Raw genomic sequence first — 57,671 nt, 5'->3', positions numbered from 1 at the left:
GGATCGAGTGCGCCTGGCTCGGCGGAGCCGTGCAGCACGGACAGGTGGTGGGCGAGCCAGCCGATGGTGTTGGATTTGCCTGAACCGGCGGAGTGCTCGACGAGATAGTTCTGGCCCGAGCCGTGGTAGGCGGCGTGGGCGGTGAGGCGGCGGACGGCGTCCCACTGGTGGTAACGGGGGAAGATCAGGGGCCGGTCGTGCACGGACACACGACGCGGCCGGCCGCTCTTCGCGGCGCCCTTCTTGTTCCTCGGGTCCTCGACGTGCAAGAAACGCTTGATGATTGCCATCCAGTTGTCCGGCTGCCAGACCTCCTCCCAGAGGTAGGCGGTGCGGTAAGCCGGCCCCTTCTCACGGTCGGGAAGGGGCGGGTTGCCTGCGCCTCCAGGATTGCCGGGCCCCTTCGACCCCTGGTTGAAGGGGAGGAAGAGCGTCTTCTCGCCCTTGAGACGTGTGGCGAGGAAGACGAGCATCTCGTCGACCGCGAAGTGCACGAGGGCCCGCTTGGCGAAGATCAGGTCCTTCGGATTGCGGGTGGTGCGGTACTGGCGCTTCGCGTCCTCGACGTTCTGGGGGTTTTGGGACGCCGAGCTCTTGAGCTCGGCCGTCGCGAGGGGAAGCCCGTTCAGGAATAGCACCAGGTCGAGTTCACGGGTGTGGTCGGGTGAATAGCGTAGGCGTGGGGTCACCGTCAGGCGGTTGCACCGGTAGTTGTGGAACGCATTATCGGCGATGGCGTGCGCTGGCAGGAAGTAGGCAAGCTCAATGTGCAGGCCGCGGTCCTTGACGCCATTGCGCAGCACGTCGAGCGTGCCGCGTGCGTCGATCTCGCGGGCGAGCAGCTTGCCGAACTCACGCATGGCGACGTCGGTGGCCTCGGGGCTCTCTGCCTCGCCGGTGAACTCTTTGAGCCGCTCCAGGATGGCGGGCTGCGTGGCGTCGAGGAAGGTCCGCAATTGGGCCGTGTCGAGACCGAGCTCGGCGTTGTAGGCGCTCTGCCCTCGCTCGCCCTCGTGCCAGCCGGAGGCGGTGAGGGCCCCGACGATGGTCCGCTCAAAGGCGTACTCGGAGTCGGGGCGTCGCTGTGCGAAGGCGGCGGGGGCGTTGGCGAGGGTCACGGGGCCTCCACTCCTCGGGCGGTGATGACGTCGAGCTGACCAGTTACCGCTGCGGTGATGACGGCCTGGCGGCGTTCGGCGAGCACATCGAGTTGGCGTTGGAGAAGCGCCTTAGCCTCCCGGTCAGTCTGCGCTGCCGCGTCGAGCATCTCAATGAGCTTTCGCTGAGTGGCTGGGTCAGGGAACGGAAAGCGCTGCGGGCGGAGTTGCTCACGAGTGAGGTGGGTCATGGTGCTCGCATTACCTTGCACTGCGAACACGCGGAGCCGTTCGGCCACCAGCAGGCAGTAATACAGCCAGCGCGGAAGATCAGTCCCACGAGGGCGGATGCGGTGCAGCGCCTTCTGGTAGAACATCTCGGGAACCTGTCCGTCCCAGACGGCAGCTCGGCCTGGCCAGCTGCCGCCTTCACACACGAGCACGTCGCCCGCGCGCAGGCGATAGCGCCGTCTCTCGTGCGGTGGGAAATTCATATACGCCAACTCTTCCGCGTCCACCTGGTCCCATTGCACGTTGGCGACGCGGAGATAAGGGAACAGATGTTGCCCCTTTGTCCGTTCCTCATTGAGCATCTTGCCGAGTTCTACCTCGAAATGGTGCGAGACGGCCGCGACCCGCCATGAGGCGGGGACTGTTCCGAGCCATGAGAGTCCGCTTTCCTTGCGGGGACCATCTACGCGCTGTCCGCGTACAGTAGCGTAGGCGCGCGAGATCGCGGATTCGTCGATCAGGTTCACCTGCCGTTCGCGGAGGTTGTAGATTTGATCCATGCGAGCTGTCTCGGCGTCGAGGAAATCGACAATTCGGCGCTGTTCCTCTAGTGAGGGCAAGGGCACCCTCAACTGTTCGACGTCTGGCATATAGATCGTCTTGTGGGTGGATCCAGCTGCGATCCGCTTGAGGTCCGGAGCCATCGCTCGCAGTGCATGGAGCAGAAAACGGGGATCGAGTCGCGGTCCGCAAGTCCAAGTCACGAAGTCCTGACTTGTGGCCATGTCGCGTCCCATTATTGCCGAAAATCCAACTGACGCGGTACGGGAGAGAATAACAGTGCCTGCAGGATGCCTGACCGCGGCAGAGTTTGCCTCCCCGAGTTTACTGATCTGCTCCTTCGTATCTGTGATGACATCAACTTGGTTGCTGCGTAGCTGCCAAACATCAGCCAAGGTAATCCACGGAATGGTGCAGTCTTGCCAATACTCGGGCTTGCTTCGGCTTGGGGTGTGGCCAGACCCCAGTCGCGCTACAAGGCGAATTGGCACCGTAGGCCAGTGCGAATTGGCGAGCCACGGAGCGATTTGAATTACGCTCACTTCGCCACCTTGCCCAACAGTCCTTGAATTTGTGCCTCAAGCCCGCTCAGCTCCGCGTCGATCGCCGCAAGCGGGCGCGGTGGCTCGTACACGTAGAAGTGACGGGTGAACGGGATCTCGTAGCCGATCTTCGTCTTCTCGTGGTCGATCCATGCGTCGGGCACGTGCGGGAGTACCTCGTCCTTGAGGTATTGATCCACGTCCTGGTCCAGCGGCACGTTCTCGTAGTCGCGCAGTTCCGGGTCCGGTTCCGGTTCGCCCTTCTTCATCTGGATCTCGCCCTCTGGGTCGCGCACACCGATGACCTCGCGCAGCGCCTTCTGGAAAGCGGTATTGCGGCTCCACGGGATGCCAGCCTTGGCGAGGGCCGCGTTGACCGCCGCCCAAGCGGGCTTCTTCCCCGGCCACGTCTTTCCGAGAAGCGATTTCAGGGCATCCGTGAAGTGCTCGACCCCGACCTCCCCGAAGTGCTTGATCATGCCCTTTGACTCGCGGGCCTCCTCCAGCGTCTCCTCGGTGACTTCGAAGCGCAGCTTCAGTGGCCGTTCGACGGTGATTCGCTGGTAGCCGAAGTCGTCGTTGGCGAAGACCTTGACCTTGCCGTGGAAAGCGTGGGATTCGTTCTCGGCGATCTCTGGGCCCTCGGCATACAGCTTCATCACATGTGTGATTTGCTCCTCGCTGATCACCTTCCGCTTGTCCCCGAGGGACTTGCGCATCTTGACCCACTGGTCGCGGGCGTCGATCAGCATGACCTTGCCCTTGTGGGCTGGGTCCTTGCGGTTTGTGAGGATCCAGAAGTACGTGGAGATGCCGGTGTTGTAGAAGAGCTGGTCGGGGAGTGCGACCACAGCCTCCAGCCAGTCTTTCGTGAGAATCCAACGGCGAATCTCGGATTCGCCGGAACCTGCCGCACCGCTGAAGAGCGGCGAGCCATTGAAGACGATGCCGATGCGACTGCCGCCCTCCTCCACGGGCCGCATCTTGGAGATCATGTGCTGGAGGAACAGCAGCGAGCCGTCGCTGATGCGCGGGGTGCCGGCGCCGAAGCGGCCTCGGTGCCCCAGGTTGTCCCGCTCGTCCTCGACCTCCTTCTGGACCTTCTTCCACGCGACACCGAACGGCGGGTTGGAGAGCATGTAGTCGAAGCGGAAGTCCTCGAACTTGTCGTCGCTAAGGGTGTTGCCCAGCTGAATGCGCTCGATGTCCTGGTTCTTGATCATCATGTCGGAGCGGCAGATAGCCCAGGACTCGGGGTTGAGTTCCTGCCCGAACACATACACGTCGGCCTTTGTGTTGTGCTCGTGGATCACGTCTTGACCCGCGTTGAGCATGCCGCCCGTGCCGCACGTCGGGTCGTAGATGGTGCGCGTGGGTCTGCCGACCTTGAGTTCACCGAGGTCCGGGGTGATGAGGAGGCGGGTGATCAGCTGGATAACCTCGCGCGGTGTGAAGTGCTCACCGGCGGTTTCGTTGGACTCCTCGGAGAACTTCCTGATGAGTTCCTCGAAGGCGTACCCCATGACGTGGTTGGGGATCGCCTTCGGGTGAAGGTTGTAACCAGCAAAAGCGGACACGACCTTGTGGAGGAGCTTCGTGTCCACAAGGTGCTGGATCTGCTCCTCGAAGCGAAACTTCAGGAACACGTCGTAGGCATCCGGTGAGAATGCCTGGACGTACTGCGGCAGATTGGCTTTCTCTTCCTCGTGGCCGCTCACGATAGAGGCGAGCGTGAGGCGCGTCGTGTTGTAGAAGGAATGGCCGGACTTGGCTGGCAGGAATGGGTGAGGGTTTCTTCCCAGAGCCGTCAGCCGCCTGAACTCGGAGACTACCTCGTTCCGCGTTGGCGCCAGCACGCATTCAAGGCGTCGCAGCACAGTGAACGGCAGGATCACCTTGCCATAGTCCGAGCGCTTGTACTCGCCCCGCAACAAGTCCGCCACCTCCCAGATGAGGTTCGCGAGCTTCGTCGCCTGTGCGTACTCCGCGGCTGCCTGGGCCTTCGGATCAGTCACCACGTACGTACGTCCTTACAAATCTTGGGAGTTGGGGTTAGAGGAACTCGTGACACCGGGAGAGCCGGAGGCCGGTGGTGGCAAGAGCGGGGATTCACCGAGCAACGTGGGGCCGTGCACTGGCTGGTGCATCGTGAGCCTCCGCACTGCCCTGGCCGCGCAGTGCCCCCGCCACCGCCTCGGTGGCATCCCTGGCCAGATCCTGCCCCATATCGTGCGCCGTGCGCAGGAGGCGGCTGAAGTCGGCCACGGCGCGGAACGCTGCGCCGTACGCGCGCTGCCGGTCAATGGGAAACAGAGGGACACGGACGCGGCGCGGGTCCAGGCGAGTGTGGGAGCCGAGACTGCTGGTGGTGGAGGCGGCCTGGTGCGCTCCTTCCACGCTGGAGAGGAAGCCGGCCAGGTACCAGGGATCCAGGATGTCGGTGTTAGCCACGCGGATGTGGTGAAGGGTGGCCGCCGGGTAGGCGTCCGCATCCTCGTCGGTGGCGACGCGGGCTACGACGCTGCGGGCGGTGACGGGCAGCAGGACGTCACCAACGCGCACCGGCTGGTGCTGGACGATGTCGTCGGGGGCCGGACCGATCTCGGACGGCGGTCGACCGGTCACGACGTCTCGCGCGGTGAGGAAGAGAGCCTCCCCGGGGCCAGGGGCGGGGGGCGGAGCGGAGCCGGTCTGTCCACGATGGACATCGGCAGCTGGACGGTGGCGCTCCGTGTGGGCGGGGCGGCGCAGCACCACGACGCCGCTCTTGGCCAACTCGGCGAGGGTGGCGACGCGGACGCCCGCGCGCGCCGCCTCGGTCAGGTCCGGCAGGCCAGGGAGCGCGCCGACGGCGGGCAGCGCGGACCTGAGCGCGCGTAGAGTCTCGTCCAAGGCGGTGCGGCCCGCGTCCAGGGTTTCGGCACTCACACCGAGTGTGGCGGACTGGGGTAGATGGCGGCGGGGAGTCAGGTCGACATCGTCGTCGAGGAGATCCATCACGGGGACCAGTCGAGCCACGCCGGGGCGTGCCGGGAACGAGGAGTCATCGTCATCGGCTGCCGCCACGTACCGCGCCCAGAGATCCTGGATCAGCATGCTCGGGTCCTGCTCCTCCCCGCTGTCTGCCAACAGGACGCGGGCAGGGGGAAGTTCACCCGGTTCGGGGCGGCGCAGAACCCAGATCTGCAGGGCGAGTGCGTAGTGGGCCGCGTACCCAGCAGGGAGGGAAATCACCGCGCGTAGTGCTCCGCGGCGCAGCAGTTCTTGGCGGATGCGGCGACCGGACGGACGGAAGGCGACACCCGGGGGCAGGAGGAGGACCACGGGTGCGCCCGGAGCGGCATGGACTAGGGCCTGCTGTATCCAAGCCAGTTCCGACTCACTGCGCGGTGGGATGCCGTACTCCCAGCCCACATGGTCGACGAGCTCTTCGTGACCCCAGTTGCGGTCGGCGAATGGCGGGTGACCGACGACGGCCGCCGCACGCCCGGGGCGGAACGCGGGGCGCCGTAGGTAATCGCCGGTGTGCACGTCGAAGGAGACGGCCGTCGCTACCGGATCGGTGTTGCGGAAAGCCAGGCGGAGGGCGGCGAGGAGGGCGAGGGAGTGGCTGAGCTCCTGGCCCTGGACGCGGGTGGCGCCCCTGTCGGCGGCGGCAAGGAGGAAGGTTCCACTGCCGCAGGAGGCGTCGAGGACCGCACCGTCGGTGGGCGGCCCAGCGAGGGTGACCATAAGGTCGGCGAGTTCACGGGGGGTGGCCGCCAGGCCGGAGCGTGAGCCCTGGTGCAGGAAACGGGCGCACAGGTCGTCGAAAGTGGTGCGCGCGCCGTCGGCCGTCGCGGCCTCGGCGGCCGTGACCAGGAGGGAGAGCAGCCGGGCGCCGAGCTCGTACTGAAGGGCGCTGAGAAGTTCGCCGAGACTGCCGACCGTACCGCCGAGCGCCTCGGCAAAGGTGTGCTCGGCTCGCTCCATCAGCTGGACCAGGCCCGCCTTGTCCCGCGGGCTCTGTGCCCCGGGGTGGCGGTGGAGGTGGAACAGAAGCAGGCCGGTGAGGGCCAGGGCGTCCTCGGCAGCACTGCCGGCCCTTGCGGATTCAAAGCTCTGCCACAGCCGCTCGGCCACCGCGATATGCCGTGCTTTGCCCTGGCGTCCGAGCCATTCTTCGACCTCGGCGAGGTCGAAGCGGGGACTGCGGTCGGTGCCGCTAACGGGTTGGGGGAAGTCGTCGTGCCGCTTGCGCCAGTTGCTGACGGCGGTCGGTTTCACCTCGGCGAGCCGGGCGATGTCCGCCGCGGTCACCTCCACTCGGCCTGTCGTCATGCTCCTCGGCTCCTCGTCTTCCGGCAGCTCGGGGGTGGTGCGCGGTCGACCCTACGCGAATTCATGCGTGAGGAACAGGATCACAGTAGCGTCATCTCTAGATCACAAATGCTGGTTGGCTATATTCACACTCGCGCGATACGGTCTCACCACGGTCGCTCAAGGTGGCCGCAGCGACGGGTGGGGTGTGCCGTGGGCACCGCAGTGGCCGAGGGAGACGGACCGTGCAGGACAGAGGCAGGGACGGGGCAGCGATGCCGGAGTGGCCACCGCCGGAGGGGATGACCGGTAGCGGCGCGCTGATCCGGGTGCAGGCTTCGCACGCGGCTGAAGAGCGGCATACCTGCCTGCGCTTTGCGGAGGGCAAAACCCGGCCGAATGCCTGGCCGGGCCGCCGTGTCGAGCGGCCGAAGCCGTATCTGGAGAACTTCGTCCTTGGCCTCGTTCTGGCCGCCGTGCGGCTCGTCGAGTGCGAGGGTATGGTCCCGCAGGACGCCGTGCGGCAGACCGAGGACTGCGCGCGGCGCTCCCTACACCAGGCCCAGCGCCGTTTCCTGCGGCACGCTGTCGAGCGGTGGCTCGATCGTGATCGGCCCAAGGACGCGCCGCCGGTGATTCCTGCCCCCGGCCCGTGGGTGCGGATGCGGGAGGTGGACGGGCGGACTTGGGAGCTGACGGGCTGGGGGGCCTGCCACCACAACCCGGGACGGCGGCTGCGCGAGTTCTCCTTCCTCTGCTACGGCAGCGCCGATCCCCGGTCTGTCCCGAAGGACCGGGTCGCGATTGCCGCCCTCGCCGCCGCCTTCGGGGAACCCGCACGGCAGGGTGCCAAGCCCTGGCACCCGTACCAGCTCCTTGGCACAGAGCCTGTCGACCATGTGCGCGTGGCTCTCACCGGGCTGCATGACGGCTCGTACCGGCTCCTCTTTGAGGGCGGGCCCGAACAGGTCCGCGCCTACTACGAGCAGCATGCCGAAGGGCGCGTCAAGGAGATCGTGGGTGGCGGCCCCGCGACGCCCGGCGGCAGCTGCGCGGGCTGCCGCCGCCTGGAGACCTGTGATGCTCCGGTTCGTCTGCCCGGCCTGCTCGGCATTCCAGCCGGCCGAGGCCCCTTCCCGCTGCGGGAGCTGTCCGCCAGCCATCTGCGCTACCACCGCAAGTGCCCGCAGATGTACTTCTCCTACGCCCAGCACCTTCCCCGCACCCGTGAGTACTCGCCGGAGAACCAGCTCGGCAAGGCCGTCCACGCCCACCTGGAGGCAAACCACAGGAGCGGTCTCCTGACGCCGTGCGGGGGTGCGGACATGCCCTGGGGCGATACCGCCTGGGGTGACGGGGAGCTGCGCATGACTGGCGAGTGGGCGCGCACCGGGTCCCGGATGCTCGCCCAGCACATCGACATGTGCCCGTTACTCAACGACGGTGTCACGGCCGTGGTGCCCGAGCCCCTGCGAGCCTTCTACGACCCGCACGCTCATGTCGTCCTGATCGTGAAACCGGACCTGCTCTACGCGGAGCACGGCTCGTGGGTGTGGCGCGAGACCAAGACCACGCAGAGCGCGGACGCCTGGATGGGCCGGGACCCCTTCACCACCGACCCCCAACTTGCCCTGGCCGTAATCCTTCTAGCTGAAGGAGCCTTCGGCGGCGACCCGGCGGGCTCGCGGGTCGAGCTGGAGGTGCTGCGGCCGGACAGCGGCGACCCCTCATACATCGAGCCGTACAACGAGCCCGAGCGCGTCGAGGCCGCCCGTCGGCTCGTGCGGGAGTACGTCGAGCCCTGGCGCGGCGACGAGGTCTTCACGCCCAGGCCCGGCACCCACTGCCGTACCTGCCCTGTCACCGAGTGGTGCGCGAGCGCCCCCGAGGAGGTGCGTCGTGGCCGCCGTTGAACCCCCGGATGTCGCAGGTGCCGAGTCCGAGCGGCTGCTGAGGCTGGTCGCCACCGCTTTGGTACGGCTGTCTCAGCTGCGCACGCCCGGCGATCCCGTCTACCCCGACGTCGTGCAGGCCGCCTACAACCATCTCGTCCTCGTCTGCCTGCGCACCGGGCGTACGGCCCCCGGCAGCGTGCCGCAGCTCGCCCGGTGGGCGGCTGCGCGCCCACTGGCAGACTGGTGGCCGTTCCCTCTAGAAGACAAGCACATCAGTGACCTGCGGCTGGTCGACACGCACACCGGCGCCCCCGCCCAGGAGTGCCTGGAGTGGGCCGTCTTCGCACCCGATCCGGCCGCCGAGCAGATCGAGAACGCACTGCTCAAAGTGGCGCTCACCCTCTGCCGGGCGGCCAAGGCCCCCGACTCCTACACCGCCTTCCGCAGGCTGCTCATCGAGCGCCCCGTCCTGACGGGTGTCGAACTTGCCCTGCTAAGCGTTGACTTGGACCTGTCGCTACTGCTCGACATAGTGAAGCGGTGCTACGAGCCGGTCACCGCCGCCTATATCAGCCATGGGCGGTGCACGCTGTGCGCCGGTTGCGGATGTCTGCTGGTGCCCTTGCGGGACGACGGATACGCCTGCACGCTCGACCGCTGCCGCAGGAGGCCCGTGGCCGTCGGAGAACGCCTCGACCCCGGGTCCGACGGCGGCCTGTACCTCCTCACCAGGCCGCTTCGCGTCTTCATCACTGGCCCCGGACTGGCTGAGACCGGCCTAGAACGGCGACTCGTGGGACTCGGCCTCGCCGTCGCGATGTGGCCCAACTTCGACGCGTACGACCTCCGTGTCGTCTTTCCCGACGGCCGGGCGTGGGGCATCGACGTCAAGGACCGAGCCAATCCTGCGCTGCTGGGCCGGACCACCACCGCCCTGCGCCGAGAACCGCCCTACGACCGGGGACTGCTCGTCGTGCCCTCCTACAGGTTCAAGGAGCGGGACGGCTACCGCGAAGTCTTCCACCACCATCTGCCCGAGGGAGTCGAAGGCCACGTCAGCCTGCTTACCGATGAGGAGGTCGTGCGACAGGCGAAAAGCACTCTGGCCCGCACCATGCGGCACACCGAGCCCGGAACCACCCGGCCGGCGCCCCGGACAGCACGGAGGGTAAAGCGAACGACACCAAAACCCCAGGAAGGAGAGCTCGATGCGTGACCGCAGCAGTTGGCACCGCGGGCTGACCGCCCCCTTGAAGGACGCATGGCAGGACGGACCCCGCTCCTTCAGCCCCGGCGATCTCCTTGATGTGGAACTCGGCCTGTACCTACTGGAGTCGGTCATGCCGAACCGGGCCGCCGTCGACACTTGGACACTCATCAGCGGCTACCCGTTCGGGGAGGCGTTCGGCGACATCACCACCGACGCTCAGCGACTGCGCGTCCGACGAGCCCGGCACTACCTGCTGCCCCTGCGCAGGCGCCGGGAATGGCTGCTCGCCCTGGAGTCCTACCTCGCCGTTCCCCAGGAACTGCGCGGATACCATCTCGTATCCGCGGAGTCCGTACCAATGCGGCGCTCGCCCGCGCGGGCCGCACGCCGCTTCGAGCGCTACGAGAAGGTGCTCGGTGAGCCGCCCCCGTACGCGCGACACCGACTGTCCCGCGCCCAGGCCGGAGACTATGTCTTCCCCGTCCGCAACCGCCGGTACGCCGTCACCTTCACCGAGGACCTAGTTCCGGACGGACCGACGGCCGCACATGACCTAGATGCGCCGCTGCCCGGAGAAGGCGAGCCGATCACCGTACGGTGGCGCGAGCTGGAAGCCGCCGCACGCCGCATGGACGTGATCGAGTCACATGCCCCGGACGTCGCACGCGGCCACTGGCTGCAGCGCCTGAAGCGCGTCGAACTGTTCGTACGAGACGAAGGACAAGGCAAGTTCGAGCAGAGCGACACCCTGCGTATCGACCGGCTCCTCCACCTCGTCGGCATGGTCGGCGCTGGCAAGAGCACCCTGCGCGACATCCTCACCTTCTGGGCCGCCACCGAACTCGGGCTGCGGATCACCATTGTCGTCGGCGATGTCGCCGAAGCTCTGTCCGTCACCGGACTCCTGGACCGCCTGGGCGTGCCGACCGCACCCGTACTCGGCCACTCCACGCGTGAACGCCACATCCAGCGACTTCACCGGCGTATCGCGTCGAATGGAGCCCCAAGCCTGCTCACCCACTGGCACGACGGCTTCAACCACGTCAACAGCGCCTGCCCACTCGACGCCCTGCGCGGCACGGAGGCGGAGCGACCACTGCGCGTCGGCGAGGCGCCGTGCGGAAGCCTGTACGAGGCGCGCCGGACATCCACAGAGGAGGCGGACCTGCGAGAAGGGCTGTTCGGCAAGGAGAGTTCCGAGACAGACCCCGATGGCCATGGTGAGGCTCTCGATGGAGCAGCGGCCGCTGACTCCGCCGCGAGTGCCGCCTCCACGGACGACGAACGGCCGCGGCGTCACAGCTGCCCCCTGTGGTCCAGATGCCCCCGCCATCACGCGGCCCGTCAACTAGTCGACGCCCGGGTGTGGGTGGCCACCCCCGCGAGTCTCGTCCACACGGCCGTGCCCGAACAGCTTCAGCAGCAGCGGCTGCGTTACCTCGAACTCGCATGCCGAATGAGCGACTTGGTCATCGTGGACGAGGCAGACCGGGTGCAAATGCAGCTCGACACGGCGTTCGCCCCAGCCACCACTCTCGCCGGCCGCGCCCCTAACTCGTGGATCGACGAGGTCGCTGCACACGCCCTTGCGGAACTCGCCGGTCAGGCGCGACTCCAGCTCTCGGCACGGGACATCGACGACTGGACGAACGCCACCCACACCGTGCGCCACGCCACCGACCGGCTGTACTCACGCCTCATTCAGAACCGCGCGCTGCGCCACTGGATCACCCAGGACTACTTCAGCGCGGTCACCCTCCACCAGTGGCTCATCAACGCATGGTTCCCCGACCTCAAAGACATCGACGAGACTGTTGTGTCCGAGGGCACTCCAGAGGCCCGGCGTCTTGCGCAGCGCGAGCGGATCGACGGCGTACTCAACCGCTTCCGTGACGACCCGCTCCAGCCCCGTACGGTGGCCACCGAACCTGAGACGGATCCGGCGGAGACCGCGCTCGTCAACGAGCTCATCCATCTCACGCTCGGTCTGCTGCACGCCCCTCACGGCTCTGACACCCGCACCCAGGTGCGGCCCGTGTTGGAGCGGCTCCTCAACGGAGCCGTACGACTCGACGACGGCCCCGACCCTCACGTGCCCCGGTTCGAACTCACCTTGGTCCTCGCCGCCCTGCACCACCGGCTCAACTTCATGACTGGGCTATGGCAGCGCGTTGAGGCGGTCCTCAACCTGGAGTCCGCCTCCAACGTGCTTTCCCGTCGCCCACCCCGCGACTACGAGCCCGCGATGCCCGAGTCACCCATGGGCAACGTCCTCGGCTTCCAGTTCCAGTTGGACGAGCGGAGGAAAGACGGCGAGCAGAGCGGCGAACTGCGCTTTTTTCGCTGTAACGGCGTTGGACGCGAACTACTGCTTGGCCTGCCCGACCTGCCAGCCGTCGACGGCAGGCCCGGCCCGCACCTGCTGCTGATGTCCGCCACCAGCTGGGCCGGCACCTCCAGCCGCTACCACGTGCACGCCGACGTCGATGCGGTGCTGCGCCCGCACCAGGAGGAGGTGCGAGCCATCCTCGACACCGAGTTCCGTAAGGAGTTTCTGTACTGGCCCGGAAGTACAAGACCGCTGCGGCTGTCCGGCTGCGACCCAGAGGAACGCCCGGCCGCCCTCGTCCAGATGCTGCACCAGCTCGCCGAGCCCGACCGCAGCCTCACCGGTTCGGTAAGCGCCCTCCAGCAAGAACTCGACGACATCGAAGACCCCGAGAGACGCCGCCTGCTGCTCCTTGTCGGCAGCTACGAGGAGGCCCGCAGGGCCGCCGCGTACCTCAACTCGATCCCGGAATGGGCCGGTCGGATCTCCCGACTTGTCTCCGACGACGCCGACCTTGACACGGCCTGGAGCGCCTTGCCGCGTACCGCCGAGGCGAAGGCTCTGCGCCGGGGCGACGTAGCGGGCTGGGCGAGCGGCGGCCAGGCCGACGGGGAACTCCTCGTCGCCCCGCTCCTCGCTGTCGAACGCGGCCACAACATCGTTGTCCCCGGAGGCAAGGCCGCTATCGGCACGGTCTACTTCCTGGCCCGCCCGCACCCTCGTCCCGACGACATCGCACTTGCCGTACAGGCCGTCAACGACTGGGCGGTACGGCAGATCCGTGGCCCAGGTAACGGCTTGCGGCATCTCGCTCGTCGGGAAGGCACACCCGACCGGGCTGGGCTCGCCTTCCGGCGCGACGCCCGCCGTGCCTGGAACCGTTTCCTGACCCGCCGACTGTCGTGGACCAGCCTCCCGAAGACTGAGAAGGAGGCGTTCACCTGGGACCAGCTGGTCGTAATGTGGCAGGTCATCGGCCGCCTCGTGCGGGGCGGAGTGCCCGCTCGCGTCGTATTCGTCGACGCCGCCTTCTCACCACGCGAGGCGGGCCTCGCGGCCACCGACACCCCCGCCACCAGCCTGCTGGAGAGCATGCGCGCACTCCTCGCTCCCTATTTCAGTACCGAATCCGCCGTACCCACGATCGACAAGTCCCTGGTCGAGGCTTTGTACGAGCCGTTGTACAAGGCATTGGCCGACATGGACTGACGTCCCACTGTCCCTCCCGCGCCGGCGCATTGATGCACTCTCACGCATCGCAGGGACGCTCACTGACGCTTCTGACCGACCCGAACGGAGACCCACCCCGTCATGGCGTATGACCAAATTCAGCCTGCTGCCTTCATCCCGACGCGGGGAAGCGATCCATTCCTCGTGCCCCAATACGGACTAGCCTTCCCCCGAGCCTGGCGGGCTCCTCTCAAGGACCACTGGCAGCATGGCAAGCCCGAGCGGCGTGACCGCAGCAAGGTGTCGGTGCCCATCAAGCGGCTCAACCAGGTGATCGCCGCCGTTGCCCCCGACTTGGTGTCCGTGGCCAAGAAGGCACCACTCGACGATGGCCGGCCCTGGCTGTACGCGAACGCCCCCTATCCCAAGGCGGTGATGAGCACCTTCATCCATGCCTGGCTGCGCGATCTACAGCCGGGACCGGAGGGACATGCGAAGGTCAAGGAAACCGCCTCCTTGCTGAACATCGACAGCCTGGAGTGGGACCTCCTCGGCGTGGACATGCTGGAGCAGACGGTTAGCGATGGTGGCACCGCCGTGCCTGCGGATCACCTGTGGCGGCTTCTTCCCGAGATCCTCGCCGCCCGCATCGCTCGACAGGAGCCAGCCTACGAGCACTTCGGCGAACGGCTCACATTCCGGCAGGTCGCGATGGATGCGGGAGCCCCTGGGGCGGAACTCGTCTCCTGGCCTCCGCTGGAGCACTCCAATGGCCGTGGTGCGAAATCCCAGGTGTGGAACTACTCCGCGTACATCCGAGTTTGTCTCCGTACCGTTCCCTTCGACTCGACTCCCCGCATCCACCTATCCACGGGTGTACGCCGGTGGGTACGCGGCCCCGTTTGGTTGCCGCAGCGGGGAAGCGCCTCCGTCTACCTGCTGGCGGACCAGAGCCTTGTGCCTGACGGGCCCGACCCGGAACGGTTCGCGGTTGGTGGACTGCGCTGGGTACCTCAGACCGGGGGGTACGCCTGGGTTCAGGGAGGGCCAGAAGGGATGCTGAACCAGATCTCCGCCTTCCCCCGCTTCCCCTCACCGGACCTCATGGCCAAGGAGCCGGAGACTTGGCTCGCTGGCCGGGACGGCGTCACTGCAGCTGTGGTGCACCACACGATGATGGGACGACACGGAGTGCAGGCCGGAATCGCACCACAAGAACGGCGGCGGCTGACGGAGTGGGCTGCGGCATCGCTGTCCCCAGAGTTCACATGCGTCGGCACATCCCGACGCAGCGGGATCCGGCGCCAGACTCCGCACAACGTGCTGGAGGCCGCCGTATCCGTGCCGAAGAAAGCCACCGAAGAGGAAAAAACGAGGATCAACCGGGAGAACGCCGAGCGACGGGCACGCAACGCCGCCCGTCGGCGGCCCCTGCTCGCGCGCGCCGTTGGCCCCGCAGGTCTCACTGCCGTACTGCTGCACCAGACCGACACCATGCGCGATCACCTGGTCGCCGCAGCCGAGGAGAGCCTCGGGCTTGCGCAATACCGCACGACCAGTGGCCCCGAGCTGTGGCAGTGGGACCATCCCGACCTGACCGTGCGTCTCCACGTCAGGCAAGCCGGGGAACTCGTCGGCCCATTGGGTGAGGGCAGCGCCATACGCCGAGGCGAGGAGTGGGACGCCGCCATGGATGCGCGACGACGGGCGGTGCGCGACGAACTGCGCGTGTGGACGGCAGAGCTGGGCACGTGCCCCCAGCTGGCGTTCGTCGAGCTGGAAGGCAAGGACGGTTTCCGACGCCGCACCAGCGACCCCAAGGCAGCGCTGCGCGTGGGACTTGCTGACGCTGGCCTGGTCAGCCAGTTCCTGGACCTCCCGGACCCGGTCGCCACCAAGCCAGAGGCTGTTTCGGACCCGCACAGGGCCAAGGCTGCCTGGAATGACGGTCTGCGACAGCTCGGCATGCGGTGCCTGCCCGAGCATTCACTCGGTGCGGCCATCCCCGAGGACCTGAACCAGCTCGCCTTCTGGCTCGTCAAGCGCAACGTCAGCCGCGACAACAAATATCCGCAGTTCACCCCGATCGCCGTACTCATCCGTCCCGGCCAAGACTGTGTGCTTGGCCGCACGGCGGACACATCGGACTGGGTGCCGTACCCCGAGCTGTTGCGCAGTCTCACAGGAAGGATCCGCAGCAAAGACCTCAGGACGAGGAAGCAGCAGGAGGACGCAACCGCCCTGTTCGTCAAGCAGACGCTGTATAAGTTGCGCGGCGAGCCGACCCTCGTCCTTACCCACGCCCAGAACACCCGCCAGCGCTGGCCGTGGCTGACCAACCCGGGGCTGGCCGTCGACCGTGTGAGCCTGGGAGCTGGACCACTTCAGCGGCTCGCCGCGCACGGCCGCCGCCTGCGGCTCGTTCGTGTCGCGAGCAACGACCGGGAGGAAACACCGCAGTGGTGGGCACCCGACGGGGACGAGGGCGCCGGCGTGGCCAAGGGGCTGTGGGTGCCCGATGACGCGCGGCAGGGCAATCGCGTCTTCCAGAGCACCTCGGACAAGGCAAGCCAGCACGGACACCCCCGTGACATGAGCAAATTCACCGAGCACCGCAACGCAGCTGGACGGTCCCTACGCATGCCAGGCACGTCGGCATGGAACCCCGAGATCCTCGAGCTCTGTATGGCAGCACTTCAACCGGGTGACGATGCGGAACAGTGGGCCATGTACGTCCACCAGCAGCGTTTCCCGGACGACTACGACAACGCGCTGCAGCTTCCACTCGCCCTGCACCTCGCTCGGCTCGCCGCGAAGTATGCCGAACCCATGGAAGACACGGAGCGGGCCGAGCCGGGGACGGCCTCGATCGGGGCTACGCCCGAGCAGGGAGACGAGTATGAGTTGGAGGGCGAGGCGTAGGCAGTGCCTGCCGATCAACTCGTCCGCGACCTCGGATACGGGTTGCCGCCACGGCCGGAGCCCTGACCACACGGTATGGGCGCCCGGTCTTGTCATCCCTGCGGGGTGGGGGTGGCAAGGCCTATGGCTGACCTACGGAGCGTTTCCCACTTGGATGGCTCGCGGCGGCTGGCGCGACACGCCGGGTGTCCGAACCCTGCCGAGGAACAAGAGTGATTGTCCTGCCTGATGATGTCGACGTCCCTGACCGTGACACGGTCCTCGGGCAGGCGATTCCCTTCGACCGAGCCCGCTGGGCATCGCTGCTTCCGGCTTCCACTTGGTAGCCGACCGCGCTCGACGAGTGCCCGCATGCGGGCCGCTGGCCTCGGGTGGCCGGCGGACCGTGTTCGGCATCGCCGGCCAGGCCGACACAGTCGAAGGCCGCCGCCACCTACTTGTCGCCGCCTTGGTCTGGGGGACCGGCACCAAGGCGCGGTCGGTGAAGCGGCGCGCACACATCTTCGTGCGCTCCTCGCCCGCAGACATCGACGCCCGACTCGGCGAGGCACTCGACGTGCTCCGGGAACGAGGCGCCGCCGACGCGTACCGTGCATTAAACAGTGAGCAGCACATCCCGTACCTGGGGCCGGCGTTCTTCACCAAGGTGCTCTACTTCGCTGGCCACGGCGACGGCGCGGCGCCCCAACTCCCAGTCATTCTTGACAGCGTCGTCTCACGGGCTCTTGTGGCCACCGGTGCTGCGGACGCCAGTTGGCCGGGGAACGGCTGGACCACGGCCCAATACCGGCTGTACATGGACGGGGTGAATGAGTGCGCGCGAGCGCGAGGCGCCCTCCCCGATCAAGTCGAGGCAGCTCTGGTCTCCCACGGTAAGAAGCTGGCCTGATCGCGAGACACTGGCGCCGAACACGCTGGCGTAGGGCTGTGTCGCATACCCAGGAGACGTGCACTTCTGCAGGTCGAACTTCTGCTGGGGGAGGGCGCCGAGCTTCGCCAACTCGTCAGCTCTCGACACCAGCCGATCGGCTATCCGTGATGCCCTCTACCAGCGCCCGCATCGCCCGCCGCGAGAAGCTCAGCGGCGGACGACCAACATCCTTGGAGTCCCGTACGGCGACGAGGGTACCCAGTTCTGCGATCTCCACGCAGTCGTTGGCACCCCCGCTGTACGAGCTCTTCCGCCACTGCACGTGCGTGAGATTGACGTCGTGTTGGGCGGCCATGCTGGGCGTGCTCACTCTTCGAGCTCCTTGCTGATGCGGGCGATGCGGGTGCGGGTCTCCGACGGGTCGAGGGCGGTGTCCCTCAACTGGTCAAAGGTATCGGTGTAGTTGTCAACGTCGTCCGGGGATTCCAGGTACACGGAGTTCTTGGGGTTCTCCAGCCATACCAGGTTCGGTGTGGGGTCGGGGAAGGTCAGGATGACGAACGGGCCGTACAGCCCGGGATGTGCGCCGAGTGAGAACGGCAGGAGCTGCACGGTGACGTTCGGCTGCTCGCTCGCTTCCACCAGTTTTCGCATCTGGTCGCGCATCACGTTGACGGAGCCGACGGTCCTGCGCAGCACGGCTTCGTCGAGGATCGCCCAGAGCCTTGCGGGGACTTCGCCGCCCAGGCGGCTGCTCTGCCGCTCCATCCGGACCCTAACCAGGGACTCGATCTGGGGCGGGGGCAGGTCCTTCCTCATCCGGGAGATCACGGCACGTGCGTAGTCCTCGGTCTGGAGCAGTCCCGGCACGAGCATCGGCTGATAGCTGGCGAGGTGTGTCGCGCCGGCCTCCAGCGCGAGGTAGCCGTCGTAGCGGGTCGGGGTGAGCACCGTCGAGTACTTCCGCCACCAGGGCTTCTGCTGCTCCTTGTCCGCCCGCACGAGGTCGAGGACGTCGGCGCGCCGGTCTTCGTCCTCGATGCCGTACAGGTCCAGCAGGGCTCGGACGAGGACCGGTGTCGTACCGCGTTCGCCGTTCTCGATCCGGCTCAGTGACCCCTGGTTGACCTCCAGTTGGTCGGCGACCTCGGTGAGGGTGAGGCCGGTCGCGTCGCGCAGTTCTTTCAAGCGTGCCGCGAGCTGTCGCCGGTACACGGACTGCGGGACCAGGCTTCTCTTCAAGGCCATGTCGGAAGTCTCTCCGTACCGACGACGCCTCTACAACCCGAACGGGTCAACTTCACCAGACATATTGCCTAGTTGGTAGCTGTCTCGGCATGCTGTCAGAAGTCACGGCGCGTGTTCGTACGGGGCTTGCGCCGCACCCGACCGATGGGCGATGCGCCACCACCGCACCACTTGCGCGCGCTTCCGTATCGGTCCCGCACGCCGCACCGGGAGGGTGGGCCATGCCACGGACGACGCTGTTCCGGCAGCTGCTCCAGCAACGGCACCTGACGACGCACGAGGCTTTCGCCGCTCAGTACGAGCGGGCCGCTGTCCGGCTGGCGGAACTCGACCGTGACCCCCGCCTGGCGTCCCTTCAGGTATCTTCGCGTCAGTTCGACCGGTGGTACGGCGGGGAGTTACTGACTCTGCCCCGCCCTGACGCCTGCCGAGTGCTGGAGCACATGCTGGGCAGACCCGTGTCCGAGCTGTTCTTCACGGCGTACGACAGCGACGCGGCGGCGGCCGACGGGGACTCCGCGCAGGACCCCGTGGAGGAGCCGCGCGCACATCGTCGCGCGCCGAGCCTTCCTCCGCCCCGCGAGGACGACGAGAACCCACTCCACATCGTCGCCCGGTCTCGGCAGCTGCTGGCCAGCAACGCCGACGACGCCACGCTCGCCTTCCTCGGCTCATCCCTGGAGGACATCGCCGGCCGGTACGAACAGGACGGGCCGTACGTCCTGCGCCCCCAAGCCCGCCAGGTGCGGCGGCTCACCCACACCCTGCTCGCCGGCCGCCAGCCCCCACGCGCGCGCCGCGAGCTCTTCCGCATCGCCGCCCGCGCCTCCGGCCTGCTCGGCTACATGGCGGTGAACATGGGCGACTTCGCCCTCTCGGAGGCGTACAGCACCGAAGCCCGGGACCTGAGCCGTGAGATCGGCGACCTGGACACCGACCTCTGGGCGTGCGGCACCCTCTCCTTCAGCCTCTACTACGCTGGCCGGTACGCCGAGGCGGACGCCTGCGCCGCCGCAGCCGTCGAGCGGGCCCCGCGCCACGCCCAGTCCATCCGCCTGCTCGCCAACGGCCGGGCCCGGGCCCTCGGCAAGACCGGCGACCGGCGTGGGGTCGCGCAGGCCATCGGACAGGCGCTCCGGCTCTCCGACCTCCACGAGGTGCCGGTCGGGCTGACCTCCTGCATCTCCTTCGAGCCGTACGGCCGGGCCCGGACGCTGGCCAACGCCGTCACGTCCCACGTGGCGCTGCACAACGCGGCGCAGGTGCTGCGCGACGCCGAGCACATCGACGACCTCGTGGAGCACTCGACCTCCTCCTGGAGCCGCGCGCTCGTCCGGCTCGACGTCGCCACCGCGCTGTTGCAGCAGCGCACACCCGACGTCGACCACGCGATGGCGCTGGGCGGTGAGGCCCTGCGGCTGTGCGGAGACACCCCGATCAGCTCCGTCTACCAACGCTCCCGAGGCCTGCGTGAGCAGGCCGGGCCATGGCGTGATCACCCGGCCGTGCGCGATTATGGCGAGGAGTTCCGGACCTGGAGCTCGCAGCCAGCGGCCCTGGCCATCGCGTCGTCCGCGTCGTAGGCGCCGTCGGTGTCGTCGTACGCTGGGGCAGTGTGAAGCCGAAGGAGTACGACGGGTGCCCCTGCTCAGCGCCGACCCCGCCGCGTTCCCCGCCGAGCCCCCCGCCGACACGCACGACCCGGCGGTCACCGCGGCCCACGACTGGGCGGCGTTCAGCGCACTCGACGAGATGACCGACCACTGGGCACGCCCCGGCTGGTCGGACGGCAGCCGGGCGTACTACTGGATGCTGGCCTTCCCGCGCCATCAACAGCTCGCGGCCCTCGCCGGGCACTGCCAGGAGGAGCTGGATCCCCTCGGCCTCGACCCGGTACCGACGGACGCCCTGCACATCACCCTCGCCCGAGTGGGATCACCGGACGCCGTCACCCCCTGCCAACTGGACAACCTGGCGCGGGACGCCGAGGCGCTGCTGCCCTCCGCGTTCGCCGTACGCGCCATGCCGCTGGCCGGATCCCGAGGCGCCGTCCGCCTGTCCCTCGGCCCCTGGGAACCCCTGCTCTGGCTGCACCATGCGCTGGCCAAGGCGGGCAGCGGCGCCGGTCTGGCCCCGAAGAAGCCGACGTCCGCCTTCCGACCGCACCTCAGCCTGGCGTACAACAACCGCCGTCGCCCTGCCGCCCCCGTCATAGAGGCGGTCTCAGGGCTCCGCGCTCTCCCAGCCGTCGAACTCTCCGTGTCCACAGTCCAGTTGGTCGAGCTCCGCCGCGAGGGGCGCACGTACCGCTGGAATGTACGAAAGGACATCCCGCTCGGCTAGCCCGTCGGCGTCCAAGGCGAGAACCGCGATCACTTCCTTGCCGATCGCGGTGGGGCGGGCCGACCACCCGTAGGCCAGGTCCTCGACGAGCAGTAACCCGAGACCGCTGTCCGGCAGGTCGTCCAGCGACATCTCCGCGGACCGTGCCCGGACTCTGGACACATCTCGTCCGGCGTCATGGACGCGCAGCACCGCCACGTTCCAGTAGATCTCCACACACAGGCAGTCGGGACCGCTGGCCGTGTGTCTGACCGCGTTTCCCACCAGTTCCGAGACGACGAGAACGGCGTCGTCGATCCGCTCGGGACGGGCGTAGCCCTTGAGGGCTTCCTGCACATGTCTGCGTGCGAGACCGGACGGCTCCGCGCAGTCCGCCAGCTTGACCCAATGACGCCTTACTGGTGTCCGCCTGCTGAGGCGCTCTTCGTCCACCGCGTCCATCGCCGCTTCTCGTTTCCGCTAGGCACTGGACGATCCAGCCTCGCCACGCGTGAGGCGCAGCGGTACGCCGCGCCTTCGCCTCCTCGCTCGCCGCCGGACGGCGGACGAACGGCGTGCTGACGGCGTACCGCCGCCGACCGCCCCCGGTGAGGCTCTTCGTCGAGGCGCCGGCCCTTGGCGCCGGGCAGCACGACGAAACGTTCGGATCCTTCCGACGCGAGAGGAAGCGCCATGACCACGACCACGCTCAGCCCGGTCACGACGGCCACGACCGAGGAGTCCGCCGCGACGGACGTCCCCCATGTGGTCACCGACCCGTTCGACATCGACCTGACCGTCATCACGGAGATCGACACCGACCTGCTTCCCAAGGCGTGCGACACCGGTGACGGCTGCAAGCCGTCCTGCGCCTCGTCCTGCGCGAGCGCCGTCTGACAGCGGCTCGTGGGCGGGGCCGGGAGCCCTTTCACTCCCGGCCCCGCCGCCCGGTCCCAGCACTGATGGCGGAGGTAGTGGAAATGGGAAGTGGAAGCGACGGAAAGCTCTACCAGCACACGGGCGCGGCACTGCTCCGGGCCGCCGCGACGCCGCTGACGGGCCTGCCGGGATGGTGGCCCGATCCATCCGACACGGACGCGTGCGGCAGGTGGCTGAAACAGGTGTGGTCCGACGCGAGGTTCGCCGACGCCGTTCGGCAGGCGAGCGGCGATCTCGCCGCGCGGGTCGACGCGATCTGTGCCGGGCAGCCGGCACGTCCCAAGCAGGTCCGGCGCGCCGCCATGGCCACCGTCCGCTACCTGCTGCGAGCCACCGGGCGACCCACCCCGTTCGGCCTCTTCGCCGGGGTGGCGCCGGTCAGCGTGGGTTCCCCGCCGTACGCGAGATGGGGAGACATACACCGGGCCATGGCGCGGGTGGACACCCAGTGGCTGGACGACGTCGTCGTCCGCCTGGAGGCGTGCCCCGACCTGCTGGAACGCCTGGACGTGGTACTGAACAACCTGGCGGGACGCCGCGGAGGACGCCTGCACGTCCCGCACGGCGGACCGATGGGGGCCACCGTCCGGCGCACCAGCGCGGTCCACCTGATCGCGACCCTCGCGCGCGAGCCGGTCCGCTTCGCCACCCTCGCGGAGCAGTTGGCCGCGTCCTTTCCCCGAACCGAGCCGCGGAACATCGGCACACTGCTCGGCGCGCTCGTGCGCGAGAAGTTCCTGATCACCAGCCTGCGCCCGCCGATGACCGACACCGATCCGCTGTCCCACCTGATCGAGCGGCTGCACGTCGCGGACGCCGGTACGGTGCCGGAGGCCGCGAAGGTTCTGGACGAACTGGAAGCGGCGCAGCGTGCCGTGCACGATCACAACCGGCTTCCCGCCACCCACCAAGGGCAGCAACGGGAGGCGCTGACAGCCCACTTGCGCCAGCTCTCCGGCGCGGGCCGAAACCCGCTGGCCATCGACCTGCGGCTGGACGCTGAGGTACGGATACCCGAGAGCGTCGCGCTCGAGATGGAGCGGGCCGCCGATGTGCTGCTGAGGCTGACGCGCCGACCGGCAGGCCAGGGTGTGTGGAAGGAGTACCAGGTCGCCTTCTGGGAGCGGTACGGCACCGGCACGCTGGTGCCGGTCAAGGAGGTAGTCGACCCGGCCTCCGGGCTCGGCTACCCGGCCGAGTACCCCGGCAGCCGAAGGACCGCGCCGCCACCGGTGGTCTCCGAGCGCGACGAGCGGCTGCTGGCCCTGGCCTGGCAGGCACTGGCCGACGGCGGCAGGGAGATCGTCCTCACCGACGACCTGGTCGAGCGTCTGGCCGACGAGACGATGGCCGCGCAGGAGGCACCGCCCCACGTGGAGATGTGCGCGCGCCTGCACGCCCACAGCCTGCCCGCGCTGGAACGCGGGGACTTCACGCTCACCGTGACACCGGCCCGCGCGGCGGGAACGCTCACCTCCCGGTTCTCACCGGTCGCCACCGGCTCTGGCCTCGACGAGATCTACCGCCAGGTCCCCGCGAGCGTCGAGAACGCGCTGACCGCCCAGCTCTCCTTTCCGCCGCTGTACCCGCACACCGAGAACGTCGCTCGCGTCCCCGCCTATCTCCCGCACGTGATCCCGCTGGGCGAGCACCGCGGCCCCGCCGACACCGGGCCGACGCTCATCGACGTCGACGACCTCGCGGTCACGGCCACGCACACCCGCCTGTACCTGGTCAGCATCTCCCGCCGCCGCGTGGTGGACCCGCAGGTCTTCCACGCCATGGCCTTGGACAAGCAACCCCCGCCCCTGGCCCGGTTCCTGGCGCACCTGACCCGCGCCTTCGGCCCCGCCTGGACCGGCTTCGACTGGGGACCGCACGGCGCGCGGCTGCCGTTCCTGCCCCGCGTCCGCCACGGGCGCGTGATCCTCTCGCCCAGCCGCTGGAACCTGACCGCAGACGCTCTGCCAGGTCGTGGAGCGGAGACGCGCGAGTGGGCGGACGCCCTCGGCCGGTGGCGGAAGCGGTGGCACTGCCACGGTGCCGTCGAGCTACGAGAGGACGACCGGACGCGGCGGCTGCGGCTCGACGTGCCGGCCCACGTCGCCGTCCTGCGCGCCCACCTCGCCCGGGAAGGCCAGGCCGTACTCACCGAGGCGCCACCCGAGGAGAGCTACGGCTGGATCGACGGCCACGTCCACGAGATCGCCCTGCCGATGACCAGCACGCGCCCGCCGGCCCCTGACCCGCTCTCCGGCCCCCTCCCCGTGCTCACCAACAACACCCTCGGACCCGTACCGGGATCGGTGTGGGCACCCTGGCTGAACGCCAAGATCTACACCCACCCCGACCAGTTCGAGGAGCTGATCGGCACCCACCTCGCGCAGCTCACGGCCCAGCTCCCCGACGAACCCGAGTGGTGGTTCGTCCGATACCGCAGCCCGCACGACCTCGACCATCTGCGCCTGCGCATCCGCACCCGCAGCCCCGGGCAGTACGCGGCCTACACCGAGCTCGTCGCCCGATGGGCCGCGGCGCTGCGCCGCGAGGGGCTCAGCAGTCGACTCGTGTTCGACACCTACACCCCGGAGGTCGGCCGCTACGGGCCCGGTGCCGCCCTGCGCGGTGCCGAGGCGGTGTTCACGGCCGACTCCGCCTACGCCCTCGCCGCACTGCGGGGCCTACGAGCCGACGGCGTCGACGACGTCGACGGTCGCGCGCTGGCCGCGGTCGGCATGGTGGACATCGCCCGCGGCCTGCTCGGCCCCGACGAGGGTATGCGATGGCTGGCGCGCCGCCCGGCACCTGGGGCCCGCGGCGAACGAGGCGTCAGAGACCAGACCATTGACCTCGTTCGCCATGCCACGCCCCGGCCCCGTGGCTGGAGCGAAGCGCTGGCCGGCGCCTGGCACCGCCGCGCCGCGGCCCTGGCGCTGTATCGCGAGCACCTCGCCGAGGGCATAGACCGCGACTCCGTCCTGGAGTCCCTGCTTCACATGCACCACAACCGCCTGCGAGGCCTGGACCGTGAGGACGAGGGGATCTGCCGCCGCCTGGCCCGTCAGTCCGCCGTCGCGTGGGCTGCCTGGCCAAGGGAAAGCCGCCCATGAGCCACGACACGCCGCCCACACCCACGAGACCCGGCTGGGGCCAGTCGCTGTACTCCGGCGCGGCGGGAGCCGCTCTGCTACATGCCGTCAGGACCCGCACCGGAGAAGACGACAGGGACGCGCTCCGGCCGTGGGCTGCCGCCATGGTCAAGGGCCCGATCCAGGCCGCTCCCGAAGCATGCGGCCTGTACGAGGGCGCCCCGGCCGTCGCGTACGTCCTCAGTTTCACGCACACCGACACCGCCAACCGCGCCCTGGCGACCCTGGACACACACCTTGCCGACGTCACACGCCACCGCCTCTGGCGGGCACACGCGCGCATCGACCGCGGCGCGCTGCCCAACCTGGGCGAGTACGACCTCATCAGCGGACTGACCGGGCTGGGCGTGTACCACCTGCACCGCGGCCACCGGACGGAGCTGCAGGGCACCCTCGCCTACCTGGTGCGGCTGACCGAGCCGATCAGCGTCGAGGCTCAGCTCCTCCCTGGCTGGTGGACAGGCGACAGCCCCGATCTGCGCCCGTCGCCGCGATGGCCCGGCGGACACCTGAACTTCGGTCTTGCCCACGGCATCAGCGGACCGCTCGCGCTGCTGGCCACGGCCATGCGCCATGGCCACACCGTGCCCGGACAGCGGCAGGCCATCATCCGGATCTGCGAACGGTTTGATCGGTGGCGCGACGGCACCGGCACGCGCGCCTGGTGGCCGGACCTGATCACCCGAGTCGAACACCGGCGCGGCGTTCTCCAGCACCAAGGCCCCGGACGCCCGTCCTGGTGCTACGGCACGCCCGGCATCGCCCGCGCCCAACAACTCGCAGGTATCGCCCTCGGCGACCGCGACCGGCAACGCCAGGCCGAACAGGCCCTGGTCGGATGCCTGGCGGACGACCAGCAGCTCGCCCTGCTCACCGACGCGTCCCTCTGCCACGGCTGGGCGGGGCTCATACAGACCGCCTCCCGTGCCGCCGCCGACGCCGTCGACGACGAACTCGCGGGACACCTGCCTCGTCTGCGGACCCGGCTCGACGAGCACTTGAACCACAGCGGACTACCGGCCGGCGTCGGCCTCATGGACGGCGCCTCGGGCATGCATCTGGTCCGCCTCAGCGACCCCGTCAACACGGCGACCACCGCCCCGTGGGACCGCTGCCTGCTCGTGGCGGGATGACGCCGCGGACCGCACCCCGAACCACAGCGAATGAGTACGATCTGCCCCTGCCGTACGCACGGCCGGGCACCTTCCGGAAGGACGCGATGAACAACACCACCGGTGCCTCCCCCGAGGACCTGCGCAACCGCCTGGTCGACGCCATCCTGAAGCAGGAGGTCTCCGGCCTCCGCGACGCACGCGTCGAAACCGCCATGCGGGTCGTACCCCGCCACGCCTTCCTCCCCGACGCGACCGTCGAGGAGGCGTACGCCAACAAGAGCGTGACCATCAAGGCGAACCCGGACGAGGACGCACTTCCGCTGAGCTGCGCCTCCCAGCCCGACGTCGTGCACTTCATGCTGGTCCAGCTCGCGGTCCGCGAAGGCGACAACGTCTTCGAGATCGGCGCCGGCACCGGTTACAACGCCGCCCTGCTCAAGTACCTCACCGGAACGTCCGGAGAGGTCACCACGTGCGACATCGCCCCCGACGTGACCGCCTACGCCCGCCGGATGCTGGACGCGAACGGATACAGCGACGTTCGGGTGGTCACGAGGGACGGCGCCCTGGGCGCCCCGGAGTTCGGTCCCTACGACCGGATGATCGCGGCGGTCGGAATGTGGGACCTCCCCGGCGCCTGGTGGGACCAGCTCGCCGTCGGCGGACGCCTCGTGGTCCCGCTGCGATGGCGCGGGCTGTCCAGGTCCGTGGCGTTCCGACGGGAGAAGGACCTGATGCGGTCCGACTCCGTGAAGATGTGCGGCTTCCTCCCGGTGATCGGCCAGGACGGAGAGCGCGACGACTACATCGACGACAACCGGCTCGTCAGGCTCTACTGGGACGAGGACCAGCCCGTCGCCCCCGACCTCCTGCGCGACGTCCTCACCCGTCCGAAGTCGGTTGTCTGGACAGAGGCGACGGTCGGCTCCGTCGAGTCCTTCGACGGCGTCTGGCTGCGCCTGAGCGCCGCTGAGCGAGCGACCTGCCGCATCACTGCGAAGGCCGCGGCGATGGAAGCCGGCCTCCACCGCCCCGCCTCACCTGCCCTGAGCCCCGCCCTCGTCGAGGGGGACTCCATCGCCTACCTCACTCTGGAGCGGGCCGCCGAAGACCAGGGCGCCGAACCCCGGTTCAGGCTGGGAGCCGTCGGCTACGGCCCCGCCGGTGCCGAGCTCGCCGAGCGGATCTGCGCACAGATCCGTGCCTGGAGCCCGGCAAGGACCGTCGACCCCGTGATCACCGCCTACCCCGCGGACACGCCGGACAGCGACCTCGTCGACGGAGCCGTGATCGACCGGCCCTCCGCGCGGCTCGTCATCACCTACTGACATCCCTGCTGATTCCGATGCGAGCGGGCGTGGCTGTCGGCAGGTGCGGCCGCGCCCACCGAAGCGAGAGCAGAGCCGTCGTGGAGGGCGGCGATCAGCCCTGGGCGAGGTTCGCCTCGCAGGTGCTGCACCGCCGCACAGCCGTCCGTTTCGGATTGCCCGCGGTGGCAGTCGCCGGGTAAGTGCTGCTCAACCGCTCCCATAGCCCGTGCGGAGGATTCGGGATCCACCCCCACCGCGGCGGCCGAACGTCGTCCTCGGTCATGTGGTCGCACCAGCCTGGCAGGTGCGCGCACTCCCCGGGAGAGATCAGGATCGTGTCATCCGGATGCGCACGCCACTCCCTCTTCACGGACGTCGACACCGAACGAGAGCCCACCGAAGGTGACGAGCCCGGCGGGCAGTCGCACCCAAGCCCGATGACGACCCGGCTGCCGCACTCCTCGCAGCGCTCTTCTTTCACAGCCGCACTCACCTCACGCGTTGCCGGAGCCGACCCGGTAGACGATCTTTCCGTCTGACTCGGTGAACCCGAGTGCCTCGTAGAAGGCCGGTGCGCCTGGGTTGTCGCGGTCAGCCATCCATTCGACCCGGCTGCAGCCCGGTCGTGCGGCGGCCAGGGCACGGAGTTCGCCCATGAGGCGGGCACCGATGCCCTGGCGGCGCAGGGTGCCGCGGACGTACAGCTCCTTCAGGAACAGGGAGTGGGTGGAGCCGGCGGCCGGCCAGAGGAAGGAGTAGGCGGCGAGTCCGACGATGTCCCCGGTGTCGTCCTCGACCAGCAGCGCGGAGGCCAGCGGCGGCGAGCCGAAGAGGGCCTCCTCGACCTGGACGCGGCGTTCGTCCAGCGGCTGGATGTCGGCGTCGGTCGTGCCGTAGTACCGCTCGATCTCCTCGATCAGCTCGGCCATGGCCGGGACGTCCCGCTTCTCCGCAGGGCGGATCGTCACGCTCATCGGTGCCTCCCTCTCTTCCTCGGTTGCTTCGGTCGCTATCCCACTCGTTCGTACCAACGCGCGACCCCCACGCGGCGGTACGGCACCGGCGCCTACGGTGACGCGGCAGCCCCCGTCTGGGGATTCCAGCCGTACTCCCGCAAAGAGCCCTGGACGTGCCGGATGAGGTACTCCAGGTCCGCGCAGTAGACGGACGGGTTCCGGTAGCCGCGGGCGGCACTGAAGCGGTGGGGGAGGTAGCCGCCGCCGCAGACGTCCACGAGCGGGCAGGCGCGGCACTTCTCAGCCAGCGCGTTCCTGCTGTGCTGTCGGTGCCGCAGCTTCGGATGCGACAGCGCTTCGTCGAACGAGTGGCTGAAGACGTCGAGCCCGAGCCAGGAGGCGCCCTCCTCGACCGACCGCAGGGTGTCCACCGCCTCGACGGAACCGTCGGACTCGATCACGACGCTCGTCGGCGGGGCCAGGCCGAGCGTCTCCACCGAGCCGCGCACGCCGGAGCTGAGGGCCACGATGTCCTCCAGCATCCGGACGCTGTGCCGGTACTCGGGCCGGGCGAGCCACGCGTCGTACACCCTGCTCATCCACAGCCCGTACTCGGGCACGCCAGGGTCGGTGCGGAACGGCGGGTCGTCGTGGGTCGCGTGCGGCAGTCCGAAGTCGATCACGGGCGGTTCGAAGGCCGCCAGGTAGTCGTGGACCTCGGCCGGGTCATTGGACAGGTCCACGACGGCGAGCAGCCCCGCGAACAGATGGGGCCGCGACCGCAGGAGTTCGATGCCTCGCACTGCGGAGGCGGCGCTCGACCGCCCGGCGTGGGTCAACCGGTGCCGGTCGTTCGCACGCGGTGGCCCGTCGAGGCTGACGCCGACCGCGACCTCGTGCCGCTCGAAGAGGTCCAGCCAGGCGCCGGACAGAAGCGTTCCGTTGGTCTGGAGCTCGAAAAGAACCCGGGTCCCGGCCGGCGCACCCTCCCGGACGGCTTCCAGCAGACCGGCCATGTGCCCGACGCCGACGAGCAGCGGCTCCCCGCCGTGCAGTACGACGTGGATGGTCCGAAGGTCGTGCGCGGAGGCGTGCTCACCGATCCGCCGGGCAGCGGCCCGGGCCACGGCGAGGTCCATGCGGGCGGGCAGGCGTCGCGCCGCCTGGTCCTTGGAGTTGAAGACGAAGCAATAGTCGCAGTCGATGTTGCAGCGGTTGGCGACCTTGAGGATGAACGTCCGGAAAGGAACGGGGCCTTCGGCTTCTGTCATCGAGCGGACGTGCTCACAGCGGCCAGGGCCAGATCAGCGAGGCCGCGTGGGACCCGTCGCCGAACCGTCCCGTCATGCCTTCCGCGGTCTCCTCCGCCTCCAGCCGCTGCCGGACACGGGCGGCCACGCGGTCCAGGACGGCGGTGCCGGCCGCCGTCGGCTCCACGGCCGCCGGGCTGACGGCCGTGATGGTGTGCGGCTCAGTGACGGACGTGGGTGACGGCATCCAACGCTCCTCGCGAGGTACGTACCGGAGGCGGCACGGTGAGACGGGGTTGAAGCGACAGACCAGCCGGAACCGTAGCAGCCTCAACAACTCGCCCGGCACAGGGAATTCAGCCACATGGTCGGCGCCAACCGGACCGCTACACCAGCAACTGTTCGATGTCGTCCACGGCCGCGCTCACTCCCAACCGCCGGTACACCGTCACTGCGGCTCGCAACGAGCCCACGCCGTGACCAGGCCCGTCAACCGTCCAGTCACAGCGGCCGATGCCCTCCAATGCCCGCGCCTCCTCCAACGGGCAGCGGATGTCCCGAGCGAGCGTGAGGGCCTGATCGAAGTGCTGGCGGGCGGTCGTCGGGTCACCAGAGTTGAGCAGCAGCATGCCCCAGTGGTTCAGCACCTCCGCCTCCCCGCACCGGTCGCCCAGGCCTCGGAGGATCCGCAGTCCACCCTGGAACGCCTCGACCGCTCCGTCGCTCTCACCGACGATGCTGCGAGCCACGCCCAGCTCGCTCAGCGAGGCGGCCTCACCCCCACGACTGCCGAGCTCGCGGTAGACCTCCAGGGCCTCCTCCAGAAGCCGGATAGCCTCGGTCGCATCCCCGGCCACACGTTCCACGACGCCCAGGTGGCGGATGCTGTTGGCGCGGCCGAACCGGTCGCCAAGCTCGGTGAAGTGCGTCAAGGCCTGGCTGTGTGCCGTCCGCGCTCCCTCGGTGTCTCCGGTCAGCCGCCGGACGACGCCCAACTCGTTGAGCGCGTAGGCCTGGTGCTCACGGTCGTCCAGCTCCAGGTAGATGTCGAACGCTTCCTGGTGATGCCCAGCGGCCACTTCATAAGCACCCATGAGGCAGTGCACGACGCCCAGGTCCCGCAGGGAGTTCGCCTCCCCGTACCGGTCACCGAGCTCTCGGTAGATCGCCAGAGCCTCGCTCTGTGCCGACACCGCGGCGTCGAACCGGCTCATCTGCCGGTGTGTCATGCCGAGATCGGCCAGAGCGTTCGCCTGTCCGAGCCGGTAGTCCAGCTCACGGTAGAGGGAGAGGGCCTCGGCCTGGGCGCGCGCCGCGTCCTCGTTGTCCGCGGTCAGGTACCAGACGATGCCGAGCTGGTTCAGAGCGTCCGCCTTGCCCCGCCGCTCGTCGACCGCTTCGTAGGCCGTCACGGCGTCGTTCAGTGCCTCGATCGCCTGCGGATAGGCCGCCATGAAGCGGCGTACGACACCAAGTTCGGCGAGAGCGTCACCCCGGGCCCTCTGATCGCCGGTGTGGCGGGCGGCCTCGGCGGCGGTCCGGTGCAGCCCGACGGCCTGGTCCCAGGGGCCGGCCTGACGCAGGAAGGGCGCCATGGCCGCGGCGAGCCGGACCACGAGGTCGTACAGGGCGAGACCGTTCGCCTGCCGGACAGAGGCGAGGATGTTGGCCCGCTCGGCCTCCAGCCAGCTCAGGGCGCCCGCCCGCGATTCCATGGCCGGAGTCTCCACCCGCGAGGCGCCGTCCGGCGCCGGAGGCACCGCGGCTCCACTGCGCACGATGTGCCCGTTCGCGACGGCGAGAGCGGCCAGGTAGTAGGTGCACACACGCTGGACGGCCTGTACGTGATCATCCATGCTGTCCCCCTCGACGGCGAGGCCCCGGGCGTAGTCGCGAAGGAGATCGTGCAGTCGGTAGCGGCTCCCCGGCTGCTCGTCGATCAGGTGGTCGTCGTAGAGCGCATCGAGGTGCCGACGGGCCACCAGCACTGGAACCTCACCCAGAGCCGCGCCGACGTGCGCGTCGAGATCGGTGCCCGGGAAGAAGCCGAGCTGTCTGAAGAAGCGCTGCCGCTCCGGCGCGAGATCCCGGTAGGACAGATCGAACGTCGCGGTGACGGCGCGTTCACCGGCCCGCAGCTCTCCCAGCCGGTCCCGTGCCGCCACCAGCCGTCCGCGCAGGTCCTCGGCGGTCCACGACGGATGGTGCCGCAGCCGTGCCGCGAGCAGCGACACCCCCAGCGGCAGACACCCGCACAGTCGCACCAGTTCGTCCGCCACACCCCGGTCGAGGCCATCGGCCGGCCGCCCACTGAGCCGCACGAAGAGGTCGACCGCGTGATCCGGCGGCAGCGCCTCCACCGACATGACCACCTCCTCACTCGCCACCAGTCGCCTGCGGCTGGTCACCAACACCAGGCACCCGTTCCCACCGGGGAGCAGCGGCTCGAGCTGCCGGTAGCTGGCTGCGTTGTCGAGGATCAGCAACGCCTTCTTGTCCGCGAGCCTGCTCCGCCACATGGCGGCCCGGGCCTCCGTGACTGCTCCGACGTCGTCACCGACGGGTATCTGCTGCGTCGGCACGCCGGCGGCTGCGAGAAGTGAGGCGAGCGCCTCACCGGCCTGCACCGGGGTGCGCCCCGGCGTGTACCCGTTGAGGTTCACGAAGAGCTGACCATCGGGAAACCGCTCGGAGAGCAGGTGACCGGCGTGCACGGCGAAAGTGGTCTTCCCGACGCCCGGCATCCCGTCGATCAAATGAACGGGCAGCCCCTCGCCACGCTCCTGCGAGGCCCGTACGGAGCCCATCAGCCGTTCCAGCTCCCCTACACGGTCGGTGAACGCGGCGGTGTCGCGTGGCAACGAACGCAGCACCTGGGCGGCTCCCGGTGGCCCCGCTCCATCCTCCGATCGCCCCGGCGTGGTGGAAGGCCGAGCCTCGGAGAGCCCGGCGAGCAGGGCCGTTAGTCCCGCCATCGTCACGCCAAGCACGACGAACGAGAACCAGGCATGCTCCTGTAACCACCCCAACCAGCCGGGCCACCGCGACTGGTTGGACACGGCGTTCGTGACGAGCCCGACCAGCAGCGTGGTCACGGCGCCGCCTCCGGCGACGCCAGCGATCGCGATGCCGCGACCGAGTCTCATACGGAGGTCCCAGCCGACGGGGGAGTGGTCGACTCCGCTCCGGTGCCGTTGCCGAGACACCGCGCACCGCCAACCGACCTGGTCACGAAGATAACCCCCGAGTCTGAAGCCCCAACTTCTACAACGGAACAGCCCGAATGGACCTTGGTCAAGGGCGCCTCTGCGCCATGAAAGCGTCTTGTGGACCAGACGGAGCTCATCCGTTGCCTCCGCACATGTGAGGACCATTGCCATCTACCCCAGGGCTAGGGTTCGTGTCTTGTCCTGCAAGGGGACACGATGTGGATCGCGTCGGAAGTCCCGCTCCTCCCGGACTGTGACGTTCCCCGCGTTCGTTCAGGTCGGCGGCGATGGAGAGATAGGACTCGCGAGCGATCACGCGCCGCGCGATCTCCCTCAAGATCTCCGATACGGCGGGATCCTCCACGAGCGTTACACCTTTGCCGCCGGGGATGGGCTCCGCCTGGTAGCCGTATGGGGCGAGCCCCCCGCCCCACCGTCCGTTTCTTCGCAAGTAGTCATGCGACCCAGTGACGCGCTCGCGAATCGCCTCTGCCTCCATTTCGGCGAAAGCCGAGACGATGTACGCGATCACCCGCCCGATCGGGGAGCGGATGTCGATCGTCTCAGTGGCGGAGATCAGATTCCTGTCGTACTTTTGGCACCACCGGATCATCTCTGCGAAGTCCGACACCTTGCGGACGAACCTGTCCAGCCGCCAGAACATGAGCGCGTCCCACTGCTCGGGATGATCCAGCCACTTGGAGAGTTCAGGGCGCTCCCAAGGGGACTTCTGAGATGCGGAAACGTCGATATCCTCAGCCCAGCCGACGATCTCCGCTCCCCGTGCCGCAGAGGCGTTTTCGATGCTGGATCGTTGGCGTTCTGGCGAGGTTGTGACGTCTGTCTTGTCCGAGAGGCGGATGACGCCGATGATCCGCTCGTTCATGACGCGGTGGCAAAATAGTGTGCATCCATGAACTAAGGATGGCCGTCCTTCTACGACCCGAAGGACACCGACGCCGTGGAGCTGCTGGAGGACCGCTCCCACGGGATGGTCCGCACCGAGGTGCGCTGCGCCCGCTGCGGTTCGCACCTCGGCCATGTCTTCGAGGGCGAGGGCTACGCGACCCCGACCGACCAGCGCTACTGCATCAACTCCATCTCCCTGCGCCTGGCCCCCGACGAGAACTGACCGCCCGGGACCGACGGGCGGGGCGGCCGGGTGGCCGTCAGAGTGTCTCGTCGTCCCACTGGTCGAGCAGCAGCTCGCCCAGGTCGGGGGTGGGCTGTGGTTCGGTGCCGCCGTGCAGGGGCTGTTCGGTCCAGATGACCTTGCCGTGGGGGGTGTACCTGGTGCCCCAGCGGCGGGCCAGCTGGGCGACGAGGAACAGGCCGCGTCCGCCCTCGTCCGTCAGGGCGGCGCGGCGTGGGTGCGGTGAGGTGCTGCTGCCGTCGTAGACCTCGCAGATGAGGGTGGCGCGGTCGCGCAGCAGCCGGACCCGGATCGGCTCGCTGCCGTAGCGGATGGCGTTGGTGACCAGTTCGCTGAGCATCAGCTCGGTGTCGAAGCCCACCTCCTGAAGGCCCCACGCGTCCAGTTGCCGGGCGCACGCCGCGCGGACCCGGGCGACGGACGCGGAGTCGCGGGGCACGTCCCACGCCACGACGTCCGACGGGTCCAGCAGTCGGGTGCGGGCGACCAGGAGCGCCACGTCGTCGCTGGGGCGCGCCGACAGCAGGGCGTCGATCACCGCCCGGCAGGTCTCCTCCGGGTCGCGCACGGGCCGGCCGGCCAGGGTGTCGCGCAGCAGGGCGAGGCCGGTGCCGATGTCCCTGTCCCGGTCCGTGACCAGCCCGTCGGTGTACAGGACCAGGAGCGATTCCGGCGCCAGGCGCAGCTCGGCGGTCTCGACGGGCAGGCCCGCCGCCAGGCCGAGCGGCGGGGAGGCGGGCACCTCGGGGAAGTGCACCGTGCCGTCGGGGCGTACCAGCGCGGGTCCGGGGTGGCCCGCCCTCGCCACGGTGCAGCAGCCGCCCGCGGGGTCGTAGATCGCGTACAGGCAGGTGGCCCCCGTGATCGGGTCGGTCTCGGCCTCGGCCGACCGGTCCTGGTCGATCCGGGCGACCAGTTCGTCGAGGTGGACCAGGATCTCGTCCGGCGGCAGGTCCAGGGCCGAGAAGTTGAGGACGGCGGTGCGCAGCCGGCCCATGGTGGCGGCGGCGTGCAGCCCGTGCCCGACGACGTCGCCGACGACGAGGGCCACACGGGCGCCCGGCAGCGGGATCACGTCGAACCAGTCCCCGCCGACACCGGCCTGCGCGGGCAGATAGCGGTGGGCCACCTCGAGGGCGTCCTGCTGGGGCCGCCCCCGGGGCAGCAGGCTGCGCTGCAGGGTCACGGCGACGCCGCGCGCGTGGGTGTAGCGGCGGGCGTTGTCCACCGACACGGCCGCCCGCGCGACCAGCTCCTCGGCGAGGGAGACGTCCTCGTCCACGAAGGGGCCGCGGCGGTCCGTCCGCCAGAAGTCGGCCAGCCCCAGCACCACGCCCCGCGCCCGCATCGGCACGGCGATGAGCGAGCGGATCCCGTGGTCGAGGATCCTTCCGGCCGTCTCCGGGCTGCGGACCCGCCAGTCGTGGGTGGCCAGATCGGCCTCCAGCACCGCGTGACCGTTCTCCAGCGCCGCCGCCATGGGGGTGCCGGGCAACCAGGTGACCCGCCCGCCCACGGGGAAGACGGGCGGGTTCACGCTGTCGCCGAGGAGGACCACGCGGCGCATGTCCGCCATGTCCGTCGGCTCGTCGCCGCGAAGGACGGGCTCCAGCAGCTCCACGGTGACCAGGTCGGCGAACCGGGGCACGGCGACCTCCGCCAGCTCCTCGGCGGTCCGTACGACGTCCAGAGTGGTGCCGACCCGCACCCCGGCCTCGTACAGCAGCCGCAGCCGCTCCTGCGTCTCCTCGGCCCGGCCGGAGAGGGCGCGCAGCTCCGTCGTGTCGCGCAGTGTCGTCACACTGCCGGCCGGTCCTCCCGCATGGTCCGTGAGACGGGTGTTGGCGATCAGCAGCCGGTCCCCCGCGGGTAGCACCTCGTCACTGGCCACCCGCCCGGAGCGAAGCAGCCCGGCCACCCGCGGCTCCAGGCCGAGGTCGTCGATCCGGCGTCCCTCCGCGTCCGCCGGCAGGCCCAGCAGTCGGCGCGCCTCGTCGTTGGCCAGCAGCAGCCGGCCCTCGCCCGAGACGACGAGGACACCCTCCCGCACGGAGTGCAGGACGGCGTCGTGGTGCTCGTACATCCGCGTCAGCTCGACGTGGCCCAGGCCGTGGGTCTGCCGTCGCAGCCGCCTGCTCGCCCACGCCGATCCGCACGTGGCCAGCAGGAGCGCTCCCCCCACGCCCCCGAGCAGGACCGGGAGCTGGTCCATGACCACCGCGTTCACCGTCTCCAGCGTGATCGCGACGTCCACGACGCCGGCGACCGAGCCGTCCGGCCGGAAGACGGGGACGACCGAGTCGACCGCGGGGCCGCGGCTCCCGGCGATGACCTCCGTGAAGGACCTGCCCCGGGCCGCCCGCCGGTACGGACCGATGACGTGCTTGCCGATCAGGGCGGTGTCGGGGTGCGTGAGCCGGACTCCGTCCGGCCGGTACACGACCACGAAGGCCACTCCGGTCCGCTTCCGGGCCTCCTCGGCGCGCGGCTGGAGGACCGCTGTCGGATCGCGGCTGTCGAGGGCCGCCGCCGTGCCCGGGGCGCTGGCGAAGGACTCGGCCACGGATCGCGTGCGGTGCCGGGCGTCGGCCAGGCTGTTGCTCCGGGTCTGGAGCACGAGGACGGTGCCGGCGGCGATGATGAGCACCAGCAGCATCACCATCTGGAGGGCGAACGCCTGCGCGGCGAAGCTGCGCGCGCCCGGCTTCGGACGCCGCTGTTTTTCTGGCCCGCGCAGAAATCCGGCCATGGGTACATCTTCCAGCACCGGCGGCCACGGCGTAGTCACCGGCGGCCACCGGGCGCGCGGGGCACCCCCGCGAGTCGCGGACCTTTTGCGGGGCACTCCTACAGTGGGACAATGTGGGACACAGGTGGCGTCATGGGCGCCACCGGCACTCTTCGCTTTCCTTGGTGAGGCGGGTGGAAAGACATGGACATGGCCTCCTACACCGTGCTGGCCGTGGCGCCCAATGTGTGGGCCACCTTCGGCGCGTTCATGGGCGGACTCGTCATCGTGATCGCCCTGGTGTGGGCCGTCGGCATGGGCATCGGTGTGATGCGCCGCGAGCCGGACCGGCCGACCGAGGCGGAGCAGCCGCACCTGCCGGTCACCGGCGCCGTCCACGAGATCAGTGAGATGCGGGAGCTGGACGAGCTCCACCCGGACGACGGGGAGCGGCTCATGCCCTATGAGCTGCACGCCACCGGAACCCGCCGCAGCCAGGACCAGCACCGGCGGCGCTGGTACCCGGGCAGCAGCGGATCCTTCGGCGGTGGCGGCCCCGGCCGGACCTGACCCGGCCCCGCGCCGCACCCGTCAAGGGGACGGGCCTTCAGGGGCCCGCCCCCGCCCCATGCCCGGACCGGGGCGCCGGAGGCGGGGCGCGCGGGACGTGGCGTGGATCGCGTGGCCCCGCCGGTGTCGCGGGCGCGATGCTGGGTAGGCGTCGGTGTCGAAAGGCGCCACGGGGCCTGGGAACCGTCCGGTCGGGCGGGCCCGCGCGCCGGGCTCACAGCTTGCGCACGGTGCGGTTACGGGGGACGGGGGGTGTCGCGTGCGGATCTCGCACGTCACGAGGTGCTCGGACGCTTCCCGCAACGGCCCGCGCGACCTTGGCGGAGAGCGGACAGCTCCTGCCAGACCCGAAGGGTATTCGGCGTTTTGATACGGATAGATTCAGTCACCAAGCGGTATCCGGACGGCACGCTGGCGGTCGAGCGGCTCTCGCTCGAGATACCGGACCGCTCGATCACCGTCCTCGTCGGACCGTCGGGATGTGGCAAGACCACCACTCTGCGCATGATCAACCGGATGGTGGAGCCGACCGGGGGCACCATCCTCCTCGACGGCGTCGACATCCAGGACCAGCCCGTCAACACGCTGCGCCGGTCGATGGGGTACGTCATCCAGAACGCGGGGCTCTTCCAGCACCGCACCATCGTCGACAACATCGCGACCGTGCCCCGCCTGCTCGGCTGGGGCAGACAGAAGTCCCGGGCGCGGGCGGCGGAGCTGATGGAGCGGGTCGGCCTCGACTCCTCGCTCGCCAAGCGCTACCCGTACCAGCTCTCCGGCGGCCAGCAGCAGCGCGTCGGTGTGGCGCGGGCGCTCGCCGCCGATCCGCCGGTGCTGCTGATGGACGAGCCGTTCTCCGCCGTGGACCCGGTGGTGCGCAAGGGACTCCAGGACGAGCTGCTGCGCCTCCAGGAGGAGCTGGGCAAGACCATCGTCTTCGTCACGCACGACATCGACGAGGCCGTGAAGATCGGCACGATGGTCGCGGTCCTGCGCACCGGAGGCCGGCTCGCCCAGTACGCGCCGCCCGCCGAACTGCTCTCCGCGCCCGCGGACGCCTTCGTCGAGGACTTCCTCGGCATCGACCGCGGCATCCGCCGGCTGTCCTTCTTCGCCTCCGGGGACCTGGAGCTGACGAAGACCCCGATCGTCACCGCGGACTCCACCGCCGAGCAGATCGCCGCCCGCGCCGTCCCCGGCGTGCCCTACCTCCTCGTCACCGACGCCGACGGCAGGCCCCTCGGCTGGAGCGAGCCCGCCGCGCTGTCCGACGGCCCCCTCGACGAGGCACGGCTCCTCTCCCACGGGCGGCCCTTCGAGTACGGCACCGACTCGCTGCGCGCCGCCCTCGACGGCGCCGTGCTCTCGCCGACCGGCTGGGCGGTCGCCGTGGACGGCACCGGCCGCGCGGTCGGCGTCGTCTCGCAGCAGACCATCGGCGAGGCGATCCGCAGCGCCCACGCCGAGGGGCGCGACGGGGCGCGGTCCGCCGCGGCGGACACCGGCGCCGACGCCGGAGCAGAGGCCGGCGCCGAGGCCGGGGTCGCCGGATGAACCGATTCTTCGACATTCCGAGCGACCTCCAGCACACCTGGCTCGGCCTGATCGGCCTGCATCTGCGCGAGGCCCTGCTGCCGGTACTGGCCGGTCTGCTCGCCGCCCTGCCGCTCGCCCAACTCTGCGCCCGGTTCCGCTGGCTGTACCCGCCGGTGCTCGGCCTGACGACCGTGCTGTACGCGATCCCGTCGCTGGCGTTCTTCGTCGTCCTCATCGACTACACCGGCCAGACCGAGCTGACCGTGATGATCCCGCTCGCCGTCTACAGCCTCGTCGTGCTCGTCCCGGCGATCGTCGACGGCGTCCGCTCGGTGCCGCAGGAGACCCTGGCCGCGGCCACCGCCATGGGCCTGGGACCCGTACGCCGTTATCTCCAGGTCCAGTTGCCGATCGCGGTGCCCGCCATCATCGCCGGGCTGCGGGTGGCGGCCGTCTCCAGCATCTCGCTCGTCAGCGTCGGGATGCTGATCGGCAACCAGGGCGCCCTGGGCAATCTGCTGCACGACGCGCAGATCTACAACCGGCCCGAACTCGCCTGGAACTCCGTCCTCACCACGGCGGCCCTGGCGGTCGTCGTCGACGGCCTGCTCGTCCTCGCTCGTCTGCTGCTGACCCCCTGGATGCCGCGCGGCACCCGCCCCCGCACCCCGACGGACGCCGAGGACCGGCCCGAACCGGCCACGCCCGCACTGGAGGACGCAGCCCGGTGAACGTACTGCACTTCATCAACGCCTTCTTCAGCGACGCCGCCCACTGGAAGGGCTACGACGGCATTCCCACGCGCCTCGTCGAGCACGTCCAGTACTCCCTGATGGCCCTGGGCCTGGCCGCCGTCATCGGGCTGCCGGTCGGCCTGGTCACCGGGCACTACGGGCGCGGCGGCAACGCCCTCGCCCTGATCGCCACCGCCGGGCGGGCGCTGCCCAGCTTCGGCCTGCTGGTGCTGATGGTCATCCTGCTCGGCTTCGGCAAGCTCCCCGTGATGATCCCGCTGGTCGTCCTCGCCGTACCGCCGATCCTGATCACGAGCTACGAGGCGATGCGCTCCGTCGACCCCTCGCCGGTGGACGCCGCCCGCGGCATGGGCATGTCCGAGTCGCGCGTCCTGTTCCAGGTCGAACTGCCCGTCGCCCTCCCGCTGATCCTCAGCGGACTGCGCTCGGCGGCCATCCAGATCGTCTCCACCGCCACCATCGCCGCGTACGTCAGCCTCGGCGGCCTCGGCCGGTACATCGTCGACGGCCTCTACCAGCACGACTACGAGAAGGTCGTGGGCGGTGCCGCGCTGGTCGCCGTGATGGCGCTGGCGACGCTCGCGCTCTTCTGGGCGGTCGCGCGGGTGACGGTGTCGCCAGGGGTGCGCCATGGCGACTGACGCGCATCGAGGCCGATCGGTGACCCGGCGCCTCTTGACTGACGAAGAAGCGGCTGGATTGGATCAAAGCGCGGCAAACGCGCCCCGCGTGCAGCCGCCGCTGCCATGCGCCCGAACAACCTCTCAGCCGGGAACGGGAATTGTGACTTCCAACACGAAGAGCACCACGTCCAGCAAGAGCCACTTCGGGGCGGCCGCCGTCGCGCTCGTCGCCGCCTCCGCGCTCCTCGCGGGGTGTTCGTCCGGCGGCTCCGGCAAGGACCCGCTCGCGGAGGGCAGGGCGAGCGGCGGCAAGGTCGTCGTCGGCTCCAACAACTTCGCCGAGAGCATCCTCATCGCCGACATCTACGGCGAGGCCCTGAAGGCCAAGGGCATCAAGGTCGAGTACAAGCCCAACATCGGCAGCCGGGAGACCACCTACGGCCTGCTCAAGAACGGCTCGATCACCGTGCTGCCCGAGTACAACGGGGCGCTGCTGGCCTACCTCGACTCCAAGGCCGCCCCCACGTCGGTCGAGGCGACGACGGCCGCCATCAACGCCAAGCTGGACTCCGGTCTCACGCTGCTCGAGCCGGCGCCCGCCGAGGACAAGGACTCCGTCACCGTCAACGCCGCGACGGCCGAGAAGTACGGCCTCACCGAGAAGTCGTCCATCACGGACCTCAAGGACGCCGCCAAGGACCTGGTCATCGGCGGCTCGCCGGAGTTCCAGGCCCGGCAGCAGGGCCTGAAGGGCCTGAAGTCCGAGTACGGGCTGGAGTTCAAGTCCTTCAAGGCGCTGGACGCTGGCGGCCCGCTGACCCAGGCGGCGCTGAAGAAGAACACCGTGCAGGTCGCCGACCTGTTCACCACGGATCCGACCATCGCCAGGGAGAAGTTCGTCGTCCTCCAGGACCCGAAGAACCTCTTCGGCTTCGAGAACGTGCAGCCGCTGGTGTACAAGTCCGGCCTGGACCAGAAGGGCGTCGACGCGCTCAACGCGGTCTCCGCCAAGCTGGACACGGCCGCCCTGCTGGACATGGACACCCAGGTGCAGTCGCAGAACAAGGACCCGCTCGACGTGGCCAAGGCCTGGCTGAAGTCCGCGGGCCTCGGCTGAACCGCCCGCTCGCCGGGTGCCGGACGGACGACCGTCCGGCACCCGGCAAAGCAGGGCCCTGAGGACGTGCCGGTTCAGAGGTCGAACTCGTGCGGCGGCAGGCCCAGGGCGAAGCAGGCCTCGCGCACCATGGCCTGCTCGGTCTTGTCGAAGTCGCCGTCCGCGCCGCCGATGACGATGCCGATCTGGACCACGGCACGCGCCTCGGCAGGCTTCTTCTTCGCCTTGGTGATCTCCTGCAACACGCTGACCTTGCCGAAGTCGAAGTCGGCGGTCAGCTTGTCCAGGTTCTCCTCGAAGCGGCGGCGCAGGTCGTCCGCGGGGAAGTTCTGCAGTACCTCGTTGGTGGCGATCAACTGCGCGACACGCTGACGCTCCGAAGGGTCGACGGTGCCGTCGGCGGCGGCCACGAGGGCGCACATCGCCATGCTCGCGTCCCGGAAGGCACCGCTCTTCAGGTCGTTCTTCTTCGCCACGAGCTGGGTCTGCATCTGCGTCGCGGAGTCCTTGATGCGGTCCCACAGGGCCATGTGCTCTCCAAATGTGGTGTCGGGTGGACTGACACGTCCGTGCTGCATCTACAGCAACGTAGAAACTGACGGGGCGACGGATAAGTTCCGGCCGTCACCGTCGCGGCGGGCTCCGGCAGGCTCCACCGGGCTCCGGCGGGTTCCGTCCGGTACGGGCCGCCTAGACTGGGGCGGCCCGTACCGGGCGTGCGGGCGCGGGAACAGCGCGCGCGAACAGTCCGCGCGACCGGCGTGTGCGATCAGGGTGCGCGAACAGTGCGCGCGAACAGGAGGAAGACGACCGTGGCGGCAGCCGGCAGTGGCTTCGAGGATCCGCCCGCCGACGTGCTCGCGGAGGCGGCCGCGGCCTTCGGGCTGCTCGCCTCACCCGCCCGGCTGCACATCGTGTGGGCACTGGCCCAGGGCGAGAGCGACGTCACCGGGCTCGCGGAGCGGGTCGGCGGCGCGCTGCCCGCGGTCAGCCAGCACCTGACCAAGCTGAAGCTCGCCGGGCTCGTCCGCTCCCGCCGCGAGGGCAGACGGCAGGTCTACTTCGTCGACGACCCCGACGTGGTCGACGTCGTACGGCTCACGGTGGCCCGGCTCACCGACCGGGGCGCCGCCGCCGGCGCCCCGGCGCAACGCCTCCGTGGCCTCTGAGCTCGCGGCGGCCCGCCCGGCCTCGCCCGACGGAACACCCCTCCAGGTACTGCGGCGGCTCGACAGCGGCCCGCGCGGACTGACCGACGCCGAGGCGGAGGCCCGGCTCGCGGCGGTCGGCGAGAACACGGTCCCCGAGGTACGCACCCCCTCCTGGCCCCTGCGATGGATGCGCTCCCTGCGCGACCCGTTCACGGCCGTACTGCTCTGCCTCGGCCTCGTCTCCACCCTCGTCGCCTCCTGGGGCACCGCCGCGGTGATCCTCAGCCTGGTCGCGGTCAGCTGCGTGCTGCGCGCGACCGGCGAGCACCGCGCCGACCGGTCCATGGCCGCGCTGCGCGAACTGGTGGCCGGCACCGCCACCGTGCTGCGGCGCACCGCCGACGGGGAAGGACCGCGCGCCCGGGAGGTCCCGGTCACCGAGCTGGTGCCGGGCGACGTGCTCCGGCTCGGCCCCGGCGACCTCGTACCGGCCGACGTACGACTGCTGCGCGCCCGCGGGCTCACCGTGCACCAGGCCGCGCTCACCGGCGAGTCCGCCCCGGTCGCCAAGGCGGCGGTGGAGGAGCCGGGGCTCGGCGAGCGAGGCGCGTTCGGGCAGCCGCACCTGTGCTTCCAGGGCAGCAGCGTCGCCACCGGCACGGCCACCGCCGTGGTGGTGGAGACGGGGGAGCGGACACGGTTCGCCGCCGCCCACGGCACGGCGGGCCTCGGGCGCGCGGGCCGGCCGGGCCCCAGCGCCTTCGACCGCTCCGTGCAGGGCATCTCCTGGGTGCTCATCCGGTTCATGCTGGTGACGCCGCCGCTGGTGCTGATGACCAACGCCGCGCTGCGCGGGCGCGGCCTGGAGACCCTGCCCTTCGCCGTGGCGGTGGCCGTCGGGCTCACGCCCGAGATGCTGCCCGTGATCGTCACCCTCTGCCTCGCCCGCGGCACCCGGCAGCTCGCGGGGGCGCACGGCGTCATCGTCAAACGGCTGCCCGCCCTGCACGACCTAGGGGCTGTCGACGTGCTCTGCGTCGACAAGACCGGCACCCTCACCCAGGACCGGCCCGTCGTCGAACGGGCCCTCGACACGGACGGCCGCGACGACCCCGAGGTGCTGCGCTGGGCCGCGGTCGGCGCCTGGTGGAACCTCCAGCTCGCCGAACTGCCCGCGCCCGACGCGCTCGACGAGGCGCTCCTGGAGGCCGCCGGAGCGGTCGGCGAGGAGCACGACGGGGTCGCCGCCGTCCCCTTCGACCCGGTGCGGCGCCTGGCCACCGCCGTGGTGCGGGGCCGGTTCGGCCGGCACCTCCTCATCGTCCGGGGCGCCGTGGAGGATGTACTGGAGCGCTGCGCGCTGGAGCCCGCCGAACGCGAGCGGCTGCGCCGGCTCGCCGCCCGGGAGGCGGACGCCGGGCTGCGGCTGCTGGCCCTCGCCACGGCCGAGCGCGCCGCCCGCACCGTCGACTACACCCCCGCCGACGAGCGCGGACTGACCTTCCGGGGCCTGATCGCCTTCCGCGACGCGCTCGCGCCGACCGCGGCCGAGGCCCTGCGCGGGCTCGCCGAGGCCGGTGTCACCGTCAAGATCCTCACCGGCGACCACCCCGGCACGGCCGCGCGCGTCTGCCGTGACCTGGGGCTCGACGTGGGGGAGGTGCACACCGTGGGCCCGGGGGCCGCCGGGGACGCCGCCCTCGCGGCCGCCGCCGCCCGTACCACCGTCTTCGCCCGCTGCACACCCGACGACAAGGCCAGGGTCGTCGCCGCGCTGCGGGCCGCGGGACACACCGTCGGCTTCCTCGGCGACGGCGCCAACGACGTGCCCGCGCTGCGGACCGCCGACGTCGGCGTGGCGCCCCGGGCGGCCTGCGGCATCGCCCGGGGGAGCGCCGACGTGGTGCTCGCCGAGAAGGACCTCACCGCGATCGGCCATGCCGTGGAGGCCGGCCGGCGGGCCAGCGGCAACATCGCCTCCTACCTGCGCGTGACGCTCTCCTCCAACCTCGGCAACGTCATAGCGATGCTCGTCGCGGGCCTGCTGCTGCCCTTCCTGCCGATGCTCCCGGTGCAGGTGCTCGTGCAGAACCTCTGCTTCGACGCGGCCCAGTCGTCCTTCGCCCACGACCGTCCGGGAGAGGCGGCGCCGCGCCGCCCGACCGTGCTGCGGCCGCGTGCCTTCCTGCGGTTCATCACCGGGTTCGGCGTGCTCAACGCGGTCGCGGACTTCGCCACCTTCGCCGTCCTCGCCCTCGTCCTGTGGGGGCCGGACGCGCTGAACGACGAGGCCGTCTTCCACTCGGCCTGGTTCACCGAGAACCTGCTGACCCAGGCCCTGGTGATGGTGCTCCTGCGCACCGGCCGGGGCGAGTGCGGCCGGGGGCGGCTGCCCGGGCCCGTGGGCCGGGCGGCCGCCGTCCTCGCCCTCGTCGGGCTGCTGCTCCCGGCCAGTCCACTGGGCCCGCCGCTGGGCATGACGGAACTTCCGCCGCCCTACTACCTCCTGCTCGCCGTCGTGCTCGTACCGTACGGACTCGCCCTCGCGGTGGCGGTCCGACGGCACGAGCGGCGGGGTCCGGACGCCGACGCGCCCTGCACGCGGACCCGGTGACCGACGGGGGCGCGCCCGCCCGCGTCAACCGACCACCGGCGCAGGCGGTTTCAGCGGCTCCGCAGCCGCAGGGCCAGGGCGACACCCGCGGTGAGCACCAGCACCGCGGCGGCGCCGGCCGCCAGCAGGGGCGCCGAGGGCCCGCCGCCGGTGTCGGTCGCGGACGCCACCGGGCTGCTGTCGGGTGCGGCCGAACGCGCCTGGGCGGCCACGGGGTCGGGGGTCTGCTCCGCCGGAGCCGTCGTGTGCGACGCGTGCGAGTGGTTCGCGCTCGGGCTTCGGGTGTCCGGCTTCGGCGTACCGGCCGCCGGGCTCCCGGTCGCCGCGCCCGAGCCGTTCCCGGCCGGTCCGGCCGTTCCGTTCGCGCCGCCCGAACCGTCCGTGCCGACCGCCGCGTTCGTCGCCTTCGCGAACACCACGTCCGAGCACGAGTAGTAGGTGTCCGGGGTGCTGCTGTTCTGCCAGATGGTGAACAGGACCTGATGGCCCGTCCGGTCGGCCGGCAGGGTCGCGCCGATGCGGTACGCGCCGCCCGTCAACGGCGGGTCCTTGACCTCGGCGAAGGGCCGCTCGGGCAGGTCCGCCCAGGTCAGCGGTTTCGTCGGGTCGTAGCCCTGCTTGGTCAGATAGAGCCTGAACGTGCCCTCGTGCGGGATGGTCGAGGCGTACGACATGGTGAGCCTCGCGCTCGGCGCCAGACGGGTCGACGGCCAGTCGGTGCGGGCGAGGTCGAGGCCCTTGTACGCGGGCAGTCCTCCGCTGCACAGCTTTCCGTCGGGGACGACCTGGCGGTCCCGGCCGCCCACGTTCGCCACCCGCAGGTTGTCCCACGCGGTGAAGGGGCCGCCGTTCGCGGCGACGGCCGCCCGGCAGGCCGCCGTACCGGCCCGACCGCCGTCCGGCGAGCAGGCGTACACCCGGCTGACCGGGTCGGTCGGGGCGCCGTGCGCCCGGGCGGGCCCCGCCGCCCACAAGGTGAGCAGGGCCGATACCGCCACGGCGGCTGCGGTGCCCCTGAGGGGCGCGGTCGTCCGGGTCATCGGAAGGCGTCTCCTGGCCGGCGGGTCAACGGACTGCTGTCCGGTCCAGTACGGGCGGCGGGCGCGGAGCGTTCAAGTGCGTTGCCCGAACGCGGCCGGTGACGTCAGGGGCCCAAGGGGCCCTGGTGGACGCCTCGTAGCGGTGAGCTATCGTGTACGCGGAGTGAGAAACAAACGGTCCGCCCCGTTCGTTACGGCCCCGGGAGTGTTCTGTCCATGCCGAGGCAGTTACGTGCCGAACAGACCCGCGCGACGATCATCACAGCCGCCGCCGACCTGTTCGACCGGCACGGCTACGAACGGACCAGCCTGAGCGACATCGTCGCACACGCACACGTCACCAAGGGCGCCCTGTACTTCCACTTCGCGGCCAAGGAGGATCTGGCCCACGCCATACTGGAGTTGCAGTCCCGCGCCGCCCAGCAGGTGACCAACCGGGTGGACGAGCAGGGCTATTCGTCGCTCGAGGCCCTCATACGCATCACCTACGCGCTCACCCGCCTCACCGTGGAGGGCCCCGTCACCCGCGCCGGGCTGCGACTGGCCACCGGAGGGGTCGAGGTACGGCCGCCGCTGCGGCACCCGTTCACCGAATGGCTGGACATCGTCACCGGCAAACTCCTTGGCGCCGTCAAGGAGTACGAGATCCAGCAGGACGTCGACGTCCACGCCGTCGCGCACTCCCTCGTCTGCTTCTTCATCGGCACCCGCGTCGCCGGCCGGCGCCTGGAGCCCATGGCGCGCCTGCCCCGCCGCACGACCGAGATGTGGCACCTGCTGATCCGCGGCCTGGTGCCGGTGCACCGGCGCCCCCGCTATCTGAGCCTCGCCACCCGCCTGGAGCGGGAGATCGTCGTCCTCTGACCCGCCGGGTACGGTGAGGCGCATGCCCGCCAACCCGTCCGCGCCCGTCATCCTCGGCAACGAACCCGGTTCCTTCCCGCACGGCGTGCTGGCCGAACGGCACCCGGCCATCGTCCGGCAGGTGCGTGACGCCTTCCCCTACGGCCCCGAACAGCACCGCGCCCTGGACGCGCTGCTGGAGAGCTGCGCCGAGGGCGTGATCGAGGACCTTCCCGCCGCCGCGCCCGACCGTGACCGCTGGCGGTCCTGGGGCCTGGATCGGTACGCCGGTCACTCCTGGTTCGACGTGCCGTGGCTGTGGTCCGAGAGCTACTTCTACCGCCGGCTCCTCGAAGCCGTCGGCTACTTCGGGACCGGCCCCTGGCAGGGCATCGACCCCTTCCGCCCGTCCAAGCTCGCCGAACTCGACTCCCGGGAGACCGGCGAGGAACTGGCGGCGCTCGACGCACTGGAGAGCGAACCGGCGGCGCGGCGCGCGGACGCCCTGCTGCACGGCTCCCTCTGGGGCAACCGCGCGGACCTCGGCTTCCGGCTGTCGGCGGGTGGCGCCGAGGCCGGACCGCCCGTGCCCGCCCTGGTCGCCGACGACAGCGCGGCCCTCTGGTCGCTGCTGCCGCCCTCCGGCACCGGAACGCTCTGCCTGGTCGCCGACAACGCGGGCCGCGAACTCGTCCCCGACCTCCTCCTCGTGGCCCACCTCCTCGCCCAGGGCCGCGTCCGGCGGGCGGTCCTGCATGTCAAGCCGTACCCGTACTACGTCTCCGACGCCACCACCGCCGACGTCGTCGACGCGGTGCGCCGGCTGACCGCGGCTCCCGGCGCGGCCGCGGACCACGGGCGTCGCCTGTGGTCCGCGATGGCCGACGGCCGGCTCACCGTCCGGGCGCACCCCTTCTCCTGCTCCCCGCTGCCCTACGCCGACATGCCCGCGGACCTGCGCGACGAGTTCGCCGAGGCGGCACTGACCGTGTTCAAGGGCGACCTCAACTACCGTCGGCTGGTGGGCGACCGGCTGTGGCCCCCGACCACGCCGTTCGCGGACACCACCGGCTTCTTCCCCGGACCCGTCGCCGCCCTGCGCACCCTGAAGTCCGACGTGATCACCGGTCTGGACGCGGAGACCGAGGCCGCGCTGGACGCCGCCGAGGACGGGCGCTGGCGCGTCGCCGGCACGCACGCGCTGATCCAGGTCAGGACCTGACCGGCGGGACCGTCCCACCCCCGCGACCACCCGGTTCACGTGCGAATTCACGCGATGGAGTGATCGCGTTGGTGCGTACGGATGGTGCCGGAGTGTCGCGGGTAGGGCCCGGCCATGACGCAGCAGCCCTTCGAACTCCCGCACTTCTACATGCCGTATCCCGCGCGGCTCAACCCGAACGTCGACGAGGCCCGCGCCCACTCGACGCGGTGGGCGCGCGACATGGGCATGCTGGAGGGCTCCGGGATCTGGGAGCAGTCCGACCTCGACGCGCACGACTACGGACTGCTCTGCGCCTACACCCACCCCGACTGCGACGGCCCGGCCCTGTCGCTCATCACCGACTGGTACGTGTGGGTCTTCTTCTTCGACGACCACTTCCTGGAGACCTTCAAGCGCAGCCAGGACCGCGCGGGCGGCAAGGCATACCTGGACCGGCTCCCCCTGTTCATGCCCCTCGACCCCGAGACCCCCGTCCCCGAGCCCCGCAACCCGGTCGAGGCCGGCCTCGCCGACCTGTGGGCGCGTACGGTGCCGTCGATGTCGGCCGACTGGCGCCGCCGGTTCGCGGTGGCCACCGAGCACCTGCTGAACGAGTCCCTGTGGGAGCTGTCGAACATCAACGAGGGGCGGATCGCCAACCCCGTCGAGTACATCGAGATGCGCCGCAAGGTCGGCGGCGCGCCCTGGTCGGCGGGGCTGGTGGAGTACGCGACCGCCGAGGTGCCCGCCGCCGTCGCCGAGGCCCGGCCGCTCAGGGTGCTGATGGAGACGTTCTCCGACGCCGTGCACCTGCGCAACGACCTTTTCTCCTACCAGCGGGAGGTCGAGGACGAGGGGGAGCTGAGCAACGGCGTCCTGGTCCTGGAGACCTTCTTCGGGTGCACCACCCAGGAGGCCGCCGACTCCGTCAACGACGTCCTCACCTCCCGTCTGCACCAGTTCGAGCACACCGCGCTCACCGAAGTGCCCGCGCTGGCCCTGGAGAACGGCCTCACCCCGGCCGAGACGGCGGCGGTGGCGGCGTATGCCAAGGGCCTCCAGGACTGGCAGTCCGGCGGTCACGAGTGGCACACCCGCTCCAGCCGGTACATGAACGAGCGGGCCCGGCCCACCAGCCCCTGGCAGCGGCCCGGGGGCCCCGGCACCTCGGCGGCCGACGTGGGCGCGCTGCTCGCGGCGGCCGGGATGGAGAGGCTGCGCGCGTACACGCACGTGCCGTTCGAGAAGGTCGGCCCGGCCCGTATCCCCGACCTCCGCATGCCCTACCCGCTGGGTCTGAGCCCCCACCTGGACCGCTCCCGGGGAACGCTCCTCGACTGGTGCCACCGCATGGGCATCCTCGAAGAGGGCGTGTGGGACGAGGACAAGCTCGCCGCCTACGACCTGGCGCTCTGCTCGGCCGGCATCGACCCGGACGCCACGCCCGAGGCGCTCGACCTGAGCGCCCAGTGGCTCGCCTTCGGCACCTACGGCGACGACTACTACCCGCTGGTGTACGGCCACCGCCGGGATCTGGTCGCCGCGAAGGCGACCACGGCCCGCCTGTCGGCCTGCATGCCCGTGGCGGGGGAGACGGCGCCCGTCCCGCTCAACGCCATGGAGCGGAGCCTGACCGACCTGTGGGCGCGCACCACCGCGGACATGACCCCCGACCAGCGGCGCACCCTGAAGCACGCGATCGACTCCATGACCGAGAGCTGGGTGTGGGAGCTGTCCAACCAGCTCCAGAACCGCGTCCCCGACCCGGTCGACTACCTGGAGATGCGGCGCGCCACCTTCGGCTCCGACCTCACCCTGAGCCTGTGCCGGATGGGATACGGCCCTGCCATCCCCGCGGAGGTCTACCGCAGCGGCCCGGTCCGCTCCCTGGAGAACGCGGCGGTCGACTACGCCTGCCTGCTCAACGACGTCTTCTCGTACCAGAAGGAGATCGAGTACGAGGGCGAGATCCACAACGCCGTCCTGGTCGTGCAGCACTTCTTCGGCATCGACTACCCGGCCGCCCTCAAGGTCGTCCAGGACCTGATGAACCAGCGCATGCGGCAGTTCGAGCATGTCGTCGCCCATGAACTACCCGTGGTCTACGAGGACTTCGGGCTGTCCGAGGAGGCGCGGGCGGCCATGCACGGCTATGTCGCCGACCTTCAGAACTGGATGGCGGGCATCCTCCACTGGCACCGGAGCGTCGACCGCTACAAGGCCGAGTGGCTGGGCAGCAGGGCCCACGCCTTCCTGCCGGACCGCACGCCGGCCTCCGCCCTCCCCGTGGGCTGACCGGAGGCGGTCGATGGAGTCCAGGGAACAGACGGCGCTGCGTCCCAGGCCGATGCCCGGACAGGAGCACGGCGGCGAGCACGGGCCGGTACGGCGGCCGCCCGTCCCGCGCCGCCGCCGTGGCCGCCGCCTGGCGGCCCTGGCGGGCGGGGTGCTCGCCGGGATCGCCCTGATCCTGTCCGGCGTCGGCCTCGCCACGGTGGCCGGCACGAGCCGGCCGGCCACCACCGAGCCGCGACCGCGGGCGGGTGCGGAGGCGGATGTGGAAGGGCGTACGGCTGCGACGCCCGCCGCCGCGCCCGTGCCCGTGCGCCCGACCCTCGGCCTGGAGGTGGTCGACGACGACAGACCGGGAGCCCGGGTGGTCGGCGTCCACGTCCCCGGCCCGGGCTACACGGCGGGCCTGGTCCGCGGCGACGTACTCGTCACCTTCGCCGGAACCCGCCTGGCCACGGCGACGGACCTGGCCCGCGCCGTCGCCGCCTCCCAGCCGGGCCGGGCAGTCCCCCTCACGGTCCTCCACACCGCCGGCACCTACCAACAGCTGACGGTCACCCCGGGCATCGTCACCTGAAGCCGGTCACGCGGACCTGCCCCCTGCCCCGACCCGCGCCCCGCCGGTGGGCGGGCGCCGCGACCGCGGGCCGGATTCGCAACCGGCTCGCGTCGGGGGGCGGGGGCGGGCAGGATGCTGCCCGTAGTGGTTCTCACCGTTTCAGCCGTGTACGGAGGCCCGGATGACCGGCATCGCGCTCGCGCCCTTCAGCGCCGACGACTACAGGGTCCGGCTGGAACGCGCCGCCCGGGCGGCGGCCGAGGCCGGGCTGGCCGGACTGCTGGTGGCGCCCGGGCCCGACCTGGCGTGGCTGACCGGGTACGCGCCCACCGCCGTCACCGAACGGCTCACGCTGCTCGTCCTCGCCGCCGGACGCGAACGCGCCGAGCCCGTCCTCGTGGTGCCCACCCTGGAGGCCCCGGACGCCGCCAAGGCGGCCGGCGCGTCCGCCCTGGCCCTGCGGGACTGGACCGACGGCACCGACCCCTACGCCGTCACCGCGGCCCTCCTCGACGACGGCGGCCGGTACGGCATCAGCGACAACACGTGGGCCATGCACCTGCTCGCCCTGCAACAGGCACTGCCCGGGACCTCGTACGCCTCCCTCACCGAGGCCCTGCCCATGCTGCGCGCGGTGAAGGACGCGGCCGAGGTGGAACTGCTCGCGGCGGCGGGCGCGGCCGCCGACGCCGCGTTCGAGGAGATCCGCACGGTGCGCTTCTCCGGCCGCCGCGAGTCCGAGGTCGCCGCCGACCTCGCCGGCCTGCTGCGGCGCTTCGGACACTCCCAGGTGGACTTCACCATCGTCGGCTCGGGACCCAACGGCGCCAACCCGCACCACGAGGTGGGCGACCGCGTCATCGAACGCGGTGACATGGTCGTCCTCGACTTCGGCGGCCTCAAGGACGGCTACGGCTCCGACACCACCCGCACCGTGCACGTCGGCGAGCCGACCGACGAGGAGCGGCGGGTGCACGACATCGTCCGCGAGGCCCAGGAGGCCGGCTTCCGGGCCGTACGTCCCGGCGTCTCCTGCCAGGAGGTCGACCGTGCCGCCCGCGCGGTCATCACCCGGGCCGGGTACGGCGAGTTCTTCATCCACCGCACCGGCCACGGCATCGGCGTCACCACGCACGAGCCGCCGTACATGATCGAGGGCGAGGAGCAGCCCCTCGTGCCCGGCATGTGCTTCTCCGTGGAGCCCGGCATCTACCTGCCCGGCCGCTTCGGGGTGCGCATCGAGGACATCGTCACCGTGACCGGGGGAGGAGGCCGCCGCCTCAACGACACGACCCGGGAGATGGTCATAGTGGACTGACCACCGGCAGTCCCCACCCCGCAACCGCAACGACACGGCGCGACGATGACCCAGGCACCGACACCCACCGCGGACACCGTCCGCAGACTGGTCCGCACCCTGCTCAAGGACGGCCAGGACACCGCCCCCGGGCCCGAGATCCGGCCCGTCGCCGAGGGCGGCGAGCACTCCACCTGGTGGGTCGGCGCCCGCCATGTGCTGCGCCTGGCCCCCGACCGTGAGGCCGCCGCGCGCCAGCGCCGCGAACTGCGGCTGCGCGACGTGGTCCGCCCGCACCTCCCGGTCGCCGTTCCCGCCAGCGTCGCGCACGGCGAGTGGGCGCCCGGGCTGACGTACACGCTGGACATCCGGATCACCGGCGGCACGGCCGGCGAGCACGACGTCTCCGCCGTCGGCGAGGACGACCTGGCCGGACTGTTCACCGGGCTGCGCGAGGTCCCCGCCCGGCAGGCCCAGGCCCTCGGCGTCCCGCGCTCCGCGCCGCGCTCCCTGGAGGCGCTGCGCCGCATGGCCGTGCGCGCCGCCGAACGCCTCGGCGCCGCCGACGAGTTCGACCCCGCGCGGATGGCTCAGCTCACCGCGCCCGCCGCGGCCCAGCTCGCCGCCCAGCCCGGTACCGCCGTGCTCGTCCACCACGAGCTCACGGGCGAGCACCTGGTGGTGAGCGCCGACGGCCGGGTGCGCGGGGTCCTCGACTGGACCGGTGCCGTGGTCGGCGACCCCGCCGAGGACATCGCCGGCGCCGCCGTCGCCGTCGGTTCCCCCGCCGCGGTGCGCGCCGCCACCCTCGCCGGCTACAGCGCCCGGCCCTGTCTGCGCGGCCTGTGGCTGGCCCGCTGCGACACCGTGATCCGCCTCGCCGCACGCCTCGAAGGCCGCGGCGACGCCCCGCTGCCGCTCCTCAGGGCCCAGCTGCGCCACGCCTGGGAGGCGATCCTCCTCGAGCGGGTGACGGAGTTCCGGGAGGACACCGGGGACACCGGGGACGCCGGTGGCATCGGCGGCACGGGCGCCACCGGAGCCACCGGGAAGTAGCGGACGTCCGGACGCGGCGCGGCACTGTGCCGCGCCGTGCCGTGCTCAGTGCTGCAACAGCACCGCGCACGACTCCGCGGGCATGCGCAGCACCCCGTCCGCTCCGGGGGCCGTGACCGGCTCCCAGGCGGCCAGCACCTCGACGGGGCGGTTGCCGAGCGGGATCTCCGCCGGCGTCTTCGCGAGGTTGAGCGCCACCAGCACGTCCCCGCGCCGGAAGGCGAACCAGCGGGCCTCCTCGTCGTAGGCCACCTTGGTGTCGGCGAGATCGGGGTCGGTGAGGTCGGGCTGCTCCTGCCGCAGGGCGGTGAGCCGGCGGTACCAGGCCAGCACGCGCGCGTGCGGCTCGCGGTCCGGCTCGGACCAGTCAAGGCAGGAGCGGTCGCGGGTCGCCGGGTCCTGCGGGTCGGGCACGTCCTCCTCCGCCCAGCCGTGCTCGGCGAACTCCCGCCGCCGGCCCCGGCGCACCGCCTCCGCGAGTTCCGGGTCGGTGTGGTCGGTGAAGTACTGCCACGGTGTGCCGGCCGCCCACTCCTCGCCCATGAACAGCATCGGCGTGAACGGCGCGGTCAGCGTCAGCGTGGCCGCGCAGGCCGACAGCCCCGGGGAGCCGGCCAGCAGCGTGGACAGGCGGTCGCCCCGGGCGCGGTTGCCGATCTGGTCGTGGGTCTGGCTGTAGCCGAGCAGCCGGTGCCCGGCCACCCGGGTGCGGTCCAGCGGGCGGCCGTGGTGGCGGCCCCGGAAGCCGGAGTACGTGCCGTCGTGGAAGTAGCCGCCGGTGAGCGTCTTGGCGACCGCCGCGAGCGGGGCCCGCCCGAAGTCGGCGTAGTAGCCCTGGGCCTCACCGGTGAGGGCCGAGTGCAGCGCGTGGTGGAAGTCGTCGTTCCACTGGGCGTCGAGGCCGAGGCCGCCCTCCGCGCGCGGGGTGATGAGCCGCGGGTCGTTCAGGTCCGACTCCGCGATCAGGAACGGACGGCGGCCCAGTTCGGCGGAGAGCGCGTGCACGGCCGTCGACAGCTCCTCCAGGAAGTGGCACGCGCGCGTGTCCACGAGCGCGTGCACCGCGTCCAGGCGCAGGCCGTCGATCCGGTAGTCGCGCAGCCAGGCGAGCGCGCTGCCGATCAGGAACCGGCGCACCTCGTCCGAGCCGGGCGCGTCCAGGTTGACGGCGGCACCCCAGGGGGTGTGGTGGGTGTCGGTGAAGTACGGCCCGAACCGCGGCAGATGGTTGCCCGACGGGCCCAGGTGGTTGTGCACCACGTCCAGGACCACGCCGAGGCCCAGTTCGTGGGCCCGGTCGACGAAGCGCTTCAGGCCCTCGGGGCCGCCGTACGGCTCGTGCACCGCCCACAGGGACACGCCGTCGTAGCCCCAGCCGTGCCGGCCGGGGAAGGGGCACACAGGCATCAACTCCACGTGAGTGACGCCCAGTTCCACCAGGTGCGGCAACCGTTCGGCGGCCGCGTCGAAGGTGCCCTCACGGGTGTACGTGCCGATGTGCAGCTCGTACAGGACCGCGCCGGGCAGCGGGTGCCCGGTCCGGTCGTCGGAACGCCACGTGTACCGCGTGTGCTCGACGACCGCGCTCGGCCCGTCCGGTCCGTCCGGCTGCCGGAGCGAGCGCGGATCGGGCAGCACCGGGCCGTCGTCCAGCGCGAATCCGTACCGCGAGCCGTCGCGCGCCTCGGCCTCACCGGTCCACCATCCCTCCCGCTCCGGATCGCGCTCCAACGCGCGCGTGGCGCCGTCGCACTGGAGCGTCACACGGCCGGCCTGTGGTGCCCACACCTCGAACTGCACGGACGGTTCCCCTTCGTTCGCTCACCGTGACGTCGCCGTCCATGGTGCGCCACAAGAGATCGATCCGCTTTTGAATCGCGCTTTCACGGCGGGTGTCGCCGGATCCGAGGGCCAGGTGTGCCTCTTCGTGATAGCTGGACACGAGGGGATCGGCTGACCGACAATCAGCAGCGTGACGTCGCCCTCCGAGTCTCCCTTGTCCCCCGCGCGGCTGTCCGACGCGGAGCGCGACAAGGCGCTGAAGGTGCTCCGTGACGGCGTCGCGATGGGCCGGCTGTCCCACGACACGTTCGTACGGCGGATGGAGCTGGCCCTGGCCGCCCGCAGGTCCGACGAACTCGCCGCGCTCACCTCGGACCTGCGTACCGAGGGACGCGTGTCCCGGCTGGTGTTCGGCACGGTCGAGGCGGTGTCCGGCTTCGGCGTGAGGTTGCGGCGGGCCTGGCAGGTCGAACGGCTGCCCAAGCTGCTGCTGCCGTTCGCCGGGAGCGGGCACCCGTTGAGGATAGGGCGCGATCCGGCGTGCGGTCTGCGGCTGACCCACGAGACGGTCTCCCGGGTGCACGCCGAGCTGCGGCACCAGGGCGGCATGTGGGTGCTGCGCGACCTCGGCTCGACCAACGGCACGACCGTCAACGGGCGGCGCGTGGTCGGCGCGGCCGTCGTGCGCGAGGGGGACCAGGTGGGATTCGGGCAGGTGGCGTTCCGGCTCTCCGCGAACTGAGCCGCGCAGGCGGCGGGTTCCACGCGCGCGTGCGCTCACGATCGGGTGAGCGGGGTGAGGTGATCGGGTGGCCGTGCCGATACACCGGGCATGAACCACCTCACCAAGGCGGCCACGACCCGCCTGCGGCACGGTCTGACGGCCGCGGCCGCCCTGCTGCTCGCGGGCGCCGCCCCGGCCGCGGCCGACGACCGGCCCACCGGCCGGTCAGACTGGCTCTCCGTCTCGGTCACCCACGGCGAGGCCCGCTCCGGGAACGTCCGCGGTGCCCTGCTCCTGTGCGACCCGCCCCAGGGGCATGCCCACGCGGCCGAGGCGTGCGCCCAGCTCCGCTCGTCCGGCGGCGACATCCACCGCATCCCCCCAAGGGACGTCTTCTGCCCGATGCTCTACGCTCCCGCCACGGCCCACGCCCGCGGCCAGTGGAAGGGCCACCGGGTCGACTACACGGAGACCTTCTCCAACACCTGTGAGATGAACGCCAGAACGGGCCACGTCTTCGACCTCACCCCTTGACCCCCACGCCACGCGCGCGTGCGGCGGGGGTTCAGGCGGGTGGTGTGACGGCCTGGTGGGCCGTGGTGAGGACGGCGTGGCTCTGGTGCTCGATCTGGTGCTCCAGAGGGACCCAGCGGGCGTGGAAGCGGTGCGCGAAGGACTCGCTCCAGGTGGTCACCAGGTGCTCCAGGTCCGGGGTAGCGCGGTCGTCGGTCTCGCGCAGGGTGCGCAGAAGCATCGCCGCCGCCCGCAGCGGCAGCCGGCGGCCGAAGGCGTCCACGCTGCCGACGTACGCCATCGTGGTGTCCGCGGGCGGCGTGTGGAGCCAGTCCGCGGCCAGCCCCGGCACCAGGCTCAGCCCCCACTTCGCCGCCCGCAGCAGCGGCCCGTCGGCCCCGTGCAGGCGCGGCAGCGCGTCGGCGAGCACCAGCTCCACCTCCCGCGCGTCCCGCAGCAGCCGGTGCGCGAGGCGCCGTATCGCCGCCGCCGGGGCGGGATGCGGCGCGGGGTCGTCCACCAGGTCGCTCGCCCACATCGGCACCTCCACGACCGCGGTCATGCCGCCGTACCGGTGCGGACGGAACCAGGTGCTGTGCCGCGCGTCGTCCGGCATGCTCGGATACGCCGGGTCCGCGCCGGCGCCCGGCATCACCCGCACCCCGGGTCCGGACACCGGCCAGCCCGCCGCGTCCGAGGCGCCCGTCTCCACCGGTATGTGCAGCCGCGCCGCCGACTTGCCGAACGGCTCGGCGAGCCCGGGCACGTCACGGGTCAACTGCACCCAGCTTCCGCCCAGTTCGGTGCCGTGCAGCGTCACCTGGAGGTAGGGCCGCAGCTCGTCGATCACCCCGGTCAGCGCGCGCGTCTCCGGCGGCAGGCGGTCGGGCGGCAGCACGGAGGGCGACCACTCCGGCTGCTCGGGCCCGGCGGGCCGGAAGAAGCCGAGGTGGTAGTCGAGCAGACTGCGCGGGGCCGGGGTGACGTGCAGGCTCGCCCCGTCCGGGTCCGCGCACAGCAGGAAGTGCCAGGAGGTGTCCGCCCGCAGCCGCTCCTCGCGCAGCACACGGTGTGCGACGGCGAGGAGGGTGGAGCCGCCGGTGGGCTCGTTGGCGTGGGCGCCTGCGACCACCAGCACCGCCCGCCGGGCGTGCCCGACGGACAGCAGGTGCAGCGGTCGTCCCGCGCGTGAGTGGCCGACCTGCCTCAGCACGCACCGGTCCGGCCGGTGGGCGGCCAACGCCCGGGCGGAGGTCACCAGTTCGGCGACACTGGGGTAGCGCAACTCCGGCAGGAGACTCACCCCCGACCTGTCCTCCCGGCTTCGCATTCCGCAGTACCCCACGGACGCCGGGTCCTGTCAAGCGCGCTCCAGCAGTGCCACCGGCAGCCGCTCGAAGAGCTCCGCCACGCGCACCTGCCCCTCGAACTCCCGCCCGGGGGTCAGCGTGTCGGCCCAGCGGCCGGGCGGCAGCGGCAGCCGGGTGTC

Annotated in this window: 44 protein-coding genes and 1 pseudogene (2 of these 45 cut by a window edge); 27 read left to right on the top strand and 18 right to left on the bottom strand. The window is 70.7% G+C overall.

Annotated features, from left to right (window positions below; genetic code table 11):
- The 4 genes from ACIP4X_RS23045 to ACIP4X_RS23030 all read right to left on the bottom strand — a co-directional run.
- Positions 1 to 1,118: the start of a type I restriction endonuclease subunit R gene (locus tag ACIP4X_RS23045; RefSeq protein WP_401350315.1), read on the bottom strand. Its footprint begins 2,173 nt before the window's first position; 1,118 of the gene's 3,291 nt are visible here — the first part of the coding sequence; the start codon lies at positions 1,116 to 1,118; the stop codon falls past the left edge of the window.
- On the bottom strand, positions 1,115 to 2,431 hold the full coding sequence (locus ACIP4X_RS23040; RefSeq protein ID WP_401350312.1) for a restriction endonuclease subunit S: 1,317 nt from the start codon (positions 2,429 to 2,431) through the stop codon (positions 1,115 to 1,117). Before ACIP4X_RS23040 ends, ACIP4X_RS23045 begins: the two co-directional genes overlap by 4 nt.
- Positions 2,428 to 4,446, bottom strand: a complete 2,019-nt coding sequence (locus ACIP4X_RS23035) for an N-6 DNA methylase (protein WP_401350309.1) — start codon at positions 4,444 to 4,446, stop codon at positions 2,428 to 2,430. The genes ACIP4X_RS23040 and ACIP4X_RS23035 overlap by 4 nt, the downstream gene beginning before the upstream one ends.
- 94 nt (positions 4,447 to 4,540) lie before the next feature.
- Positions 4,541 to 6,751, bottom strand: a complete 2,211-nt coding sequence (locus tag ACIP4X_RS23030) for an N-6 DNA methylase (RefSeq protein ID WP_401350307.1) — start codon at positions 6,749 to 6,751, stop codon at positions 4,541 to 4,543.
- Positions 6,752 to 7,032: 281 nt separating this feature from the next.
- On the opposite strand from ACIP4X_RS23030, the gene ACIP4X_RS23025 reads away from it, so the two are divergent.
- The 5 genes from ACIP4X_RS23025 to ACIP4X_RS23005 all read left to right on the top strand — a co-directional run bounded on the left by ACIP4X_RS23025 (position 7,033) and on the right by ACIP4X_RS23005 (position 17,145).
- Entirely contained in the window at positions 7,033 to 8,643 is a 1,611-nt protein-coding gene (locus ACIP4X_RS23025; protein WP_401350305.1) for a PD-(D/E)XK nuclease family protein, read from the top strand.
- Positions 8,630 to 9,841 (top strand): hypothetical protein, encoded by a 1,212-nt coding sequence (locus tag ACIP4X_RS23020; RefSeq protein WP_401350302.1) that lies wholly within the window; start codon positions 8,630 to 8,632, stop codon positions 9,839 to 9,841. Before ACIP4X_RS23025 ends, ACIP4X_RS23020 begins: the two co-directional genes overlap by 14 nt.
- Entirely contained in the window at positions 9,834 to 13,373 is a 3,540-nt protein-coding gene (locus tag ACIP4X_RS23015) for a signal recognition particle (protein WP_401350299.1), read from the top strand. The genes ACIP4X_RS23020 and ACIP4X_RS23015 overlap by 8 nt, the downstream gene beginning before the upstream one ends.
- A gap of 102 nt (positions 13,374 to 13,475) precedes the next feature.
- A complete protein-coding gene (locus ACIP4X_RS23010) occupies positions 13,476 to 16,256 on the top strand; it encodes a pPIWI_RE module domain-containing protein (RefSeq protein WP_401350296.1) in 2,781 nt (926 codons plus the stop codon).
- 385 nt (positions 16,257 to 16,641) lie between these two features.
- Positions 16,642 to 17,145 carry a hypothetical protein gene (locus tag ACIP4X_RS23005; RefSeq protein ID WP_401350294.1) on the top strand — a complete coding sequence of 168 codons (504 nt, stop codon included), beginning with the start codon at positions 16,642 to 16,644 and terminating at the stop codon, positions 17,143 to 17,145.
- Between the two features lie 115 nt (positions 17,146 to 17,260).
- Here ACIP4X_RS23005 and ACIP4X_RS23000 read toward each other — a convergent pair whose 3' ends face one another.
- Positions 17,261 to 17,497 (bottom strand): DUF397 domain-containing protein, encoded by a 237-nt coding sequence (locus tag ACIP4X_RS23000; RefSeq protein WP_401350292.1) that lies wholly within the window; start codon positions 17,495 to 17,497, stop codon positions 17,261 to 17,263.
- Positions 17,494 to 18,375, bottom strand: coding sequence for a Scr1 family TA system antitoxin-like transcriptional regulator (locus ACIP4X_RS22995; RefSeq protein WP_401350289.1), 882 nt, complete (start codon positions 18,373 to 18,375; stop codon positions 17,494 to 17,496). Before ACIP4X_RS22995 ends, ACIP4X_RS23000 begins: the two co-directional genes overlap by 4 nt.
- Positions 18,376 to 18,596: 221 nt before the next feature.
- On the opposite strand from ACIP4X_RS22995, the gene ACIP4X_RS22990 reads away from it, so the two are divergent.
- Both ACIP4X_RS22990 and ACIP4X_RS22985 read left to right on the top strand, forming a co-directional pair.
- A complete protein-coding gene (locus tag ACIP4X_RS22990) occupies positions 18,597 to 19,958 on the top strand; it encodes a hypothetical protein (protein ID WP_401350286.1) in 1,362 nt (453 codons plus the stop codon).
- A 55-nt stretch (positions 19,959 to 20,013) separates the two neighbouring features.
- Positions 20,014 to 20,718 carry a 2'-5' RNA ligase family protein gene (locus tag ACIP4X_RS22985; protein WP_401350284.1) on the top strand — a complete coding sequence of 235 codons (705 nt, stop codon included), beginning with the start codon at positions 20,014 to 20,016 and terminating at the stop codon, positions 20,716 to 20,718.
- Here the strand turns inward: ACIP4X_RS22985 and ACIP4X_RS22980 are convergent.
- Positions 20,599 to 21,159 (bottom strand): ATP-binding protein, encoded by a 561-nt coding sequence (locus ACIP4X_RS22980; protein ID WP_401350281.1) that lies wholly within the window; start codon positions 21,157 to 21,159, stop codon positions 20,599 to 20,601. The genes ACIP4X_RS22985 and ACIP4X_RS22980 overlap by 120 nt on opposite strands.
- Positions 21,160 to 21,390: 231 nt before the next feature.
- Here ACIP4X_RS22980 and ACIP4X_RS22975 point away from each other — a divergent pair, with 231 nt between their 5' ends.
- From ACIP4X_RS22975 to fxlM, 4 genes are all read left to right on the top strand, one after another.
- Positions 21,391 to 21,594, top strand: coding sequence for an FxLD family lanthipeptide (locus ACIP4X_RS22975; protein ID WP_401350278.1), 204 nt, complete (start codon positions 21,391 to 21,393; stop codon positions 21,592 to 21,594).
- A gap of 83 nt (positions 21,595 to 21,677) precedes the next feature.
- Complete coding sequence (locus ACIP4X_RS22970; RefSeq protein WP_401350275.1) at positions 21,678 to 24,746, top strand: lantibiotic dehydratase; 3,069 nt, start codon at positions 21,678 to 21,680, stop codon at positions 24,744 to 24,746.
- The gene (locus ACIP4X_RS22965) at positions 24,743 to 25,918 is read left to right on the top strand and encodes a lanthionine synthetase C family protein (RefSeq protein WP_401350272.1); all 1,176 of its coding nucleotides are present in this window, start codon (positions 24,743 to 24,745) and stop codon (positions 25,916 to 25,918) included. The genes ACIP4X_RS22970 and ACIP4X_RS22965 overlap by 4 nt, the downstream gene beginning before the upstream one ends.
- Before the next feature lie 86 nt (positions 25,919 to 26,004).
- The gene (fxlM, locus tag ACIP4X_RS22960; RefSeq protein ID WP_401350269.1) at positions 26,005 to 27,228 is read left to right on the top strand and encodes a methyltransferase, FxLD system; all 1,224 of its coding nucleotides are present in this window, start codon (positions 26,005 to 26,007) and stop codon (positions 27,226 to 27,228) included.
- Between the two features lie 476 nt (positions 27,229 to 27,704).
- Here fxlM and haaN read toward each other — a convergent pair whose 3' ends face one another.
- From haaN to ACIP4X_RS22935, 5 genes are all read right to left on the bottom strand, one after another.
- Complete coding sequence (haaN, locus tag ACIP4X_RS22955) at positions 27,705 to 28,184, bottom strand: cyclophane-containing RiPP N-acetyltransferase HaaN (protein WP_401350267.1); 480 nt, start codon at positions 28,182 to 28,184, stop codon at positions 27,705 to 27,707.
- Between the two features lie 92 nt (positions 28,185 to 28,276).
- The gene (locus tag ACIP4X_RS22950) at positions 28,277 to 29,437 is read right to left on the bottom strand and encodes an FxsB family cyclophane-forming radical SAM/SPASM peptide maturase (protein WP_401350264.1); all 1,161 of its coding nucleotides are present in this window, start codon (positions 29,435 to 29,437) and stop codon (positions 28,277 to 28,279) included.
- Between the two features lie 13 nt (positions 29,438 to 29,450).
- On the bottom strand, positions 29,451 to 29,663 hold the full coding sequence (haaA, locus tag ACIP4X_RS22945; protein ID WP_401350261.1) for a HaaA family cyclophane-containing RiPP peptide: 213 nt from the start codon (positions 29,661 to 29,663) through the stop codon (positions 29,451 to 29,453).
- 139 nt (positions 29,664 to 29,802) lie between these two features.
- Entirely contained in the window at positions 29,803 to 32,562 is a 2,760-nt protein-coding gene (gene haaT, locus ACIP4X_RS22940) for a cyclophane-containing RiPP biosynthesis TPR protein HaaT (protein WP_401350258.1), read from the bottom strand.
- A gap of 196 nt (positions 32,563 to 32,758) precedes the next feature.
- A complete protein-coding gene (locus tag ACIP4X_RS22935) occupies positions 32,759 to 33,511 on the bottom strand; it encodes a recombinase family protein (RefSeq protein WP_401350257.1) in 753 nt (250 codons plus the stop codon).
- Positions 33,512 to 33,547: 36 nt separating this feature from the next.
- Between ACIP4X_RS22935 and ACIP4X_RS22930 the strand changes: the two are divergent.
- Positions 33,548 to 33,757, top strand: a pseudogene (locus ACIP4X_RS22930) (peptide-methionine (R)-S-oxide reductase); the annotation flags it as partial.
- A 37-nt stretch (positions 33,758 to 33,794) separates the two neighbouring features.
- Here ACIP4X_RS22930 and ACIP4X_RS22925 read toward each other — a convergent pair.
- Complete coding sequence (locus ACIP4X_RS22925; RefSeq protein WP_391459559.1) at positions 33,795 to 36,527, bottom strand: SpoIIE family protein phosphatase; 2,733 nt, start codon at positions 36,525 to 36,527, stop codon at positions 33,795 to 33,797.
- Positions 36,528 to 36,710: 183 nt separating this feature from the next.
- Between ACIP4X_RS22925 and ACIP4X_RS22920 the strand changes: the two genes are divergently transcribed.
- From ACIP4X_RS22920 to ACIP4X_RS22900, 5 genes are all read left to right on the top strand, one after another.
- Positions 36,711 to 37,076: a DUF6479 family protein gene (locus ACIP4X_RS22920; protein WP_391459557.1), complete on the top strand. Its 366-nt coding sequence runs from the start codon at positions 36,711 to 36,713 to the stop codon at positions 37,074 to 37,076.
- 366 nt (positions 37,077 to 37,442) lie between these two features.
- Positions 37,443 to 38,630 carry an ABC transporter ATP-binding protein gene (locus ACIP4X_RS22915; protein WP_358734549.1) on the top strand — a complete coding sequence of 396 codons (1,188 nt, stop codon included), beginning with the start codon at positions 37,443 to 37,445 and terminating at the stop codon, positions 38,628 to 38,630.
- Positions 38,627 to 39,343 carry an ABC transporter permease subunit gene (locus ACIP4X_RS22910; RefSeq protein WP_358734547.1) on the top strand — a complete coding sequence of 239 codons (717 nt, stop codon included), beginning with the start codon at positions 38,627 to 38,629 and terminating at the stop codon, positions 39,341 to 39,343. Before ACIP4X_RS22915 ends, ACIP4X_RS22910 begins: the two co-directional genes overlap by 4 nt.
- Positions 39,340 to 40,008, top strand: coding sequence for an ABC transporter permease (locus ACIP4X_RS22905; RefSeq protein WP_358734546.1), 669 nt, complete (start codon positions 39,340 to 39,342; stop codon positions 40,006 to 40,008). The genes ACIP4X_RS22910 and ACIP4X_RS22905 overlap by 4 nt, the downstream gene beginning before the upstream one ends.
- A gap of 142 nt (positions 40,009 to 40,150) precedes the next feature.
- Positions 40,151 to 41,107, top strand: a complete 957-nt coding sequence (locus tag ACIP4X_RS22900; RefSeq protein WP_391459554.1) for a glycine betaine ABC transporter substrate-binding protein — start codon at positions 40,151 to 40,153, stop codon at positions 41,105 to 41,107.
- Between the two features lie 74 nt (positions 41,108 to 41,181).
- Here the strand turns inward: ACIP4X_RS22900 and ACIP4X_RS22895 are convergent, their stop codons facing one another.
- Positions 41,182 to 41,637 (bottom strand): TerB family tellurite resistance protein, encoded by a 456-nt coding sequence (locus ACIP4X_RS22895; RefSeq protein ID WP_358734542.1) that lies wholly within the window; start codon positions 41,635 to 41,637, stop codon positions 41,182 to 41,184.
- Between the two features lie 282 nt (positions 41,638 to 41,919).
- On the opposite strand from ACIP4X_RS22895, the gene ACIP4X_RS22890 reads away from it, so the two are divergent.
- Both ACIP4X_RS22890 and mgtA read left to right on the top strand, forming a co-directional pair.
- Positions 41,920 to 42,276 (top strand): metalloregulator ArsR/SmtB family transcription factor, encoded by a 357-nt coding sequence (locus ACIP4X_RS22890; RefSeq protein ID WP_358734540.1) that lies wholly within the window; start codon positions 41,920 to 41,922, stop codon positions 42,274 to 42,276.
- Positions 42,266 to 44,872 carry a magnesium-translocating P-type ATPase gene (mgtA, locus tag ACIP4X_RS22885; protein ID WP_358734538.1) on the top strand — a complete coding sequence of 869 codons (2,607 nt, stop codon included), beginning with the start codon at positions 42,266 to 42,268 and terminating at the stop codon, positions 44,870 to 44,872. Before ACIP4X_RS22890 ends, mgtA begins: the two co-directional genes overlap by 11 nt.
- Before the next feature lie 50 nt (positions 44,873 to 44,922).
- Here mgtA and ACIP4X_RS22880 read toward each other — a convergent pair whose 3' ends face one another.
- The gene (locus ACIP4X_RS22880; protein WP_358734536.1) at positions 44,923 to 45,912 is read right to left on the bottom strand and encodes a lytic polysaccharide monooxygenase; all 990 of its coding nucleotides are present in this window, start codon (positions 45,910 to 45,912) and stop codon (positions 44,923 to 44,925) included.
- 216 nt (positions 45,913 to 46,128) lie between these two features.
- Here ACIP4X_RS22880 and ACIP4X_RS22875 point away from each other — a divergent pair, with 216 nt between their 5' ends.
- The 6 genes from ACIP4X_RS22875 to ACIP4X_RS22850 all read left to right on the top strand — a co-directional run bounded on the left by ACIP4X_RS22875 (position 46,129) and on the right by ACIP4X_RS22850 (position 53,163).
- Positions 46,129 to 46,776, top strand: a complete 648-nt coding sequence (locus tag ACIP4X_RS22875) for a ScbR family autoregulator-binding transcription factor (RefSeq protein ID WP_358734534.1) — start codon at positions 46,129 to 46,131, stop codon at positions 46,774 to 46,776.
- 22 nt (positions 46,777 to 46,798) lie between these two features.
- A complete protein-coding gene (locus ACIP4X_RS22870) occupies positions 46,799 to 47,977 on the top strand; it encodes an ARMT1-like domain-containing protein (RefSeq protein WP_391459549.1) in 1,179 nt (392 codons plus the stop codon).
- A 114-nt stretch (positions 47,978 to 48,091) separates the two neighbouring features.
- On the top strand, positions 48,092 to 50,254 hold the full coding sequence (gene cyc2, locus ACIP4X_RS22865) for a germacradienol/geosmin synthase Cyc2 (RefSeq protein ID WP_391459547.1): 2,163 nt from the start codon (positions 48,092 to 48,094) through the stop codon (positions 50,252 to 50,254).
- Positions 50,255 to 50,267: 13 nt separating this feature from the next.
- Positions 50,268 to 50,828: a PDZ domain-containing protein gene (locus tag ACIP4X_RS22860; RefSeq protein WP_401350248.1), complete on the top strand. Its 561-nt coding sequence runs from the start codon at positions 50,268 to 50,270 to the stop codon at positions 50,826 to 50,828.
- 163 nt (positions 50,829 to 50,991) lie between these two features.
- Entirely contained in the window at positions 50,992 to 52,128 is a 1,137-nt protein-coding gene (locus tag ACIP4X_RS22855; protein WP_401350245.1) for a M24 family metallopeptidase, read from the top strand.
- 45 nt (positions 52,129 to 52,173) lie between these two features.
- A complete protein-coding gene (locus tag ACIP4X_RS22850; RefSeq protein ID WP_358734524.1) occupies positions 52,174 to 53,163 on the top strand; it encodes an aminoglycoside phosphotransferase family protein in 990 nt (329 codons plus the stop codon).
- A gap of 45 nt (positions 53,164 to 53,208) precedes the next feature.
- On the opposite strand, the gene treZ is transcribed toward ACIP4X_RS22850, so the two are convergent.
- Entirely contained in the window at positions 53,209 to 54,963 is a 1,755-nt protein-coding gene (treZ, locus tag ACIP4X_RS22845) for a malto-oligosyltrehalose trehalohydrolase (RefSeq protein WP_358734522.1), read from the bottom strand.
- A 172-nt stretch (positions 54,964 to 55,135) separates the two neighbouring features.
- Between treZ and ACIP4X_RS22840 the strand changes: the two genes are divergently transcribed.
- Positions 55,136 to 55,687: a DUF1707 and FHA domain-containing protein gene (locus ACIP4X_RS22840; protein ID WP_358734521.1), complete on the top strand. Its 552-nt coding sequence runs from the start codon at positions 55,136 to 55,138 to the stop codon at positions 55,685 to 55,687.
- 90 nt (positions 55,688 to 55,777) lie between these two features.
- Complete coding sequence (locus ACIP4X_RS22835; protein WP_358734519.1) at positions 55,778 to 56,203, top strand: SSI family serine proteinase inhibitor; 426 nt, start codon at positions 55,778 to 55,780, stop codon at positions 56,201 to 56,203.
- A 31-nt stretch (positions 56,204 to 56,234) separates the two neighbouring features.
- On the opposite strand, the gene ACIP4X_RS22830 is transcribed toward ACIP4X_RS22835, so the two are convergent.
- Entirely contained in the window at positions 56,235 to 57,485 is a 1,251-nt protein-coding gene (locus ACIP4X_RS22830) for a M14 family zinc carboxypeptidase (protein ID WP_401350240.1), read from the bottom strand.
- Positions 57,486 to 57,542: 57 nt separating this feature from the next.
- Positions 57,543 to 57,671, bottom strand: partial view of a malto-oligosyltrehalose synthase gene (gene treY / locus ACIP4X_RS22825; protein ID WP_358734515.1) — the 3' end only. 2,226 nt of this gene lie beyond the right edge of the window; only the last 129 of its 2,355 coding nucleotides appear in the window; its start codon lies off the right edge, out of view; its stop codon occupies positions 57,543 to 57,545.

It is taken from the genome of Streptomyces sp. NPDC088817 (assembly GCF_044750345.1).
Classification (GTDB): domain Bacteria; phylum Actinomycetota; class Actinomycetes; order Streptomycetales; family Streptomycetaceae; genus Streptomyces.
Note: the sequence above shows the minus strand (reverse complement) of the source record. Positions and strands in the feature narration are given on the sequence as shown.

Coding starts and splice junctions, on each gene's coding strand:
- fxlM (WP_401350269.1), top strand. CDS start 26,005: ATGAACAACACCACCGGTGCCTCCCCCGAGGACCTGCGCAACCGCCTG.
- ACIP4X_RS22995 (WP_401350289.1), bottom strand. CDS start 18,375: ATGGCCTTGAAGAGAAGCCTGGTCCCGCAGTCCGTGTACCGGCGACAG.
- ACIP4X_RS22875 (WP_358734534.1), top strand. CDS start 46,129: ATGCCGAGGCAGTTACGTGCCGAACAGACCCGCGCGACGATCATCACA.
- ACIP4X_RS22990 (WP_401350286.1), top strand. CDS start 18,597: ATGCCACGGACGACGCTGTTCCGGCAGCTGCTCCAGCAACGGCACCTG.
- ACIP4X_RS22860 (WP_401350248.1), top strand. CDS start 50,268: ATGGAGTCCAGGGAACAGACGGCGCTGCGTCCCAGGCCGATGCCCGGA.
- ACIP4X_RS22965 (WP_401350272.1), top strand. CDS start 24,743: ATGAGCCACGACACGCCGCCCACACCCACGAGACCCGGCTGGGGCCAG.
- ACIP4X_RS22880 (WP_358734536.1), bottom strand. CDS start 45,912: ATGACCCGGACGACCGCGCCCCTCAGGGGCACCGCAGCCGCCGTGGCG.
- haaT (WP_401350258.1), bottom strand. CDS start 32,562: ATGAGACTCGGTCGCGGCATCGCGATCGCTGGCGTCGCCGGAGGCGGC.
- cyc2 (WP_391459547.1), top strand. CDS start 48,092: ATGACGCAGCAGCCCTTCGAACTCCCGCACTTCTACATGCCGTATCCC.
- haaA (WP_401350261.1), bottom strand. CDS start 29,663: ATGCCGTCACCCACGTCCGTCACTGAGCCGCACACCATCACGGCCGTC.
- haaN (WP_401350267.1), bottom strand. CDS start 28,184: ATGAGCGTGACGATCCGCCCTGCGGAGAAGCGGGACGTCCCGGCCATG.
- ACIP4X_RS22850 (WP_358734524.1), top strand. CDS start 52,174: ATGACCCAGGCACCGACACCCACCGCGGACACCGTCCGCAGACTGGTC.
- ACIP4X_RS22935 (WP_401350257.1), bottom strand. CDS start 33,511: ATGAACGAGCGGATCATCGGCGTCATCCGCCTCTCGGACAAGACAGAC.
- ACIP4X_RS22910 (WP_358734547.1), top strand. CDS start 38,627: ATGAACCGATTCTTCGACATTCCGAGCGACCTCCAGCACACCTGGCTC.
- ACIP4X_RS23010 (WP_401350296.1), top strand. CDS start 13,476: ATGGCGTATGACCAAATTCAGCCTGCTGCCTTCATCCCGACGCGGGGA.
- ACIP4X_RS22980 (WP_401350281.1), bottom strand. CDS start 21,159: ATGGACGCGGTGGACGAAGAGCGCCTCAGCAGGCGGACACCAGTAAGG.
- ACIP4X_RS22925 (WP_391459559.1), bottom strand. CDS start 36,527: ATGGCCGGATTTCTGCGCGGGCCAGAAAAACAGCGGCGTCCGAAGCCG.
- ACIP4X_RS22895 (WP_358734542.1), bottom strand. CDS start 41,637: ATGGCCCTGTGGGACCGCATCAAGGACTCCGCGACGCAGATGCAGACC.
- ACIP4X_RS22975 (WP_401350278.1), top strand. CDS start 21,391: ATGACCACGACCACGCTCAGCCCGGTCACGACGGCCACGACCGAGGAG.
- ACIP4X_RS22835 (WP_358734519.1), top strand. CDS start 55,778: ATGAACCACCTCACCAAGGCGGCCACGACCCGCCTGCGGCACGGTCTG.
- ACIP4X_RS23025 (WP_401350305.1), top strand. CDS start 7,033: ATGACCGGTAGCGGCGCGCTGATCCGGGTGCAGGCTTCGCACGCGGCT.
- ACIP4X_RS22855 (WP_401350245.1), top strand. CDS start 50,992: ATGACCGGCATCGCGCTCGCGCCCTTCAGCGCCGACGACTACAGGGTC.
- ACIP4X_RS22950 (WP_401350264.1), bottom strand. CDS start 29,437: ATGACAGAAGCCGAAGGCCCCGTTCCTTTCCGGACGTTCATCCTCAAG.
- ACIP4X_RS22920 (WP_391459557.1), top strand. CDS start 36,711: ATGGACATGGCCTCCTACACCGTGCTGGCCGTGGCGCCCAATGTGTGG.
- ACIP4X_RS22870 (WP_391459549.1), top strand. CDS start 46,799: ATGCCCGCCAACCCGTCCGCGCCCGTCATCCTCGGCAACGAACCCGGT.
- ACIP4X_RS23015 (WP_401350299.1), top strand. CDS start 9,834: ATGCGTGACCGCAGCAGTTGGCACCGCGGGCTGACCGCCCCCTTGAAG.
- ACIP4X_RS22970 (WP_401350275.1), top strand. CDS start 21,678: ATGGGAAGTGGAAGCGACGGAAAGCTCTACCAGCACACGGGCGCGGCA.
- ACIP4X_RS23030 (WP_401350307.1), bottom strand. CDS start 6,751: ATGACGACAGGCCGAGTGGAGGTGACCGCGGCGGACATCGCCCGGCTC.